A 57671-nucleotide genomic window follows, 5' to 3' on the forward strand; every position below is an offset into this window, starting at 1 on the left:
GGGAAACAGTGCGCATGAACGACTCCATGTAACGAATACGTTCGCCTACTCGAGGCATCGGCTGACACCTGTCAACACGGGCCGTCGGCTTCCTGTCGCGAATGGCCGATACCCCGGCCTCCAGCGAGCGGCGCGAAGCATCGTCCGGCCGCACCGACGCCGCGTGCCCGCCCCGTCACGGCAACCGGAACGTGTCAAAAAACGTATCGCGCTCGATCACCGTGAGCGCCGCGCGCTTGTGCGGGAAATCGAATTCCTTCAGCGTATGGAAGCCGAGCCGGTGCATGTACGCGATATGCCGCACGTGATCGACGCGCGGTTCGCCGACGAGCCGCTGCGTACGCGGTTCGTCGACGAACATGTAGTGCAGCACCCCGCTCCACCATGCATGCAGCTTGCCGGCGCTCTGGAAGCGCGAGTCGCCGATCAGCAGGTGCAGCCCGCGATCGTAGTCGTGCGCGTCGTAGAACGGCGCGAGGCGGTCCTCCTTCGCCCAGTAGAACTCGAAATAGCCGAACGGCGTGTCGTCGAAATAGCCGATCATCGGGTGCATGTGCGGGTCGGCCAGCCGTTCGGCGAGATACGCCGCATGCTCGTCGCGCGTGCCGCGCTGGTCCCAGAAATGCGCGACGCGGTCGAGGTTCATCCAGCCGCTGAACAAGTCCGCGTGCGCGTCGATGTCGACGGTGCGCAGGCTGAACGTCATGCCGACCTGCGGCATGTAGCGCGCATAGATCTCGCCGGCCGGCGACGGCGGCCGCACCGGATGCCGATGGCCGTTCGTGATCGCGTAGCGCAGCGGCATCCCGCCCGACGCGCTCGCCTTCAGCCACGGCCGCGGATTCTGCCAGAACGTCGTGCGCGACACGGTGAACCGCAGCGTGTCGCCCGCGACCTGCGCGCCGTCGATCACGCCTTCGCGCACCGCACGCGCGACGTACGCTGCCACGGCCGCTGCGTCGGCGCCGCCAAGGGGCACCGAGATCGTCGCCGCGTCGTGCCGCGTGTCGGTGTTGAACAGCGCGACGAACGTCGCGAGCAGCGCGTCCGGCGCGTCGTCGGGCCGCCATGCGTCGAGCGCATGCTCGACGACGGCCGCCGCCTGCCCGCGCGCGGCGCCGTCGAGCGCGGCGGCCACTTCACCTTCGACGGCATCGGCGGCGCCGGCCGGTTTCGTCAGCGTGTCTTGCATCACCATGCTCCCGCGTCGTGACGGTCGGCGAGGACGTGCAGCCCGCGCTCGAGCGCCGGAAACAGGCTGCGCTGGAAGTTGTTCCAGCGCAGCTCGAGGATCGTGTCGTCCGGTGCGATCGGCGTGTCGAGCACGTCGTAGATCACCTCGCCGGAATCGATACCGTTGTCGACGTAGTGGAACGACGCGCCCGTCATCGTCACGGGTTCGACGGACGACGTCGCGCCGGTCGCCCAGTCGACCCGTTCGCCGCGTGCGCCGTGCAGCGCGTCGAGCGTCGCCCACGCGCCGCGCCGCTGGTACGGCGAATCGTCGGCCGTGATGCCCGGATGGATGTTCGCGATGCGCCGGTGAAAGCGCGCGCCCGGCCGCACGAGTTCGTCGAGGATCACGAGCAGCCCGTCGAGCACGACGATGTCGGCGTCGAGTTCGAGCAGGCGCTCGAGCAGGCGGCGCTCGAACGCCTGCTTGCCGGCTGCGCGCTCGCGCGCGTCGCGCGGCAGCCGCCGGTACGTCGACGGGATCGTGCAGAACAGTTCGTCGACCGGCCGGCCCTGCACGGTCAGGCCTTCCGGCAGGATCCACGGACGGCCCGGCGTGCGCGCGAAACCGTAGTCGGCCACTTTCGCGCGGTCGGCCGGCGAGCCTTCGTCGTCGTCGACGATCACGCCCTGGAGCGTGTAGCGTTCGCCGAGCGGCGAATCGTTCAGGCGTTCGACGAGGAATTCGAGCGGCGCCTTCATGTAGCGCGTGCCGCCGCGATAGGCGACCGGCTGGCCGGCGCGATCGGCCGCGCCATTGCGCAGCGACTGGATATAGACGAGATTTTTCTTCGGCATGGATGCGTCGTGGAAAAGCGGAACGAAGGCGCCGCGGTGCACCCGCGCCGGCCACGAAGGCCGGCCGGCGAGCCGCGGCGCGCGACGTCACCAGTTGTATTTCGCGGTCGCGATCACCGTGCGGTCGGTCCCGAAAATGCAGACGTTCGTCGACTGGCAACCGCTGATGTAGTGGCGGTTGAACAGGTTCGTCCCGTTCACGGCGAACCGCCAGTTACGCGTGTCGTAATGCAGGCCCGCGTCGAACAGCGTGACGCTCGATACCGTCAGCGAGTTGTCGGCCGCACCGGCCGACGCGCTCTGGTAACGAATGCCGCCGCCCAGGCCGAAGCCGGCGAGCGGCCCCGTGTGCCACGTCCAGTCGGTCCACAGCGACGCCATCTGGCGCGGGCGCGGAATGTCGACCGGCCAGTTGTTCAGCGAGACGTCGTTGGCCTGCACGTTCTTCACGTCCTGATAGACGTACGACGCGATCACCGACAGGTTCCGCGTGACCTTGCCGGTCGCGCTCAGCTCGATCCCGCGCGAGCGCACTTCGCCCGTCTGCACCGACTTCGTGCCGGTCGTGTCCTGGCTCGGCAGCGCCGACGTGAGCACGTTGGTCTGGTTGATCTGGTAGATCGCCGCGTTCAGCATCAGGTTCTTGCCGGGCGGCTGCCAGCGCAGGCCGGCTTCGATCTGCTTGCCGCGCGTCGGCTGCGGCAGCCCGCCGCCGACCAGGTTCACGCCGATCAGCGGATTGAACGACGTCGCGTAGCTGACGTACGGCGACAGCCCGTAATCGCCCTGGTACGTGAGGCCGACGCGGCCGGTGAACGCCGTGACGTCCGCCTTCGTCGACGTGCCGGCCGCACGGTCGTCCTGCCGCATGTTGACCCAGTCCTCGCGGCCGCCGAGCGTCAGCGTCCACCGGTTCCACTTGATCTGGTCCTGCGCGTACAGGCCGAACGTGTTCATCGTCGTGTACGTGTTGGTGCGGAACGTCGCGTCGGGCGTGAACACCGCCGTCGTGACGGGCTGGTACACCGGGTTGTAGATATTCAGCCGCGGCGCGGCGGCGAGCCATTCGCTGTCGGTCGCGGTCTGCCGGTTGTACTGGAAGCCGAGCAGCAGCGTGTGCTGGAGCGGGCCCGTCGCGAAGCGGCCTTCGAGGTTGTTGTCGATGTCGAAGCGGCTGTAGTTCATCTGGAACACGCCGGCCCAGCGCGACACGTCGGTCGTGCTGCCTTCGACGAAGCCGTTGCCGAACACCGAGCCGTTGTCGAGCGACAGGTGCATCAGGCGCGTGTTCTGACGGAACGTCCAGGCGGGCGTCAGGTTGCGCTCGAACTGGTAACCGACCGACCACTGCTTCTTGCGGTAGTAGTTGAAGTTGCCGTCGCCTTCGTAGACGTCCTTGTCGATCTGGCCGTTCGGGTTCGGCAGCACCGTGCCTTGCGCGGGCAGGAAGTTCGACGAGATGTCGCCCCAGTCCTGCAGGTAGGTCGCGGACAGCGTCAGCGACGTATCCGCGTCCGGGCGCCAGCGGAACGACGGCGCGAGCGCGACGCGCTGGTCGTTGTTCGGGCCCGTCAGCGCGTTGCCGTCGCGCGCGACGCCGACGAACCGGTACGCATACTTGCCGTCCGGGTCGAGCTTGTCGCCGACGTCGATCATGAACTGCTTGCGCGCGTAGTTGCCGATCTGCACACCGGCTTCGCGCACGCGCTCGCCGTCGGCGAGCTTGGTGTGCACGTCGACGATCGCGCCCGGATCGCCCGCGCCGTACAGCACCGAGGTCGGCCCGCGCAGCACGCTGATGCTGTCGATCATGTACGGATCGACGCGCCAGCTCGCGAGGTTGATCGTGTTCGGCACCTGCAGCCCGTCCACGTAGGCGGTCGGCGTGAAGCCGCGCAGCGCCGCGTACCAGTCGGAGCGGTTGTCCGACCCGTACGACGAGAAGCCCGGCACGTAGCGCAGCGCCGCGTTCACGTCGGTGGCGCCGGTCATCTCGATCTGCTGCGCGGTGACGACGTTGATCGTCTGCGGGATCTCGTCGAGCGGCGTGTCGGTCTTGGTGCCGGTCGTGCTGCGCTTGGCGACGAGCCCGACCGTGCCGTCTCCCGCCGAGGCCGCGTTGACGGTGATCGCCGGCAGCGTGCCGTTTTGCGCGGCGGTCGACGGTTGCGCCGTCGCGCCGCCTGATGCACTGCTGGCCGACGCCGCGGCGCCTGCGTTCACGGCCGGCGCCGTCTGGGCGTATGCGTGCCCTGCCGCCGCCATACCGAACGCCACGCTTGCCGCGGCTGCGATCGCACGCACACGCGTGCCTGTTGCCCACTCCATCTTCTTCTGCTCCACTTTTTCGATGCGGTCTCCGACCGCGCCTTTGTCAAAGAGCGAAAGCCATCCGGCCTGCGCTCACCCCGTTGTTCAGTCGTTTTTCATGCGTGGCCCGCGCCGCGCCGTCGTCGTGCGCGGACGCGATGCCGGCTTCGAGCGACGCGCAGATTTCGTCCGCGCGGCGCGCCAGTACCGACAGCAGCGTGTCGGACAGGCCGTGGCTGTCTTCGCAGCAGCCTTGCAGGTAGATGTGCGGCGTGAAGTGCTCGGGCGTCGCGAGCCGGTAGTCGCGCGTGACGTCGCCGCGCGTGAGCGCGTCGCCCAGGTGCGGCGCGAGCCCGTCGAGCAGCGCGGAATGCGTGTCGCGGCGGTAGCCGGTCGCGAGCACGAGCGCGTCGAAACGCTCGACGCGCGTGGCGCCGCTCAGCCGGTCGCGCAGCGTCAGCTCGATGCGGCCGTCGGCCGCGCGCAGCGCGGCCTCGATCGCGCTGTTCGCGAGCAGCGCGTGACGCGGCGTGCCGTCGATGCGCTGCAGGTACAGCATTTCGTAGATCTGTTCGATCAGCGGCCGGTCGACCACCGCGTAGTTCGTGTCGCGATAGCGCTCGAGCAGCGCGCGGCGCGCGTCGTGCGGCTGCGCATAGACGACGTCGGTGAATTCGGGGCTGAAGATTTCGTTGACGAACGGGCTGTCGTCGGCCGGCTTCAAGGCGCCTGCGCGCATCACGAGGCTCGCGTCGACGTGCGGGAAGCGGCGCGCGAGGTCGATGAACACCTCGGCCGCGCTCTGTCCCGCCCCGATCACCGCGACGCGGCGCCGCTCGCCGCCGGGCGACGCGACGAGCCGGTCGATGTCGGCCAGGTACGATGACGAATGAATCACGCGGTCGCGGCCGAGCGCGGCGAACGCATAGGGAATCGCCGGTGTGCCGCCGACGCCCACCGACAACGCACGCGTGACGCGCTGGCGCTCGTGGCCGGCCGCGTCGCGCGACAGCACGCGCAGCGCGTCGATCTTCGCGCCGTCGCCGCGCACCGGTTCGATCCCCAGCACGGTCTCGCTGTAATGGACGCGATCGTCGAACGCGTCGGCGACCCAGCTCAGGTAGTCGTGGAATTCGACGCGGGTCGGATAGAAGTTCTTCAGGTTGATGAATTCGTTCAGGCGGCCGCGTTCGAACAGATAGTTGATGAACGTGTAGCGGCTTTTCGGATCGCGCATCGTGACGAGATCCTTCAGAAACGAGATCTGCATCCGGCAGTCGTCGAGCAGCATCCCGCGATGCCAGCCGAATTCCGGCTGGCGCTCGATGAAGCAATGGGCGAGCGTGTGCGCGCCGCCGCGCTCCGCGAGGCGCACGGCCAGCGCCAGATTCGACGGCCCGAAGCCGACGCCGATCAGGTCGAATACGGTTTCTCTCTGCATGTCTCAGCTCCCTTGTCGGTGAATCCGGCCCGTCAGACGTGACGGCCGGAGAAGAACGTCTCGCGCAGCGTGCGCATCCACAGCGGCTGCGCGTCGGCCAGCGCGAGACGGCGCTGCCGCGCGAAGCCATGCCGCGCGAGATGGTCGGCAACCCGCGTGTGGCCGGCCGGAACGGCACAGCCGACCGCTTCGGTACGCAGGTCGTCGAGAAACAGGTAATGGACGACGGACGGCAGCCAGCCGGCCACGCGATGCGGGCCGCGCCAATGCGGCTCGCCGACCAGCATCCGCAGCCCGCGGTCGTAGTCGCGCGCCGCGACGTGCGGCGCGAGCGCGTCCTCCTTCAGCCAGAACGCCTCGAAATACGCGAATGGCTCGCCGTCGAAACAGCCGATGAGCGGCGTCACGTGCGGATCGGCTTGCCACGGGCCTTGCGCGCCGAGCTGGCGAGGCTGTGCGCCCGGCCAGCCGTCGCGCACGCGCGGCTCGTCGAACCAGCGTGCGAGCCGCTCCGTGTCCTCGGCCGGCTGCCAGCCGCGCAGCGTGAAGCGCACGCCGAGCGCCGGCAGGTCGCGCGCGTAGACGTCGCCGCGCGGTGCGGGCGGACGGCGCGGATGACGCCGGCCGTCGGTGATCGTCGGCAGCGTCGCGCACGGCAGAGACGGGCCGACGCACCACAGATCGGCCTGCTGCGCCCAGCCGTCGCGCAGGCAGCGGCCGGCGTCGGCGAGGACGCCGCTCGCGCGCAGCGCGTCGAGGGCGACCGCCGGCCACGCGGCCGGGTCGAGGCGGATCGCCGCGTGGCGCGCGCTGTCAGAAAACGCCGCGGCGAGCGCGGCCAGCAGCGCGCGCCGCTGATCCGCCGGCGCCGCGCGATGGTTGTAAGCGACGAGGCGCAGCGCGCCGTCGTCGCCGAGTTGCGCGCGCAGCAACTGCGCGCCGATGCCGTCGCCCTGCGCGACGCGGATCTGCGCGCCGTCGCGCACGGCGAACAGGCCGTCCGCGAACGCGAGGCGGTAGGTATCGAGCATCGTGAACCCGTCCGGACGCACTTCAGCCAGCATGGCGCGCCTCGTGTCCCGTTTCCGCTCGCGCGTCCAGCCGCGCGCCGAGTGCCGCGAGCGTCGGCGTCGCGAACACGTCGGCGACCGTCAACGCGTGACCGGCTCGGCCGGCCGCATCGACGAAGCGCACGACGTCGAACGACGTCGCGCCGGCTTCGAACAGGTCCGCATCGGGCTCGGGCGCGGCCGTCGCGAACGTGTCCGACCACAGCGCGGCGAGCGCGGTAGCGGCATGCGACGGGACGGCGTCGGCGCGTGTGGCCCCGTTGACGGGTGCGCCGCACGCGGTGTGCATGGCTGCGTGCGCGTCGGGCGCGCCGAGTGCCGCTTCCGACGCACCGGCGAAACGCGCGACTTCGTCGTGATACAGCTCGACGAGCGCCTCGACGAAATCGCGCGCGAGCAGTTCGTCCGCATACGAGAACGCGGCGCTCACGCGGCCATCCGGGTGCTCGACCACGTCCAGCTCCAGCGTGAACACGACGCGATGGCGCACGTCGTCGAACTCGGCCAGCGACAGGCCGGCCCAGTCGCGCGCGGCGGCGCCGGTCGGGCGCAGGTAGTTGAACATCACCTGGAACAGCGGATTGGCCTGCGCGGCACGCGGTGCACGCAGCGCGGCCACGACGTCGGCGAACGGCACGTCGGCATGCGCATACGCGGCAAGCGCCGTGTCGCGCACCTGCGCGAGCACGTCCGCGCGGCGTGCGGCCGGGTCGATCCGCGTGCGCACGACGACCGAGTTGATGAACAGGCCGAGCGCGTTGCGGGCCGCGTCGCCGGTGAGCGCGCGCGTCGACGCGAGCACGCCGACCGGCTGGTCGGCCGCGCCCGTCGCGCGGAACAGCGCGGTATTCAGCGCCGCATGCAGCAGCATCGGCAGCGTGGCGTGGGAGGCCGACGCGGCGTCGCGCGCGGCGCGAATCAGCTGCGCATCGAATTCGAATGCGATGCGGGCTGCGCGCCATTGCGGCACGGCCGGCGCATCGGCGCGCAGCGGCAACACGCGCGACGGCAGATCGGCGAGCGCATCGCGCCAGTACGCGACGCGCGCCGGATGGCACGGCGCGGGCAGCACGAGCTGTTGGCGGGCCGGTTGGACAATTTCATCGGCCGGTGCCGCGCCGCGCCGCACGCGAGCGACATAGCGGGCGCGCACCGCGTCGAGCCACAGTTCGATCGATTCGCCATCCGACACGATGTGGTGGATCGTCACCGACAGCACGTGGTCGTGCGCACCGAGCCGCAACAGGCGGGCGCGCCACAGCGGCGCATCGGCCGCGAGGTCGAACGGCGCGAGCGCGTCCTCGTCGGTCAGCGCGGCCGCGCGAGTCAGCGCATCGGTTTGCGCCGACAGGTCGATCACCGGCAGGCCGACGGCCACGTCTGCGTCGACGCGCTGGCCCGGCAGCGCGCCGTCGCGGACGACGAGCCGTGCACGCAACGCCGGATGCGCGGCTGCCGCATCCGAAAACGCGGCGCGCAGCGCATCGACGTCGAGCGGGCCGCGCACGCGCAGCGCGACCGGAATGTTGTACGCGGCGCTATCCGGCTGCGCGCGCCACAGGAACCACAGGCCGAGCTGCGCGGGCGACAGCGGCCACACGCCGTGCGCGTCCGGTTTGGCCACCGCGATGCCCGGCGCCGTGGCGCCGGAATGCGCGGCGCGCGGCGCATCGGCCACCTGCCGCGCATATTGCGCGAGCACGGGCGCCTCGAACAGCGCGCGCACCGGCACGTCGCGGCCGAGCCGCTCGGCCACGCGCGTCGCGACACGCACGGCCGCGAGCGAATGACCGCCGAGATCGAAGAAGTGGTCGCCGCGGCCGACCCGCTCGAGGTTCAGCACGTCGCACCAGATCGCGGCCAGCGCGGCTTCGTCGCCATCGTGCGGCGCCTCGTACGCGCGTTCGACACGCACGGGCGCCGGCAGCCGTGCACGGTCGACCTTGCTGTTCGCGTTGCGCGGCAGCGCGTCGAGCACGATCAGTTGCGCGGGCACCATGTAGTCGGGCAGCGTGCGGCGCAGGTGTGCGTCGAGCGCCGCGGCTTCGACGGGCTGCGCGGCCGCCTGCGCATCGGCGGTCAGCTCGACGTACGCGACGAGCTGCGCGAGCGCGCCCTGCCCGTGCACGACCGCGCAGGCTTCGCGCACCGCGTCGTGCGCGGCGAGCTGCGCTTCGATTTCGCCGAGTTCGATCCGCAGGCCGCGCAGCTTCACCTGATGATCGACACGGCCGATGAAATCGAACACGCCGTCCGCGCGGCGCCGCACGAGGTCGCCGGTACGGTACAGTCGCGCGCCCGGTGCGCCGTACGGATCGGGCACGAAACGCTCGGCCGTCAGCGCGGGACGGTCGAGATAGCCGCGCGCGACGCCGATGCCCTCGCCGCCGAGGTACAGTTCGCCGATCACGCCCACCGGCAGCGGATGCAGCCGCGCGTCGAGCACGTGCGCGGTACGCGCGCCGACCAGCGTGCCGATCGGCAGGTACGCGGCGTCGCCGAGCGTCGCGAGATCGTCGCCGGGCCGGAACATCCACAGCGTCGGCGTGATCACCGTTTCGGTCGGGCCGTAGCCATTGACCACGCGCACGTTCGGCAGCGCGCGGCGCAGCATCGCGAACGCCTCGCGCGACGTCGCCTCGCCGCCCACCGTCAGCGAACGCAGCGTCGGCGGCGCGCCGTGCGCGAGCGCCCATTCGGCGAGCTGGGCCGCGCAGCCGGGCGGCACGTAGGTCATCGTCACGCCGTCGCGAATCATCATCGCGCAGGTCTGCGCGGGCGGCCACAGCACGTCGGCCGTCACCGACACGGCGGCGCCCGACATGTATTGCGAAAACCAGCCTTCGTGCGCGCCGTCGAAATTGACCGACTGGAACAGCAGGAACACGTCGTTCTCGCCCGCGCCGTAGCGCTCGGCGATCGCCGCGCAATGCAGCGCGAACGACGCGTGGTCGACGATCACGCCCTTCGGCTTGCCGGTCGAGCCCGACGTGTAGATCGCATAGGCCGCGTGGCCGGGCAGCACGTCCGGCAGCACGACGTGCGCGGCTGCGTCGAGCGCATCGATGGCGTCCGCGCGCCAGATGCGCAGTTCGGGCAATTCGGGCAGCGACGCGGCGCTCGCGCCGTCGGTCAGCACGTGCGCGATGTTCGCGTCGCCGACGATCTGCGCGAGCCGCTCGCGCGGGTGAGCCGGGTCGAGCGGCACGAACGCGGCGCCCGACTTCAGCACCGCGATCAGCGCGACGAGCAGGTCGACCGAACGCTGCAGCGCGACGCCGACGCGCATCTCGGGCCGCACGCCGGCCGCCACCAGATGGCGTGCCAGGCGCGCCGCACGCGCATCGACTTCGCCGCGCGTCAACGCGCGATCGATATCGGCGACGCCGCGTGCGTCCGGCCGCGCCCGCGCGTGGGCGGCGATGCGCGCATGCACCGGCACGAACGGCTCGGCCGCGGTCGCCCCGGCCGGCGCGTTCCACGCAGCAAGCTGCGCGCGTTCGTCGGCCGGCAGCCAGTCGAGATCGCCGATCGGCAGGCTCGGACGCACGAGCGCATCGGTGAGCAGCGTGACGAAGCGCGCGGCCAGCCGTGCGATCGCATCCGCGTCGAACAGGTCGAGCGCGTAGATGAAGGCGGCGTCGAAGGTGCCGTCCGGCGTCGCTTCGACGGACAGCGTCAGGTCGAATTTGGCGGACGGCGTGCCCGACGGCAGCAACGCGGCCGACGCCGCGCCGAGCGCGGGCAGCGCGCGGCGTTCGCCGTACGCGGCCATCACCTGGAACAGCGGATGGTGGCTTGCGCTGCGCGGCACGCCGAGCGCGTCGACCACCTGCTCGAACGGCACGTCCTGATGCATCTGCGCATCGACGAGCGCGCGCTGCGTGCGTGCGACCAGCGACGAGAAATCGCCGTGCGCGGGTACGTCGACGTCGATCGCCAGCGTGTTGACGAAGAAGCCGATCAGGCCGGCGACCTCCGCGCGCTCGCGGTTCGCGGCCGGCACGCCGACGCAGATCCGTGCGTCGCCGGTCGCGCGCGCCAGCAGCGCATCGAGCGCGGCGAGCAGCACCGCGAACGGCGTCGCGCCGGACGCGGCCGCGAATGCGCGCAGCCGTGCGGCGATCCTCGCATCGAGCGAAAACACGTGACGCGCGCCGCGTGCGCTGCGACGGGCCGGCCGCGCGGCCGCGCCCGGCAGCGTCAGCACGCCGCGCTGCGGATCGAGCCGCTCGCGCCAGAACGCGAGCTGACGGTCGCGCTCGCCGGCATCGAGCCAGCGGCGCTGCCACAGTGCGTAGTCGGCGTACTGGATCGGCAACGGCGCGAGCGGCACCGGCTCGCCCGACGCATACGCGCGATAGAACGCCGCGAGTTCTGCCAGCATCACGCCCGACGACCAGCCGTCCGACACGATGTGATGCACGGTGAGCGCAAGCCAGTGATGCGTCGCGTCGAAGCGAACCAGATGCGCGCGCACGAGCGGCGCCGTGCCGAGATCGAACGGTTCGGCTTCGTCGGCCGTCGCGACGGCCTCCGCGCGCGGTACACGCTGCGCATCCGGCAACGCCTCGAGATCGGTGTCGCGCCACGGGCAGCGCAACGGCGGATGGATCGTTTGCGCGACGCCGTCCGGCGCTTCGTCGAAAGTCGTGCGCAACGCTTCATGGCGCGCAATCAGCGCATCGCATGCAAGACGCAGCGCATGCACGTCGAGCGGGCCCGTCAGCGCCAGGCGCTCGGTGATGTGGTACGCGTCCGGCGCATCGATCAGCCGCGCGTGCAGCCACAGCCGCGTCTGCGCGAACGACGCCGGCACGCGGTCGCCGCGCGCCGTGCGCGGCGGGATCGGCAGCACGCGAAAGTCGATGCCGGCCGCGCCGAGCTTGTCGATGAAAACCGCGCGCTGCGCGTCGGGCAGTTGCGCGAAACGCGTCGCGAGCGCCAGCCAGTCGGGTTGAACCTTCGTCATCCGTCGTCCTTATTGGGTTTCCAGTTCGCCGAGCAGCGCGTCGATCGCGCTCGCCGCATCGGTCGCGCCGCGTGCCGCGCAGGCTGCGTCGATCGCTTGCGCGCAGCGCGCCAGCGTGCGCGTGTCGAACAGCGTGCGCAGCGGCAGCGCGAGCCCCCAGTGCAGGTTCGCCTGCGCGTGGGCCTGCGTCGCGAGCAGCGAGTGGCCGCCGAGCAGGAAGAAATCGCCGTCGCGGCCGATCGCGTCCACGTGCAGCACGCGCTGCCAGATCGCGGCGAGCGCGCGCTCGGTGTCCGTCGCGAGTTCGACGGCTTCGCTCGCTTCGCGCACCGGCGCGGGCAGCGCATGGCGATCGCACTTGCCGTTCGGCGTGACGGGCAACGCATCGAGCTCGATCAGCTGCGACGGCACCATGTATGCCGGCAATTGCGCGCGCAGCGCGTCGAGCAGCGCCGCGCGGTCGAGCGGGCCCGCGTCGCCGCGGGCGACATAGCCGATCAGTTGCGCGTCGCGCACGATCACGACCGCATCGTTGACGCCCGGCGCCGCGCGCAGCAGCGCCTCGATCTCGCCCGGCTCGATCCGCTGGCCGCGCAGCTTCACCTGCGTGTCGACACGGCCGAGGTAGTCGAGCGCGCCGTCCGCGCGCCGGCGCGCGAGGTCGCCGGTGCGGTACATGCGGGCGCCCGGCACGAACGGATCAGGCACGAAGCGCTCGGCGGTCAGCGCCGGTCGGCCGAGATAGCCGCGCGCGAGGCCCGCGCCCGCGAGATACAGTTCGCCGGTCGCGCCGGCCGGTACCGGCTGCCACGCGGCATCGAGCACGTGCAGTTGCAGGTTCGCGATCGGATGGCCGATCGGCACCGCGACCGCCTGCGCGTCGTCGGGGCCGCAGGTCCAGTGCGACACGTCGATCGCGGCCTCGGTCGGCCCGTACAGGTTCACGAGCGTCGCGTTCGGCAACAGGCGCGCCATCTTCGCGACGAGTTCGGGCGCGAGCGCCTCGCCGCTCGCGACGATCAGGCGCACGCTGTCGCATTGCGCGGCGGCCGAGAAATCGTCGAGATGCGCGGCGAACGCGGCGAGCATCGACGGCACGAAATGCAGCACCGTCACGCCGTGCGCGTGGATCGCGGCGGCCAGACGCGCCGGATCGCGGTGGTCGCCGGGTGCTGCGATCGCGAGCTTCGCGCCGACCGCGAGCGGCCACACGAATTCCCACACCGACACGTCGAAGCCGAACGGCGTCTTGTGCAGCACGACGTCGTCGCGCGTCAGCCGGTACGCGTGCTGCATCCATGCGATCCGGTTCGCGAGCGCGCCGTGCGTGTTGCCGGCGCCCTTCGGCTTGCCGGTCGAGCCGGACGTGTAGATCAGGTACGCGAGCCGCGCGTCGTCGATCGCGGCGGCGTGATCGTCGATATCGCCCGCTTCGTCGGCCAGCAAATCCGCAACCGTCAGCAGTTGCGTATCGGCGCCCTCGCCCAGCGCGGCGTCGACCTGCTCGCGCAGATGCGCCTGCGTGATCGCGACGGCCGGCCGCGCGTCGCGCAGCAGGTACGCAATGCGCTCGGCCGGATAGTCGGGATCGACCGGCAGATACGCGGCGCCGGCCTTCAGCACGCCGACGAGCGCCATCACCATGTCGAACGAGCGCTCGACGCACAGCGCGACCGGCGTGTCGGGCTGCACGCCGCGCCGGCGCAGCGCGGCGGCGATGCGCGACGTGGCGGCGTCGAGTTCGCGATAGGTCGCGCGCTGCACGCGGCCGTGAGCATCCGCATATTCGAGCGCGATCGCATCGGGCGTCGCTCGCGCCGCGTCGGCGAATTGCAGGTGCAGCGGCTGCCGTTGTGCGCTCGGCCACACATGGGCGGTGTCCTGCGCGCGGGCCAGCGCTTCGCGGGTCGCCTCGTCGGCGATCGACAGCGTGCCGAGCAGCGCGTCCGGCGTACGGGCCAGCGCATCGAGTGCGCAAGCGAACGCGCGGTGCCAGGTCTCGACCTGACGCGCGTCGACGCGCGCGGTGTCGTAGCCGTAGTCGATCGTCAATTGCGCGCCACTCTCGATCACGAGCGTCAGCGCGAAATCGGTCGCCTCGATGCTGCGCACGCCGCTCAACGCCAGCGCGCGCGGATCGGCGTCGCGCACCGACTCGTCGACCGGATAGTTCTCGAACACGACCAACGTGTCGAACAGGGCGCCGCCCGAGCCGCGCGCCCAGCGCTGGATGTCGGCAAGCGGCGTGTGCGCGTGCTCGGCGGCAGCGGCGTTCTCGCGCTGCAGCGTTTGCAGCCAGTCGGCCGCACGTTGCTGCGGCGCGGGCGCGGTGATGACCGGCAGCGTGTTGATGAAGAGGCCGAGCACCGAATCGACGTCCGCGAGCGCATCGGGACGGCCGGCGACGGTCGCGCCGAACGCGACGGCCGGCTGGTGCGTCATCCGCTGCAGCGCGAGCGCCCATGCGCCCTGCACCAGCGTGTTGACGGTCAGCTTCAGCGCGCGGGCGGTCTGCGCGACGCGCGCCGTCGTGTCGGCGTCGAGCGTCGCGCGCCACGCGACCATCTCGGCATCCGCGCGGTCGGCGGTGCGTTCCGCGATCAGCGTCGGTGCGTCGAGCCGTGCCAGTCGTTCGGTCCAGAAGCGCTCGTCGGCGTCGCGGTCGCGCGTGCCGAGCCACGCGATGAAGTCGCGATAGCGCAGCGCCGGGCGGCTCGCGAACGGCGACACGGCGTCCGGGTCGCGATAGTCGCGCAGCACGTCGGCAAGCAGGCGCGCGGTGCTCCAGCCGTCGAGCAACACGTGGTGGCGCGTCCATACGATGCGCCATGCGTCGTCCGTCACGCGGATCAGCGTGAGCCGCATCAGCGGCGGCTCGCGCCAGTCGAATCCGCGCGTGCGGTCGGCCGCGAGCCATGCGTCGAAATCGGCGTCGAGCGTGTCGCCGCGCGTGCGCCAGTCGAGCTGCTCGACCGGCATGCGCGCGTGACGATGCACGCACTGCAGCGGCGCGGCTTCGTCCGGCATCACGCTCGTGCGCAGGATGTCGTGACGCGCGATGGATGCGTCGAACGCGGCCGCGAGCCGGTCGGCGTCCAGCGCGGTGGCGGTCGCGACGAGCTGGTTCACGTAGCTCGCGTGGCCGGGCGCGAACAGCGCATGGAACAGGATGCCCTGCTGCATCGGCGACAGCGGATAGACATCGTCGATCGTGCGCCAGTCGAGCGGCGCGCGTTCGATCGCGGCCTGCGTGAGACCGGCGGCCTGCGCGAGCGGGAAATCGCCCGGCGTCGCGCCGGCGCCGCGATGCGCGACGCGCGACGTGCATGCGTCGACGAGTTCGCGCAGCGCGGCCGCGAAACGTTCCGCGAACGCGTCGATCGTCGCGCGTTCGAACTGCGGCGCACCGTAGACCCAGTGCACCTTCAGCGTGCGCGCGCCATCGCCGTCCGTGTCGAGGTACGCATGGATCGCGAGCGTGTTGCCGAGCGGGCCTCGAGGATCGCGCTCGACGCCGGTACCGCCGAAACGCGGCACGAGCGTCGCATCGCGCGGCGCGTCGAACTGGCCGAGATAGTTGAACGTGACGCGCGGACGCGGCACGGCGGCCAGCGCCGCGCGCGTCGCCGCGTCGCCGTAGTGCGCGAGCACGCCGAAGCCGAGCCCCTTGTGCGGCACCGCGCGCAGCGTGTCCTTGACCGCGCACAGCGTGTCGCGGGCCGTCGCTTCGACCGGCAGCGTCACCGGGTAATGGCTCGTCAGCCAGCCGATCGTGCGGCCGGCATCCGCGTCGTCGAACAGCGCCTCGCGGCCGTGTCCTTCCAGTTCGACCCGGCACGATGCGGCGCCGCGCGCGCCGGCCAGCGCCAGCGCGAGCGCCGCGCCGAGCAGCTCGATCGTCTGCGTGCGATAGGCCGCATGCGCGTCGGTCAGCGCGGCGCGGGTCAACGCCGCGTCGATCGTCTGTACGACGACGGCCGCATCGGCGTTCGTCGCCGCGGCATCGGGGCGGTCGGCCACGATGTCGTCGCCGTGCGCCATGCCGGCCCAGTAGGCGGTTTCGCCCGCGAACGGCGCCGCCGGTTCCGTTGCCGCGCGGGCGAGCCGTGCGGCCCAGGCGTCCGCGCGCAGGCCCGGCGGCGACAGGCGGATCGGCATGCGTTCGCATGCGGCGCGGTAGGCCGTGTCCAGGTCGTCGAGCAGGATGCGCCACGACACGCCGTCGACGACCGCGTGGTGAATCGCGAGATACAGCCGCGTCGAACCGTCCGGCAGCCGTGCCGCGCATGCGCAGGCGAGCGGTCCGCGGCCGAGGTCGAGACGGCGTTGCAGTGCGTCGAAGCGGGCCAATGCGTCGGCTTCGTCGCGTGCGGCGACTTCGACGAACGGCAGCGCGTCGTACGGCTTCGCCGCCTCGCTCGCCTGCCACGTGCCGTCGGCGCCCTGTGCGAAGCGCTGGCGGAATGCGCCGTGATGCATGAGCAACGCGTCGAATGCGCGTGCGAATGCGTCCGCGTCGAAGGCGCCGCGCACGTCGAACGACACCGACTGGTTCCAGTGGCCGCGCTGCGGAATATCGAGCGCGAAGAAGCGCTGTTGTGCAGGCGTCAGGATCGGCGCGGCAACCGGCGCGGCAGCGGCGGTCATGGCCGCGGCCGCGCTCGCCGGCTGCGCGGCGCCGGCCGTGTCGTCCGTTTTCGCGATGCGTGCGAGTTCGGCGACGGTCGGCCCGTCGAACAGTTGCTTCGGCGTGAAGCGCACGCCGCGCTTGCGCGCACGGGCGATCACCTGCAACACGAGGATCGAATCGCCGCCGAGTTCGAAGAAGTTGTCGTCGCGGCCGACCTTCGGCGCCTTCAGCACGGCCTGCCAGACGTCGGCGAGCACCGTTTCGACCGCGCCCCGCGGCGCGGCGCCCGACACGACCGCGGCCGGCACGGCCGCGCATTCGCGCAATGCCGCCCGATCGATCTTGCCGTTCGCCGTCACCGGCAGGCGCGTCAGTGCGACGAACTGCGCGGGCACCATGTAGTCGGGCAGCGTCGCGGCGAGCGCCGCGCGCAGCGCGGCTTCATCGAACGCCGCGCCGTCGCGCATCACGACGAACGTCGCGAGCCGCAGGCGGCCTTCGTGCGCGATCGCGAGCGTTTCGGCCTGCGCGATCGGGCCGGCCGCGCGCACGGCCGCGCTCACCTCGCCCGGCTCGACGCGGTAACCGCGAATCTTCACCTGATCGTCGATACGGCCGAGGAACGCGAGGCGGCCGTCCGCCCGCAACCGCACGCGGTCGCCCGTGCGATACAGCCGCGCGCCGGGCGTGAACGGATCGGGCACGAAGCGCTCGGCCGTTTGCGCCGGCCGCCCGAGGTAGCCGCGCGCGACGCCCGGCCCGCCCAGATACAGCTCGCCTGCCGCGCCGGCCGGCACGCAGGCGCCGAACGCGTCGAGCACCAGCGCGCGCGCGTTCGGCAGCGGCAGCCCGAGCGGCACGCCGCTCGCCGGATCGCGCGCGTCGGCGGCAATCGACGCCGTATCGCACGCGATCGCGCCGACCGTCGCTTCGGTCGGCCCGTAGTGGTTGATCACGCGGCAGGCCGGCGCGAGCGCGGCCAGCCGCGCGACGAGCGCCCACGTGAGCGTCTCGCCGCCCGTCACGAGCGCGTGGCGCGGCAGCACGTCGGCCGGCACGCGCGCATCGAGCAGCGCCTGCAGGTGGCTCGGCACGATCTTCAGCACGCCGACGTCGCGACGGCGCATTTCGTCGGCGAACAGGTCCGGATCGAATGCACACGCGGCCGGCAGCAGATGCAGCGTACGGCCGGCGCACAACGCGCCGAACAGTGTCGTATGGCCGAGATCGGCCGCGACGGTCGAGACCATCGCGAACGATGCGTCGGGCGCGAACGCCAGTTCGTCGAGCATCCCCTGCACGTAGTCGGCCAGCGCGCCGTGCGAGACGACGACGCCCTTCGGCGTGCCGGTCGAGCCCGACGTATAGATCAGGTACGCACCCTGTTCCGGATGCGGCGCGACGCGCACACCGCCCGCATGGGCGAGCGTCGCGTCCTGCGCAAGCGCGTCGACGTCGAGCGGCTGCGCGTCGAGGCCGGCCGGCCACGCGGCCGGCTCAGCGACGAGCGCCCAGCGCGCGCCGCAGTCGGCCGCGGCCGCGGCGAGACGCGCGCCCGGCTGGGCGGGATCGAGCAGCACGGCCAGCGCACCCGCTTTCAGCGCGCCGAGCAGGCCGACGACGAAACGCGCCGAGCGCTCGATGCAGACGACGACCGCCGCTTCGGCGGCCACGCCGCGTTGCGTCAGCGCCCGTGCGATGCGGTTCGATGCGTCGTCGAGTTCGGCGAACGTCAGCGCTGCCGATGCGTCGGCAAGCGCGACGCGATGCGGATACGCGGCGGCCTGCCGTGCGAATGCGGCGACGATGTCGGCATGGTCGACGCGCAGCGCACGGCCGTCGCGCGGCTGGCGCGACGCCGCGGATGCATCGCACGGCAGCGCGGCCGTCGGGTGCCGCGGATCGCGTGCGGCCGCGCCGACGAGCGCCGCATAGCTGTCGAGCCAGGCCCGCGCGGTATCGGCATCGATGCAGTCGGTCGCATAGGCCGCGACCAGTTCGATCCCGTTCGCGTCGTCGGTGAAATCCAGCGCAAAGTCGAAGCGTGCGGCAAGATCGGGGCCCGGCGTCGCTACCGCCGTGGCGCCCGGCAGCACGCTGTCGTGCCGCGCGTCGAACTGCTGCGCGAATTTCACGCGCAGCCATTCGTCGCCGCGTTTGACGGGCGGCTTAACCGCATCGACCACGCGCTCGAACGGCACGTCCTGGTGCGCGACCGCGCCGAGCGCCGCGGTGCGCGCCGCGTCGACGAGCGCGCGGAACGGCAGCGTCGGCGCCACGCGTACGCGCAGCGCGACCGTATTCAGGAACAGACCCAGCAATGCACGCGTTTCGGGGCGCTGGCGATGCGCGACCGGCACCGCGACGACGACGTCCGTTTCACCGGTCAGGCGCGACAGCCACGCGTCGAGCGCGGCCAGCAGCACCGTGAAGACGGTCGCCTGGGCGTCGCGCGCGAGTTGCCGCACGTCGGCCGCGACCGCATCGGGCAGGCGCACCGACACGCGCGCGCCGTGCAGCGTGCGGACCGCGCCCGGCTGGCGGTCGACCGGCAGCGCGAGCGGGCCCGGCACGTCGCGCAACGCGCCGCGCCAGTAATCGAGCTGACGCTCGCCCTCGCCGCCGGCCAGCATGTCGCGCTGCCAGTCCGCGTAGTCGGCGTACTGGATCGGCAAATCGGGCAGCGACGGCTCGCGCCCTTCGGCATACGCGCGGTACGCGGCCGACAGTTCGTCGAACGCGCAGCGCGAGCTCCAGCCGTCGGTGATCGCGTGATGCGCGGTCAGCAGCAAGCGATGACGGTCGTCGGCGAGCACGACGAGCGTGGCGCGCAGCAGCGGGCCGCGCGCGAGGTCGAACGGCTCGGCCGCGTCGCGCTCGGCGAGACGTGCGGCTTGCGCATCGCGGGCCGCCGGCGGCGCGTCGCGCAGGTCGACCGCGGCGATCGACACCGGCAGATGCGCATGAATTCGCTGCATCACGACGCCGTCGTCGTTGTCGACGAGCGTCGTGCGCCATGCTTCGTGACGGCCGATCACGTGATCGAGCGCACGCCGCAGCGCGTCGCGGTCGAGCACGCCGTCGATCGTCCAGTGCGCGGCGATGTGGTACGCCGCGCTTGCGTCACGCGTTTGCGCGAGCACCCAGAAACGTTGCTGGGCGAGCGATGCCGCGCGATCGACGTACGGCGCACCCGGCGCGGCCGCATCGGCCGGCGCGCGTCGCGCGGCGATCGTGGCGAGCGGTTCGCCGGTCTCGCGCTCCGCACGGTCGACCGTGTCGGCCAGTTCGGCGAGCGCCGGATCGGCGAACAGCGTATCGAGCCGCAGGTTCACGCGCACCACGGCACGGATCGCGGCCTGCAACTGCATCGCGGCGAGCGAATCGGCGCCCAGCGCGAAGAAACGATCGTCGCGCGACGGCACGACGTCGAGGCCCAGCAGCGTCTGCCAGAGGCCCGCGATCTGCCGTTCGGTCGGCGTGCGCGGCGCGTCGCCGGCGGCTTGCGCCGTGTCGCGCGCGGCGGCGATCCGCTCGCGCAGCGCGGCACGGTCGAGCTTGCCGTTCAGCGTGTACGGCAGCGCATCGCAACGCACGAACCGGTGCGGCTGCCACGCGGCCGGCAATTGCGCGGCCACGTGCGCCTTCAATGCGGCATCGTCGGCCGCCGCGCGCAGCGCGACGCATGCGATCAACCGCGTCGGACCGTTGGCGGCGTCGGCCACCACGGCCGCGTCCGCCACGGCCGGATGCGCGCGCAGGCACGCGGCGATTTCCGCCGGTTCCACGCGCACGCCGCGCACCTGGACCTGATCGTCGAGGCGGCCGAGATAGTCGAACGCACCGTCGTCGCGCAGCCGCGCAAGGTCGCCGGTACGATAGACGCGCGCGCCGGGTTCGCCGTGGGCATCGGGAATGAAACGTTCGGCCGTGAGCGCCGGACGGCCGTGATAACCGCGTGCGACGCACACGCCGCCGAGCAGCAGTTCGCCCGCGCCATCGGCTTCGGCGCCGTCGATGCGCGCGACACGCGGGCCGATCACGCGGCCGATCGGCAGCGACGCGTACGCGTCGTCCGCGGCCAGCACCGGCGTCTCGCCCGGCTCGACCGGCCACAGCATCGGCGAGATCACGGCCTCGGTCGGCCCGTAACCGTTGATCAGGCGCACGGCCGGAAACGTGCGGCGCACGAATTCGAATGCCTGCTGCGGCAGCGCTTCGCCGCCGAACGCGAGCACGCGCAATGCCGGCGGCACGCCGTCGCGCGCGGCGACGGCCGCGAATTCGCGCAGGTAAGCCGGCGGAAACGCGGCGACGTTGACCGCTTCGCGCACCATCAGCGCATGCGCGGCGTCCGGCGCGAACGGCTGCGGCGGCGCGACGACGATGCCGGCGCCGACCGCGAGCGGCGCGAGCCAGCATTCGTGCGCGGCGTCGAAGTTGACCGACGCGAAATGCAGCAGACGGTCGCCGGCCTCGATCGGCAGCGCGGCCGCGAGCGCGTCGCAATGCGCGGCGAGCGGCCCGTGTTCGACCACCACCGCCTTCGGCGTGCCGGTCGAGCCCGACGTATAGATCATGTACGCGGCCGCACGCGGGTGCACGGGCACGATGTCGTCGTCGAACGCGTGGTCCTGCGCGACGCCCGGCGCTTGCACCGTCGCGTCGAACGCGTGTTCGAACCGCGTGCCGAGCGCCGCCCGGCCGGCGGCGTCGACGATGCCGTGCCGCAGTTGCGCATCCTGCACGATCCAGTCGAGGCGCGCGGCCGGATGGCGCGGATCGAGCGGCACGAACACGCCGCCAGCCTTCAGCACGGCCAGCAGCGCGACGAACAGTTCGCCCGAGCGCTCGACGCACACGCCGACCCGCACTTCGGCGCCCACGCCCGCCGCGCGCAGTTGCCGGGCGAGGTGCGATGCCCGTGCGTCGAGCGCACCGCGCGACAGGCGCAGGTCGTGCTGGAAAGGCACCGCGATGGCGGGCGCGTCGGGCGCGAGGCGCGCCAGTTCGCGGATTCGGTGATGCAGCGCAGTCGGGAAACTCGTCATGTGCGTGAAGTCCTTCGGTCCGGCCGCTTCGGCCAAGTCTCGGGGCCGCTTGGGGCGGCTTCACTGGTGTGACGAACGACGCGGCCGATTTTTTACCGTTTTGCGCGCAAAGTGCGTGCGGCCGCTTTTTTTTCACGATGGCGCTAAATATTTGCGCGGCCCGTTCGTCTATCAGGGAGGAAAGCCGCAACGGGGCCCGCCCCCGCTCGCCGCTTTCGCGTCAGATTTGCCGCTTTCGCGTGATTGCCTGCCATCCCTTTACCGACGTTGCCGATGACCGCTGCCCACGAGCCTTCTTCCCCGCCGTCCCTCGACGCTTCCCCCGGCCGCCCCGCGGCGCGCCTGATCCTTGCGCTGCTGCGCGAAAGCCGCGTGTCGCTCACGCTGGCGCTCGCCGCGTGCGTGCTGAACGGCGTCGCGAGCGTGCTGCTCGTCGCGACGCTGAACCGCGCGCTGTCGCAGCCCGGCGCCGCCGACGCGGCGCTCGCGTGGCGCTTCGCGCTGTGCGCGGTGATCGCGCTCGTCACGCGGATCGTGTCGGGCACGCTGTTCGCCCGCCTGTCGCAGGACACGATGGCGCGGCTGCGCGTGCATCTGGCGCGGCGCGTCGGCGCGGCCGAGCTGCGCGACATCGAGCGGATCGGTGCCGCGCCCGTGCAGTCGGTGTTGACCGACGACGCGACCAACGTGTCGATGCTGTTCTTCGCGCTGCCGAACCTGGTCATGCACGGCTCGATCGTGTTCGGCTGCCTCGGCTATCTGGCATGGCTGTCGTGGCCCGTGTGCCTGCTGGCGCTGGCCGCGATCGTCGCCGGCTCGCTCGGCTATCACACCGGCGACCGCCGCGCGATCGCGTCGCTCGAAGCCGCCGGCCACGCGCAGGACCGCCTGTTCGGCTATCTCGGCTCGCTGTTCTCCGGCGCGAAGGAGCTCAAGCTGCACGATGCACGCGCCCGCCAGTTCGTCGACGGCCAGCTCGGCGCCGCGATCGGCGAAGTGCGCGACCACCGCCGCCGCGCGTTCAGCGCGTATGCGGTCGGGGTCGGCTGGATCATCTTCCTGTTCTACGTGTTCCTCGGCGTTGCGTCGTTCTGGCCGCAGCTCGGCGTGCATGCCGACCCGGCCGCGGCCGCCGGCTACGTCGTCGTGTTCCTGTTCATGCTCGTGCCGCTCGACGGCCTGCTGAACAACCTGCCGACCGTCAACGCGGCGCGCGTGTCGCTCGGGCGGATCGAAGGCGTGATGGCCGAATTCGGCGCGCTGCGCACGGTGCCGCCCGCGGCCGATGCGCCCGACGTGCCGCCGGCCGGCGCCGTCACGCTGCGCGGCGTCACGCATGCGTATTTCCACGAACGCGACGAACGGATGTTCAGCATCGGGCCGATCGATTTGACGATCAAGCCGGGCGAACTCGTGTTCATCGTCGGCGGCAACGGCAGCGGCAAGACCACGCTCGCGAAGGTGCTGACGGGGTTGTACGAGCCCGAGCAAGGCACGATCGAGGTCGACGGCCGCCCGATCGGCTGGCGCGAGCGCGCGGCCTACCGGCAGCGCTTCAGCGCGGTGTTCAACGACTTCCACCTGTTCGATGCGCTGCTCGGCATCGTCGACCCCGACGATCCGTCCCGCGCGCAAGCCGATGCGCGAGCGAACGCGCTCGTCGCGAAACTCGCGCTCGACCACAAGGTGAAGGTGGTCGACGGCGCGTTCTCGACACGCGCACTGTCGACCGGGCAGCGCAAGCGGCTCGCGCTCGTCGTCGCGTACCTCGAAGATCGTCCGTTCTACCTGTTCGACGAATGGGCGGCCGACCAGGACCCGTCGTTCAAGGCCGTGTTCTACGAGCAACTGCTGCCCGAGCTGCGCGCGCGCGGCAAGGCCGTGATCGTGATCACGCACGACGACCGCTACTTCGATCTCGCCGATCGTCTGCTGAAGCTCGACAACGGGCGTATCGTCAGCGACACGCAACCGGCGCGCCAGCGTGCGCAGGACGGCGTCGATGCGCTGAGCGCGTAACACGACGACGGTCGATGAGAAAAATCGCCGGCACGCTGCATCGGCAGTGTGTCGGCGATCGTCGTTTCACCGGGGATTTTTCAAAGGCGGCCGACGTGCGGCGAACAGGAAAGACGGACGCGGCGCGTCGTCACGCGGGTTGCAACGCCCTGCCCGCCCGCGCGGCCATCCGCCGATCGACGCGCCGCGCTCACCGCGCGGCCGGCAGCTTCAGCATCGTATCGGTCATCACGTCGGCCAGCTTCAGCGCCGACATCGGGCCGCCGAACCCCCAGATGTTGCGCTCGATCAGCGCGATCCGGTGCGCCTTTAGCGCGGGTACGAAACGCCACACCGGCGAATCGAGTTTCGCCGACAGCGGCACGTCCATTCCCGACGCGGTCACGAACAGCACGGCGAGGTCACGCTGCCGCAGCAGATCGGCCGACGTCACGTACAGCGTGCCTTCCCGCGTCGGCTTCTTCGGCCACGGATCGAGCCCGAGCGCCCGTGCGAGCCCCGCCGACGTGCTGTTGCCCGTATAGGCCCAGTAACGGTCGGGCAAGCCGAGATCCTGCAGCAGCGCGACGCGCTCGCCGTGGCGGCCCGCGGCCGCGAGCCGCGCCGCATTGCGCGCGATGCCGGCGTCGAGTTGCGCTTCGACCGCCTGCGCGCGCGCGTCGCGCCCCGTCACCGCGCCGATCGTCCGGAAAATCTGCCGCATCCAGTCGAGCTGCGTGACCGGCACGCCGCCTTCGGACACGTTCGGGCTGAACTGGAACAGGATCGTCGGCGCGATCCGGTCGAGCGCGTCGAAGATCGGCGCGTGCCGGAAGCCGACGCCGATGATCAGGTCCGGCTTGACCGCCGCGATCGCCTCGAGCCCCGGCTCCTGCCGCGAGCCGATGTCGGTCACGTGCGCGAGCTGCTCGCTCCGGTAGCCGAGCCAGCCCGGGTAGAACGCCGTATCGGCCATCCCGACCGGTACGATGTCGAGCGCGATCACGCTTTCCGCGAACATGAAGTCGAGCGCGACCACGCGCTGCGGCCGCACCGGCATCGTCGCGCTGGCCTGCGACACGACGGGGTTGCCGGCCGGCGACACGGCGGCCGGTGTGCCACGTGCGTCGGCGGCGACGCAAGCCGCGGCGGCCGATACGGAGAACCCGCCACAGCACGCGGCACCGAGCGCCGCCGCGAGCGTGCCGAGCGCATGCCGGCGGCCGGCATGCGTCACCGGATCGCGTCCTGCTCGGCCAGCGCCGCGTCGTCCATCGTCAGTAGCAGGGGGCAGCTTCCACACAGTTGCGTTTCTCCAGGAATTTCGTAGCGCAGGCAGCACACGCGACGCGCACGGAACGGCGTGGGCAGCAGCGGCGAGCGCGGCACCGCATCGCGTACGGGCTGGCGCAGCGGATTGGATTCGCCGCGAAAGCAGGTCGAACCGAACAGCCAGTGCGCATCGCGAACGGCGTCCGCCGCGCACGGCAGCGAACGATACGTATCGAGCAGATAGTCGAGCAGGTTGCCCGCGTTGCTCCACAGCACGCGCGGCGTGACGCGGCCCATCGCCGCGAGCAGGTCGATCACCGCGCCGAGATGCGCGATCAGCCCGCCATAGCGCGGTGCGGGATCGTCGCACGGCGCGCCGAGCGCATCCGCCGCGAAATACAGTGCGGCCGGCATTCCGTCGTCGAGCGCGACGAACGTGCGCTCGGGCGTCATGTCGAGCGGCCGGCCGAGCGTGAGCGCGGCGACGACGCCGGCCGGCGCCGCGCGGCCGAAATAGTATTTGCTCCATTGCGACATCAGCGCGCGCGCATGCTGCGCCGGATCGCCGCCGTAATGGTCGACCATCGCGCCGAGCACCGCGTCGCGGTGCGCGGGCAACGCGCTGACCGGCACGACGATGCGGCCCGACACGTGTGCATCGTCGGGCATGCCGAGCCAGACGACGTCGAGGTGTTCGGCGAACGGTTGCGGCGCGAACGCCGAAAAGCGCGTGGCGCGCGCGCCGTCGAGCGCCGGCGTCATCGCCCCGCGCGCCGGGCGCGGCGCCCCTCGAGAATCAGCAGGCCGAGCAGGTACGGCGCGCCGATCAGCGCGGTCAGCACGCCGGCCGGCACTTCGCGCGGCGCGACGACCGTGCGCGCCGCGAGATCCGCGGCCCCGAGGATCAACGCACCGCACGCCGCCGCGAGCCACAGCCGCGTGCGATGCCGGCGCGCGCCGAGCATCGTCGCGACGTGCGGCGCCATCAGCCCGATGAAACCGACCGGCCCGACCGCCGCGACGGCCGCGCATGCGGCGAGCGTCGCGATCGTCAGCGCGAGCGGCCGCAGCGCGGCCACCGGCAGGCCGAGCGCGGCCGCCTGGTCGTCGCCGAGCGCGAGCATGTCGAGCGGCTTCGCGAGCCACGCGAACACCGGCACCGCGAGCACGCACCACGGCAGCAGCATCGACACCTCGCCCCAGCTGCGGCCATACGTGCCGCCGACGAGCCACACGACGAAGCGCGCGGGCTGCACGCTTTCCTGCGTGATCAGCCATTGCGCGAGCGTGGTCCACAATGCGCCGATCACGATGCCGGTCAGCGCGACCGCGAGCGGCGCGTAGCGATGCCGGTGATTCAGTGCGAGCGTGATCGCGAGCGACAGCGCGCCGCCGATCAGCGCGGCGGCGGCCTGCGTCACATGGCCCATCAGCGGCCACGTCGACAATGCGAACAGCGTGACGAGCCCCGCGCCCTGCGTGACGCCGAGCACTTCGGGACCCGCGAGCGGATTGCGCACGACGCTTTGCATCGCGACGCCGCTGACGGCGAGCAGCGCGCCGGCGAGCAGCGCGCACAGCAGGCGCGGCAGGCGCAGGTCGATCAGCATGCGCGCGAGCGCATCGTGACCGGACAGCGCGGCCGACCAGCGCGCGGGCGACAGCCACTCGGGGCCGGCCGACACGCCGACGAAGATCGCCAGCGCGCCCGCCGCGACGAACAGCGCGGTGCGCAGCGGCCAGCCGAGCCGTTCGAGCCAGCCGACGAGCCGCGTCGCGCCGCCGCCCGCCGCGCGTTCGGCATCCGCATGCAGCACGCCCGACCACGCGGCGCCGCGCCGGATCATCGCGAGCATCAGCGGCGTGCCGACCAGCGCGATCGCGACGCCGGTCGACAGCGTCGCGTCGAGGCCCGACGCGAGCACCGCGCTGTCGGTGACGAGCACGAGCGCACCGCCCGCGAGCGCCGACAGCGGCACCAGCACGCCGAGCCGGGCCGCGCGTGCGCCGCGCACCTGGCGCAGCAGGTTCGGTGCGACGAGGCCGACGTACGACAGCGGGCCCGCGATGCTGACGGCCACGCTCGTGAACGCGACCGCGACGATCGTCGCCGCGAGCCGCGTCGCATCGACGCGCACGCCGGCCGCGGCCGCCGCGTCGTCGCCGAGCGTGAGCGGATTCAGCGGCCGGATCACGAACGGCAGCGCGACGAGCGGCACGACGAGCCAGCGCGCGGCAAGCGCGAGGCCCGTCGCGCCCGGCTGGTACAGGCTGCCGTTGGTCCACAGCGCGGCGCCCGCGATGTTCTGCTCGAAGAACGCGAGCACGAGCGTCGACAGCGCGGCGAACAGCAGCATGCAGACACTGCCCGCGAGCACGAGCCGCAACGGCGTCGCGCGCCAGCCGCCCGCCGCGACGATCGCGCACGCGGCCGCGGCGAGCCCGCACACGAACAGCAGCGGCACCGACGCGACGCCCGCCAGCGCCGGCACCAGCATCGCCGCGAGCAGGCCGAGCTGGGCGCCGCCCGTCACGCCGAGCAGGTCGGGCGACGCGAGCGGATTGCGCGTGAGCGACTGGAACAGCGCGCCGGCGATGCCGAGGCAGCCGCCCGCGACGAGCGCGGCCGCGACGCGCGGCAGCTCGAGGTCGAACAGGAACACGTGCGCGAGCGACGCGGCATCGCTGCCGGGCGCCGCGTCCCACCACACGCGCAGGTCGGGAGCAATCCGCAGCGCCGCGAGGAGCGCGATCAGCGCGACGAGGCCGAACGCGATCGCGCCCGAACGCCCGTTGGCCGCGCCCTTGCCCGTTGCTGCAAGGCGCTTGCGCATCGCGAACGTCGTCATACGGCGAGGTCCCGGTCGAACACGCCGGCCGCCTGCGGCGCGGCGCCGGTCGACGGCCCGTAGGCCGGCACGCACATCGGCGCGCCCGTCTGCGGATGCGCGAGCTTCAGCATCTCGACGCCGAACGCCGCGCGCAGCCGCGCCGGATCGAGCATCGCGTCGGGCGTGCCCTGCGCGACGACGCGGCCCGCGCGCATCAGCACGATCTCGTCGCTGTACGCGGCCGCCTGGTTCAGGTCGTGCAGCACCCACACGATCGTCAGCCCGCGCGTGCGGTTCAGCGCACGCAGCGCATCGAGGATGTCGAGCTGGTGATGAATGTCGAGATAAGTCGTCGGTTCGTCGAGCAGCACGATCGGCGCTTGCTGCGCGAGCGCCATCGCGATCCACGCGCGCTGGCGTTCGCCGCCCGACAGCGCGCCGACGTCGCGCTCCGCGTCGCCGGCGAGGCCGCTGGTCTCGAGCGCCTCGTCGATTGCCGCATGATCGACCCGCGACAGGCCGCGCAGGAAACCGCCGTACGCATAGCGCCCGTACGCGACGAGCTCGCGCACCGTGAGGCCCGACGGGATCTGGTTGAACTGCGCGAGCATCGTCAGCTCGCGCGCGAGCGCGCGACGGCGGAACGACGCGAGCGGCTTGCCGTTCACGTCGACATGGCCGGCTCGCGCGGGCTGCAGACCCGCCAGCGTGCGCAGCAGCGTGCTCTTGCCGCAGCCGTTCGGTCCGCACAGCGCGGTCACGCGGCCGGCCGCGATCGACAGGTCCAGCCCGTCGATCACGACATGGTCGCGATAGCCCACCGACAGCCCGCGCGCGGCAAGCGCGGCGGTACGACGCGTCATCAATCCTCCGTTCGGTCGCGCGGGACCGTGTAACTCTGCGCCATCGCGACGACGACCTTGCGCGGCCCCTCGAACGGGTCGCGCGCATGCGCGGTCAGCATGTTGTCGAGCATCAGCACGTCGCCGGTGCGCCACGGGAACACGATGCGCTGCTGGTCGAGCACGCCGCGGATTTCCGCGAGCGCGTCGGCTTCCAGCGGCTCGCCGTCGCCGTAATACACGTTGCGCGGCACGTTCTCGAGCCCGACCGCGTCGACGAGCGCGTCCTGCATGTCGTCGTCGAGCGCCGACAGGTGAAACAGGTTCGCCTGGTTGAACCACACGCGCTCGCCCGTGCGCGGATGACGCGCGACGGCCTGGCAGCGTTCGCGCGTGCGCAGCAGCAGCTCGCCGTCGTCGTCGGTGCGCCACGCGCATTCGATGCCGCGCGCCGCGCACATCCGCTCGACCTCGGCCGGCTCGTCGGTGCCGAACGACTGCTGCCACGGCAGGTCGAGCCCCTGCCCGAAATTGCGCACGTACAGCAGCTCGCGCTGCTCGAAACGCGCGACGAGCGCGGGATCGAGCGCGCGGTACACGGCGCGGCTGTCCGCGATCGGCGTCGCGCCGCCCTGCGGCGCGGCAAGCGCGCAGTGGAACCAGATCCGCAGCGGCCATTCGCGCGTGTACGACTGCTCGTTGTGCAGCGGAATCGCGCGGTGCGGCGGGTATTCGGTCGACGTGTAGACCGCGCCTTCGACCTGGCTGCGCGGCGTCGACGCGTATTCATAGCCGATCAGCGGATCGCCGAACGATGCCGCGAATTGCTGGAACGCATCGATCGACGGCACGTGAAAGCCCGTGAACAGCACGCCGCCCGCCCGTTCGAGCGTGTCGGCCGCGATCTCGCGCGCAAGCGGCGCGACGTCGTCGATCGACATCCCGTCGCCGCCGCGCGGCGACACGACGGTGGGCAGCCCCGGCTCGATACGCAGGTCGTCGAGCGTCGGCAACGAAAGCAGGGTCATGCAACGTCCTCTTCAGGTGGCGCGCCGCACACGCGGCGCAACGGGTCACGACGCGCGCGTCGCGCGCTCGCCGTCCATCGCGCGGCGCAGGCTCGCGGGGCGCATGTCGGTCCAGACGGTCTCGATGTGCGCGAGGCAGTCCGCCTTCGGGCCGCTCACGCCCACTTCGCGCCAGCCGGCCGGCACGGGCCGGAACGTCGGCCAGATCGAATACTGTTCTTCGTCGTTGATGACGACCGTATAGACGAGATCGTCGATGTCGGCGGAAGGCGTCGGGGCTTGCGTCATGATCGGAAAATCGCTGGGCGGTTGAAGGAGGCGAAGCGGCGGATTCGGCCGCTCCTGTCTGATAGACGGTTGGCCGGCGTGTTTTTTTACCGCCGCCGCGCGCGGCCGCCCAGGAACACCGGGCAGGCGACGCCGCGATGGCATGCGTCGAGGCATTCCGCGCAGTGGCGCTCCGCGTCGCGCACCATGAAATGCACGAGCGTCTGCGACACGTTCAGCGCGCGCGCCGCGCTCTGCAGCGTCTCCTCGCGCAGCCGCACCATCTCGAATGCCGCGCGGCTGCGCGCCGGCAGGTCGTCGAGCGCGGCCCACACGCGCCGCAGCGTATCGCGCGTCATCAGCGCGGCTTCCGGCGTCGGCTCGGGCGACGGCACGTCGAAGCCATCATCCTCTTCCGTGTGATAGACGTTTTCGAGACTTTGCCGACGGCAGGCATCGATCGACGCATTGCGCACCATCCGCGTCACGTACGCGACCGGCTGGCGCACCGCGTCCTGGTTCGGGAATTCGACGAGCTTCACGAACACGTCGTGCACGACGTCTTCCGCGCGGCTCGCGCAACCGACGAAGCCGCGCGCGACGTTGACGAGCATCGCGCGGTGGGCGATCAGCACGTCGAGCAATGCACCCTGCGCACGGGGCTCGGACGCCCGGCGCGCACGCGGCGCGGCGCGCGGCGGCAGGTCCGGATAACTGCCGAGAAACGGGTTTGCCGCTGTCGCCGCCGGTCGGTCGAGCACTTCCGCCATGGCCATCGATCTGCTCCGTCAAATTCCGAGATAGCGCAATTTAACGTAAACGCAAATCATTCTCAATCCGATTACGAGATGACCCTTCCGGTTGTCTGGATTTGTCTGAACAATCGCCGGAATCGTCGCCGGTGCGGACCGGTACACGTCTGCGCCGCACGGGCTCCCTTCATTTCTCCGACGCATGCTTTCACATTCATGACGAATGCCTGCACGTGTCATCGGCGGTAGCAACTTCTTACCGCGTGAAATTTTGAGGGCTCGTGCGATCGACATGCCGTTCCCAACGGAGAACGACATGACGTCCATCGTGTTATCCGCCGTCATGGTGGGCGCGCGGTCGAGCGTGATGCTCACCGGCTGCGTCGCCTACCCTGGCCCGGCCGAAGTCACGATCGGCTGGCATGGCGATCGTGACTGGGACGGAAATCGCTACTGGGAGCGCCGCGACTGGGAAGTCCGGCATGCCGGCCCGCGTGACGATCGCCGGGACGACTACCGGGACGACCGCCGCGACGAACGACGGCCGCAGTGGTGATGCCGCTGCGCTCACGTCATCCATCACTCAACGACAGGACCTCGACATGAAGATGCTACTGACAACCCTCACCGCCGCCGCCGTGGCCGCTGCCGTGCTCGTGCCGGCCATCGCCGAAGCGCATCCGCACCGCGTGTGTCACTTCGAGCATCACCATCACCGGGTGTGTCACTGGGTGCGGTAAACGAAACGAGGCGCCGCAAACCGGCGCCTCGTTTCATCGCTTCACCTGCACGCGACCATGCTCGCTAGCGCATGGCCGGCAACAACAGCCGGCACGACGCGAGCCGTGCCGGGATGACGGGCATGCGGCAGACGCTTCGCCGCATCGCCGCCTTCTCCTGCGTCGGTACACCAATGAAAATCCCGTGCGGGCAGCATGTTGCGCGGCGCACGCCGCTCATGCCGCACCGCGCTCAGTACAGGAAAATCCGGATCGTCGCCGACGCGTTGAACGGCCCGATCTTCGGCGGTCCGAACGACTTCAGCACCGCGTCGAGCATCACGCTCTGATTGGCGACGTTGGCCGGAAACTGCGTGAGCGTGAACTGCTTGTTGAATTCCATCGGCTTGCCCTGGCTGTCTTCCAGGCCGATGCCGAAGTTGCTGTTGCTTTCAGGCACCAGCAAGCCGTTCTGCACGGTGCCCTTCGTCGCTTCGAAGTAACCGTCGACGCGCACCGGAATGCTGCATTTCTTCGTCAGCGACAGCGAGAACCGCTTGCGCGGCACGGCCGGCAGGAAGCCGTTGCCGGACGTCTGCACCTGCCCGAAATTCACGATGCCCGTCTCGGGCGTGACCAGCACGTCGACCGTGCACGGCGTCGGCTTGAGCTTTTGCAGCCCGCTCAGGAAGTAGCGGAAACTCCCGCTGCTGTTCAGCCCGCGTTCGCCGTCGAACTGGAACACCGCGTAGACGTCCGACGGCGGCGTCACCCACGTTCCGCGCTTGCGCACGACAATCTGATACGTGATGCTGATCGGTACCTTGGGGCACCCCCTTGCGCGACCTCCCGATCGCTCATATGGCACACGCCCACGGAGCTGCCCGTATCGATGCGATCGCCCTGCAGGCTGCCGCGCCCGTAATGGTCTTCGCCACCGTAGCGAATGCCGATTTCGAGCCCCCATGCAGCCGGATTCTGCATCGCCGGATTCGCGTAGAAGTAAACCTGCTCGGGGAAGTTCTGCAGCCTGGGGACGTCCTTGTAGCAATAGCCGGTCGTCGTGCGCGGAGGCGAGACCCAGATCACATAGCCGTCCGGCGCGTCGGTCGGATACGACGCGACGTTGCCGATCGATTCGGTCAGCGACATGCCGCTGCCGTTCGCGACACATTTCAACGCCCATGCCGGCTGCGCAAGCGCGACGAACAGCGCGAGCACGCACCACCGGAGCCACCCCGGCATCCGCGCCGCCGCCCCGCTTCGCATGCCCGCGCTCATTTCTTCACGCTCTTGCACGCGCCCGCGTCGCACGCATACTCGACCGCGACCTGGCCGCCGTAGTCGTCGATATGCGTGACGAACAACGTCGCGCCCACCGCGCCCTTGAACGGCACGTCCGCGGTGCTCATCGGGCTCACCATCACCGGATCGGGCAGCACCGGCGTCTTCTGTGCGCCCGCCGCCACGTCGACCACCGTCACATGGAACGGCGTCGGGTTGTCGAACACGAGCTTGTGCGCGGCGGCGTCGACGCGCAGCGTCATCGGCAGCGTCGGATCCTCGTCGCGCGACGGCTGCACGCCCTTCGGCCGGTAGAACAGCTTCATCTGCGTGTGCAGCGCGATCTGCAGCGCGTTCGGCGTGTCCGTCTTCGGCGGCACCTCGCGGATGTTCAGGTAGAACACCGTCTCGCGATCGGCCGGCAGCGCGGTGCCCGGCAGCTTCGCGATCCGCAGCACGTTGCGCTCGTTCGCCTCGACGCGCTGCAGCGGCGGCACGACCATCAGCGGCGACGTGATCTTGTTGCCCTTCGCGTCCTCGAGCCACGACTGCACGAGGTACGGATAGGTCGCGCTCTTGTTCGTGATCGTCACGATCGCCGCCTGTTCGCCTTCATTGAAGATCACGCGCGTGCGATCGGGCACGATCGACGCGTGCGCGGCGCCCGCCAGCAGCGTGCCGAAGGTCGCGAGCGCGCAGACCGCGCGCCGCGGGAAAAGAGGAGTAAACAGTTTCATCGCAAGGTCCGTTGATTCATCGTTCGGTCCGGCGCGGTCGCCGCATGCGACGCGCCGGGCGGCTGGCACGTCACCGGAATCGGCGTGCCTTCGAGTTGGAGCTGGTCCGGCAGCACGTCGAGCGTGCACAGCGTGCGTTCGCCCGCGCGCACCACCAGCGACGATTTCGGCTGGACCTGGGTCAGGTACGCGGCGCCGTCCTCGCCGACGATGCCGAGCTCCTTGCCGTTCGCCGCGTCCTGCACCGACGCGCCGAACGGCAGCGCCCGGCCCCCCGTATCCGACAGCGTCAGGTACAGGTTGCGGCCGTGCGCGGCGGAGAACTTGACGAAGCCGATCGCGCCGTCGGTCAGCACCAGCCGCTGGATCGGGTTCGACACCTGGGTTTCGAGCGGCAGCTTCTCGACGTTGACCGCCGCGTCGTACACGTTGTACGGCGAGATGCTGTCGAGCACCGCGTAGCCGCGCGCATTGGTGCGCGACAGCGAGCCGGACAGCGGCACGTCCGGCACGCCGTCGGTCGACACCAGCAGGCGCGCGTCGCCCGCGTTGCCGTTCGCGTGCGCGGCGAGTCCGTATTGCGTCGCGACCAGCGAGCCGTCGACTTCGAGCGACGCGGCCGCGTACGAATTCGCGACCGTCGACGCCTGCGCGGTGAGCTGGTACGACGACGCGCGCTGGCGGAAGCTCGCGTTCGCCGACGCGCGGCCCGCGGTCGAGCCGGCGGAAACCTGGTAGGTGCGGCCGGCCGGATCGTCGTAGATGTAGCCGGCGCTCGCGCTCGTGCTGCCGCCGCCGGTCGTCACGCTCGACGTGGCGGTCTGGCGGTCTCCGATCGGCAGCGTCGCCGTCACCGAGAACTGGTTGCCGCTGCCGCCCGCGCCGAGCGTGCGGAACGCGGACAGGCTGACGTTGACACGGCGCAGCGCGCCGAGCGAGAACGCGCGCGTGAGCGTGAGGCCGATGCGCTGGTCGGACGGCCGCGCCCAGTAGGTCGTCTGGTCGTACGAGAAATAGGTCGAGGTTTCGCCGAAGCGCTTCGACAGCGTCGCCGAATAGCGCTGCTTGCTGTTCGCGAGGCCATACGCGCTCGGGTCGCCCGAGAACTGCGAGAAGTTCGTGTAGTCGCGCTCGGAGAAGCGGTAGCCGAAGAAGCGCACGTCCGCGTCGAGCGAATCGAAGTGCTTCGAATAGTTGAAACGGTACGAGTTGCCGTTGCGCGTCGTGCCGTTCCACCACAGCCGCGCGCTCGCATGCGTGACGTCGGCGGACACCGCGCCGAACCGGCCGAGGTCGCGCCCGACGCCGAACGCGATCGACGTATAGCCGGACGCGGCGATGAAGCCGCCGTACACGGTCACGTCGAACGGCAAACCGTACGCCGCCTCGGCGAAGCCGAAGAACGGCGTGATGCCGGCGCCGCCGAACAGGCGCGGCTTGCCGACCGCCGCCTTGTAGCGCAGTTGCCCCTGGCGCGCGAGGAACGGCACCGACGCGGTCGTCACCTGGAAGCGCTGCACCGAGCCGTCCTCTTCGTCGACCGCGACGTCGAGCGTGCCCTGCACGCTCGTGTTGATGTTCTGCAGCGCGAATGCGCCCGGCGACACGCGCGTCACGTACAGCACGCGGCCTTGCTGCGATACCGTCACGGTCGCGTTGGTGCGCGCGACGCCCGAGATCAGCGGCGCATAGCCGCGCATCGACGGCGGCAGCATGCGGTCGTCGCTGCGGATCGTCGCGCCCGTCAGCGCGAACGTGTCGAAGATGTCCGAGGTCAGGTAGTCGTCGCCGAACGACACCGTCGATTCGATCGACGGCAGCGCGCGAAACGCGTAGAGCCGGCTGAAGCGGAACGTGCGGTCCGCGTAGACCGTGTTGCCGGCGTTCGATTGCGCCTGATAGTCGCCGCGAAAGCGCCATGCGCCCCAGTTCGCGCCGATCGTCCCGTAGGCCTGCACGGCATTCGTCTGGCCGCCCGCCGAGCCGAAGTTGCGGTTGGTGTTCGCGATCACGCGGTAGTCGAGCAGCACGCCCGGGATGCCGTCGGTCCAGCGCTCCGGCGGCAGGTAGTACGCGTCCGTGTATTCGAGCGCCGCCTGCGGAATCGAGATCTTCAGGCGTCCGTCGCCCTTCAGGTAGCGCACGGTCACGCCTTCGATCGCGGCGAGATCGACGCAGCGGCCGCCCTGGAAGCGCGGCAGGTCCTTCGCGAGCGACGGCTTCAGGCCGAACTGCGCGACGAGTTCCGGAGGCAGGCAAGGCCGCCCCGCGCCCGACGCGTCCCCGGCGACGAACTCGATCGTCTGCAGGCCGAGGAACGCGTCGTTGACCTGCACTTCGAGCAGATACTCGCCCGGCAGCGTGAAATCGGCCTGCGAGAACTGCGACAGGTCGACGTTGCTCGCACCGTCGATGTTCAGGAACGAAGCATTGAATTCCGTCGCATGGCTCTGGCTGCCGACGGCCAGCACGGAGGCGCAGAGGATGGAATGTCTGATTCGCACGAGAGGCTACCGGGGTTCCTGGACAGGGCGGGAAACAGAAAAGACACGAGGAAGGGGCACGCCCCCTTCCCCGCGAGGCGGATGCTTACTGGTAGCGGACCGTGAAGTTCGCGACGCCGTCGGCGGTGCCCGGCGTCACGCCGGCTGCCGTCGCTTCGTACATCGCCGCGAAGCGCGCGACGTTCGTGCCGTTCTGCAGCACGACCGGCGCCTTCTGCTCGGCGCCGTTGTCGAGGTATTCGCCCGACGAGGCTTGCAGGCGGATGCCGACGTTGGTCGCCGAGCCGACGGTCGCGATCAGCTTCGGCTGCGTCGCGTTCGACGAGCCCGTGAACGTGAAGAACGCGTTCTTCGCGATGCTGGTGTCGCAGTCGGTCAGCTTGATGTCGAAGTTGGTCGGCGTGGACTTGTCGCCGGCCTGCTTGAACACGTTCGTCGGCACGAAGCCGAGACGCACGGTCTGGTCGACCGAACCCGCATCGATGCCGCATGCGCCCGCGACGATCTCGCCCGTGAAGTTGATCGTGCCGGTGCCCGCCGCGAACGCCGAGGTGGACAGGGCCGCGAGTGCGACAGCGGTCAGGATGGATTTTTTCATGACGTTTCCCGTAAGGAATGCAAGTGGAATAGACGACGTGGCGGACACAAACGGCAGCGCATGGCGGCTCCCGTCCGACACGAGGCGGCATTATCGAGATAACCGTGAAAGATTTTTGTAAATCATTGTCAAATGGTTCTGACAATGTTCGATTCAGCCCTCTAAAGCCTCACCCCTTCCCTTCGATTTTCAATCTTGCGATTTTTTGTCCGCAGTCCTTTTTTATTTTTCGGAACCAATTGAAGATTAAGGGAATTTCTTTCCGATAATCGTCACGACCCCGCCTCCCCTTCCCCACGTTGACTTGCGCTTTACTCCCCACTCAAAAGACAAAATATTGTCCAATGCCGCCACCGTTGCTCGATTGCAACGCGAATATCCAATCATTTTCAACCGACATGAAATAAAGACCACATTCAATCAATATGGATTTATCGCGCAAACGATTGCGAAATGCAGACAAACGTTTTGCTGCGACATTTTGCCGCCACCATTCATTCCAATATGTTGATTAATTCGATCGTCAATTACAAATCGGGAATCGCATGCATGCGCGGCCGCCGGAATGCGGCTGACATGCCGGACTAAGCGAGCGCAAAAAAGAGGAAGCGGCGCGGCATACGTTTGCGCCGCCGGATCGGAAAGTGAGGAGAAGATGTGCGCGGGACAGCGAAGGGAAGCGCCGATGACGATCGGCGGTACGACGGGCAGCATGGCCTGTCGAAGTAGCGGCCGCACGATCGTACGGCCGCCCGTCATGCCACCCGACACGCCGCGGTGTCGGGCGACGAATCGCACGTCACGCGGAAGCCGCGGCCTGCGTCGATGCCGGCGCCCAGCCGCCGCCGAGCGCACGGTACAGCGCGATCGCATTCTCGAGTCTGAGCTGCCTGAGCCGGATCAGCGCCTGCCCGGACTCGTACGTGCTGCGCTGCGCATCGAGCAGTTCGAGATAGGTCGCGACACCGCCCGCATAGCGACGCTCGGCGAGCTTCAGGCGCGCGCCGTCCGCCGCATACACGTCCTGCTGCGCGGCAAGTTGCCGGTCGATCCAGTCGCGCGCGGCGAACGCATCGGCCACTTCGCGAAACGCGGTCTGCACCGCCTTCTCGTATTCGGCCACCGCGATGTCCTTGCGCGCGTGCGCGACGTCGAGATTCGCGCGATTGCGGCCGCCCGCGAAGATCGGCAGCGTGATGCGCGGCGCGAACGTCCACACGCTCGTACCGGCCCTGAACAGGCTCGAGAACGCATCGCTCACCGAGCCGTAGTCGGTCGTCAACGCGATGCGCGGGAAGAACGCCGCGCGCGCCGCGCCGATGTTCGCGTTCGCGGCCTTCAGCCGTGCCTCCGCCTGCCGAATGTCCGGCCGCCGTTCGAGCAAGTCGCTCGGCGCGCCTGGCGCCACGGGCGCGATCGACAGCGTGTCGAGCGCGGTCGCGTCGTCGGGCACGGTGCGCGCGAAATCGCCCGCCAGCAACTGCAGCGCCCGTACGGCCTGCGCATGCTCGCGCTGCAGCGCGGCGTGCGACGCGCGCGCGGACGCCACCAGCATCTCGGCCGAGCGCAGTTCGATCGCGTCGCTCGTGCCGGCGGCATAGCGGCGTTGCGTGAGCGCGGCCATCCGCTCGCGCGCCTCGAGCGTACGCTGCGCCAGCGCACGCTGCTCGCGCAGCGCCCGCTCCGATACGTACGCGCCGGCCACTTCGGCGATCACGCCGATGCGCACCGTGCGCTGCGCGTCGGCCGTCGCGAAATACTCGGCAAGCGCCGCGTCGGACAGATTGCGCACGCGGCCGAACAGGTCCAGCTCGTACGCGCTGACGCCGACGCCCGCGCGATACAGCCCGCTGATCGCGCTTTCCCGCACGACCGGGTCGTACTGGCGCGCGCGCTCGTAGCCGAGATTCGCCTCGACCGACGGCATCAGGTCCGCGCGCTGCACGCCGTACAGCGCGCGCGCTTCCTCGAGCCGGCCGGCGGCGATCCGCAGGTCGCGGTTGTTCGCGAGCGCCGCATCGATCCACGCCCGCAGCGCCGGATCGGTGAAATACGCATGCCAGTCGTCGAGCAGCGCCGCATCCTGCGCGGCGGCCGGTTCGGCCGCCGGCATCGTGCCGCCGTCGACCGGCGCATAGGTCGCCGGCACCGGCGCGGCCGGGCGCTCGTAGCGCGGCGCGAGCGAACACCCGGCGAGCGCGAGCGCGGCGGCCAGCGCGAGCTGAACCCGCAGCGCGGCGCGTGCATTCAGCGCAAACATCATGGTTGCGAACCCTCCATCGTCGCCGGCTGCGCCCCGCCGCGCCGGCGCGGGCCGACGTCGAACAGGCGGCCGACGATCACGAAAAACAGTGGAACGAGAAATACCGCGAGCACGGTCGCCGTGATCACGCCGCCGAGCACGCCGGTGCCGATCGCCCTCTGCGCGCCGGACGCCGCGCCCGACGCGAACGCGAGCGGCAGCACGCCGACGCCGAACGCGAGCGACGTCATCACGATCGGCCGCAGCCGCAGGCGCGCGGCCTCGAGCGCCGCGTCGACGAGCGACATGCGCTGCGCGACCAGATCCTTCGCGACCTCGACGATCAGGATCGCGTTCTTCGCGGACAGCCCGATCGTCGCGATCAGTCCCACCTTGAAATAGATGTCGTTCGGCATCGCCCGCAGCGTCACGCCGAGCACCGCGCCGATCACGCCGAGCGGGACGACCAGCATCACCGCGAACGGAATCGACCAGCTCTCGTAGAGCGCGGCGAGCGCGAGGAACACGACGAGCACCGACAGCGCGAACAGCATCGGCGCCTGCGCGCCCGACAGCCGCTCCTCGAACGACTGCCCCGACCACGCATGGCCGATGCCGGCCGGCAGCTTCGCGGCGATCCGCTCGATCGCGCTCATCGCCTCGCCGCTGCTGTGGCCTGCCGCGGCCGAGCCGTTGATCGTGAACGACGGATAGCCGTTGTAGCGCGTGAGCTGCGGCGGCCCGAGCGTCCAGTGCAGCGTCGCGAACGCCGCGAGCGGCACCATCTCGCCGCGCGCGTTGCGCACGCGCAGCTTCTTCACGTCGTCCGGATCGAGCCGGTGCCGCCCGTCGGCCTGCACCATCACGCGCCGCACCTGCGTGCCGTGCATGAAATCGCCGATATAGTCGGAACCGAACATCACCGCGAGCGTCGTGTTGATCTCGTCCATCGACACGCCGAGCGCGGACGCCTTCGCGCGATCGATGTCGAGCTTGAGCTGCGGCGCGTCCTGCGTGCCCGCGAACATCAGGTCGGTGAGCGCGCGGTCCTTGCCGCCCGCCGCGAGCAGTTGCTCGCGCGCGGCGCTGAACGTCGCGTAGTCGAGCCCGCCGCGGTTCTGCAGCCGGAAGTCGAAGCCGCTCGACGAGCCGAGATCCGGCAGCGCCGGCGAGTTCATCGCGAACACCGTCGTGTTCGGCGTGCCCGCGAAGCGTTCGTTGATGCGCGCGACGATCGCCTGCACGTGGTCGCGCGCGGCCTTGCGTTCCTTCCAGTTCTTCAGCGTGACGAAGATCATCCCGCCGTTCGGCCCTTCGCCGTACAGGTTGAAGCCGCCGAGTGCATACGTATAGGCGGTCGGCTCGTCGCGGCGGATGGCCGACTCGACCGCGCGCACGCTCTGCATCGTTTCCGCGAGCGGCGTGCCTTGCGGGCGGATCACCATCACCATGAAGTTGCCCTGGTCCTCGTCCGGCAGGAACGCGGTCGGCAATTGCGTGAGCATCAGCGCGGCCGCGGCGGTCAGCGCGCCGTATACGACAAGCCAGCGCACCGGTTTCTTCAGCATCGCGCCGACCCGTGTCGCATAGCGCTGCGTCGCGCGCGCGACGAAGCGGTTGAACCCGCCGAAGAAGCCGCGCTTCTCGTGATGGTCGCCGGACACCGGCTTGAGCAGCGTCGCGCACAGCGCGGGCGTCAGCGACAGCGCGAGGAACGCCGAGAAGCCGATCGACACCGCGAGCGACAGCGCGAACTGCCGGTAGATGTTGCCCACCGCGCCGCCGAAGAACGCCATCGGCACGAACACCGACGTCAGCACCACGGTGATCCCGACGATCGCGCCGCTGATCTGCTTCATCGCCTTGACCGTCGCGTCGTACGGCCCCAGCCCCTCCTCGACCATCAGCCGCTCGACGTTCTCGACGACGACGATCGCATCGTCGACGAGGATGCCGATCGCGAGCACCATCCCGAACATCGTCAGCACGTTGATCGAGAAGCCGGCCGCGTACATCACGCCGAACGTGCCCGCGAGCGCGACCGGCACGACGAGTGTCGGAATCAGCGTCGCGCGCAGGTTCTGCATGAACAGGAACATCACGAGGAACACCAGCACGCCGGCCTCGATCAGCGTCGTGACGACCTTGTTCATCGACACGCGCACGAACGACGACGTCTCGTACGGGATCTGGTATTTCACGCCCGGCGGGAAGTACGCGGACAGCTCGTCCATCGTCGCGCGCACGCGCTTCTCGGTCGCCACCGCGTTCGAGCCCGGCGCGAGCTTGATGCCCATCCCGGTCGCGACCTTGCCGTTCACGTACGACGGATAGTTGTAGTCGTTGCCGCCGAATTCGATGCGCGCGACGTCACGCAGGAACAGCGCGGCGCCGTCGGGCCGCGCGCGCAGCGCGATCGCGCCGAAATCGGCCGGCGTCTTCAGCGGTGCGTCCGCGAACACGGTCGCGGCGATCGGCGCGCTGTCCGGCACCGCGCTGCGGCCGATGTCGCCGATCGTCACGCGCGCGTTGTGCGCGCGCACGGCCGACGCGATGTCCGACGCGGTGAGGCCGTGCCCGGCCAGCTTCACCGGGTCGGGCCAGATCCGCATCGCATATTCCGCGCCCCAGAACTGCACCTTGCCGACACCCTCGACGCGGCGCAGCGCCTGCACGACGTTCGCCGACGCGTATTCGCCGAGCTGCACGTCGGTCATCCGGCCGTCGTCGGACGTCAGCGACACGACGAGCTGGATGTTGTCGGCGGCCTTCTCGACCTGGATGCCGTCGCGGCGCACGGGCTCGGGCAGGCGCGCATCGACCGTCTTCAGCCGGTTCTGCACTTCGACGGCCGCGAGGTCGGCATTCACGCCCTGCTTGAACGTCAGGTACAGCGACGCCGCCCCGGCGCTGCTCGTCGCGGACGTATACAGCAGCCCCGGCGCGCCGTTCATCTCGCGCTCGATCAGCGCGGTCACCGATTCCTCGACGACCTGCGCGGACGCGCCCGGGTACGTCGCATAGATGCTGACCACGGGCGGCGCGATGTCCGGGTACTGCGCCACGGGCAGCGCGCGGATCGCGAACAGGCCGCCCAGCATGATGAAGATGGCGATCACCCACGCGAAGACGGGGCGGTCGATGAAGAAACGTGCCATGTTGGTTTGAACCGGTCAGGTTTGACGGGCGGCCGCCTGCGAAGCGGCCGCTGCCGGCGCCGCCTTCGTCGGCGACGCCTTCTCGACGGGCTTGACGGTCGTACCGGGCGCGAACTGCGCGGCGTCGTCGACGATCACGCGCTCGCCGCCCGCGAGGCCGCGCGTGATGCGCCAGTCGTGGCCGCTCATCCGGTCGGCCGTGACTTCGACGTCCTTCACCTTGCCGTTCGCGCCGACCACGCGCACCGACGTGCGGTCGGCCGTGCGCAGCAGCGCGTCGCGCGGCACGAGGATCGCCCGCTGGTCGACCGCCGTGTCGAGCGCGATCCGCACATACGCGCCGGGCAGCAGCTCGCGCTCCGGATTCGGGAACAGCGCGCGCATCGCGACGGTGTCCGTCGTCGGATCGACCGCGAGATCGCTGAACAGCAGCTTCCCCTTCAACGGATACGCGGAGCCGTCGGCGCGCAGCAGCGTCACCGCGACGTCGTGCTGCGCGATGCCCGTCGCGCGCCCGCTCTTTACCGCGCGGCGCAGTGCGTCCACGTCGGCGGCCGGCTGCGAGAAGTTCACGTAGATCGGATCGAGCTGCTCGACGGTCGTGAGCGGTGTCGCCTGATCCTGGCCGACGAGCGCGCCCTCGGTCACGAGCGCGCGCCGTGCGCGTCCCGCGATCGGCGCGGTGACGGTCGCGTAATCGAGCTGCAGTTGCGCGCGCGCGAGTTCCGCCTTCGCGGACGCGACCTCGGCCTTCGCCTGCGTATCGGCCGCGACGGCCTCGGTATGGTCGCGCTCGCTCACCGCGCGATCGCGCACGAGATCGTCGTAACGGCGGCGCTTGTCGGTCGCCGCGAGCGCGGCGGCCTGCGCCTTCGCGAGCGCGCCCTGCGCGGCGTCGCGTGCGGCCTTCAGCGGCGCTGGGTCGATGCGGAACAGCACCGCGCCCTGCTTCACTTCCTGCCCTTCCTCGTACGTGCGCGCGGTGACGATGCCCGCGACCCGCGCGCGGACTTCCGCCTGCCGGTACGCGTCGAGCCGGCCCGGCAGCTCGACGGTCATCGGCACCGCCGTCGGGCGCACCGTCACGACGGTGGCCTGCTTCGCGGTCTGCGGCGCGGCATCCTCGTCGCTTTTTCCGCATCCGGCCACGGCCAGCAGGGCCGCGAGCGCGAACGGCGCCAGCCGCATGCGGCGCCACAGGGTGCGTTTGTTATTCATGTTCTGACCTCGGATCGTTCGCCACCGATACAATGCGGCGGCTCAGGGTGGCCGATTATAATCAGTCACGACTGATTAAATACATGCCGTTTCAATCCGGCTGACATACTGTCTCAATAAAACGACAGCGAACTGTAAGGAATTTCACGACATGGCCCGCAAGACCCGGGAAGAATCGCTCGCCATCAAGCACCGGATCCTCGATGCCGCCGAGCTCGTGCTGCTCGAACGAGGCGTCGCGCAAACCGCGATGGCGGACCTCGCCGAGGTTGCCGGGATGTCGCGGGGCGCCGTCTACGGCCACTACCGCAACAAGATGGAAGTGTGTCTGGCGATGTGCGACCGCGCGTTCGCGCGCACGTCGGAAGGCTTCGACGCGGGCGACGGCCTGCCGCCGTTCGCGACGCTGCGGCGCGCCGCGTCGCACTACCTGCGGGAATGCGGCGAGCCGGGCCCGATGCAGCGCGTGCTCGTGATCCTCTATACGAAGTGCGAGCAGAGCGAGGAAAACGGCGCGCTGCAGCGGCGCCGCATGCTGCTCGAGCTGCAGATGCTGCGGATCACGAAGGCGCTGCTGCGTCGCGCGATCGCGGCCGGCGAAATCGCCGCCGATCTCGACGTGCATCTGGCCGCCGTCTATCTCGTGTCGCTGCTCGAAGGCGTGTTCGCGTCGATGATCTGGACCAACCGGCTGCGCGGCAACCTGTGGAACGACGCCGAGGCGATGCTCGATGCCGGGTTCGACGCCGTCCGTACCTCCGCCGCGCTGCGCGGGCGCGCGCAAAAATTGCCGGGCTGACGGAAATCGTCGTAACAAATGCTGATTTAACCCGACTTACCGCACTGCGAAACGAATGAGCTGACCCTCTTTAAAATTTTTAACGTTTCGCGGAACATCGGTAGACTGACGCTGTCATCTTTCCTTAGCGTCTTCGTGATAACCGGGTTCGACCCGGGATGCACGCCGCCGTTCGAAGCGGGCCTGCCCCGCGCGTTGGGTCGAACGGAAACGACACAGGCCCCTCGCGGGGCCTGTTTTGTTGCACGCCCGCCGCCCGCCCCGTCGCCGTTCGACGATGTGCCGCCGGTGGCTCCCGCCCACACCCCTTTTGAACCGCTTTCCTGGATGTGGACACCTTGGTCAAGTCTGTCGCAACCCCTGATGCCGTCGCGCCCGGTCGCGCGCAGCGCGTCGTGCGCGCGCTCGTGCCGGCCGCCGTGCTCGGCGCCCTCGCCGCATTCGGCCTCGCCGCCGCGCTGCCGGCCGTGTCGCAATTGCCGGGCGCGGTCGACTCGGGCACGGCCGCGCTGCCGCAGCGCGTGCTGTCCGATACGCCGTTTCCCACCGCGCAGCACTTCGTGACGAGCGAGATCGCCCGCACGATCGGCGAACGTAACGAATACGTCGACCGCAACGACCGCAGCCTGCAGCCGGGCCTGTTCGCGCCGCTCAGCGCGCATCGCAACGACATGCTCGGCTACACGAGCCTGTTCCAGTTCGCCGCGCCCGACCACCGGCAAGGGATGCGCGCGGGCGACATCGAGCTCACGCTGTCCGATACGCTGAACCGTCTCGACGTGCCGCCCGAAATACGCATCCAGCTCGGCGATCTCGTGACCGGCAAGGTCGCGATGCGCGCGGGTGCGCAGCGCGGCGATTATTACCGCCTCGCGTTCGACACCCACGACGGCACGCCGCGCCTCACCGCGCTGGAGCTACGCGTCGCCGGCCGCACGTTCGGCGCGATCTGGTTCCGCGCGCCGGGCGCCGAGCACGGTGCGTACTATGCGCTCGACGGTTCGCCGCTCGAAGCCGCCGCGTTCACGATGCCGGTCAAGTGGACGCGCATCAGCTCGTTCTTCGGCGAGCGCATCCATCCGCTGTCGCAGGCGATGGCGTTCCATACGGGCGTCGATCTCGCCGCGCCGAGCGGCACGCCGGTCGATGCGGCGGCCGACGGCGTCGTGTCGTTCGTCGGCACCGATCCGGGCGGCTACGGCCGCTATGTGATCGTCGATCATGCGGACGGCTATTCGACCTACTACGCACATCTTTCCGCGTTCGCACACGGGCTCAAGGCCGGCGAAACGGTGAAGCAGGGCCAGCGCATCGGCTCGGTCGGGATGACGGGCGCGGCGACGGGCCCGCACCTGCATTTCGAGGTGCGAGTCGCGAACGATCCGGTCGACCCGCTCGTCACGCTCGCGAGCGCGCAGACGGCGCTGTCCGACATGCAGCTCACCGCGTTCCGCCAGGAAGCCGCGCAATGGCGCTTGCGCCTCGCGTCGATCAACACGACGCCATTTGCGTTCGCGCAGAACGACGGGCCGCTGTGGGGCGATTTCGCGACCGACACGTCGACGCTGCGCGCCGTGTTCAACACGCATTACTCGGCATCGTGACGCACGCGTCGCGTACGGCGACGCGACGTTACCGCGCGGGTTCCCTGTACTCGGTCGTCGCCTGCGCCGCGCGTTGCTCCCTCGGCCGCCACACCAGCAGCCAACGCGCCGCGCCGTCGAGCGACGTGCACAGCACCAGATAGATCATCGCGACGAACAGGAAGATCGGCGCCGGATACACCATCAGCCGGTTGTTCACCTGCGTCGCGACGAACGACAGCTCGGGCACGCCGACGATATACGCGAGCGACGTGTCCTTCACGAGCGCGACCCACTGGTTGACGAACGACGGTGTCATGATCCGGATCGCCTGCGGCAGCAGCACGTAGCGCACCGTCTGCCAGCGCGTGAGCCCGAGCGACAGCCCGGCCTGCCATTGCCCGTCGCCCGCGGCGACGATTCCCGCATGCACCGCATGCGCGAGATATGCGCCGCCGATCAGCGCCAGCGCGCACACGACCGTCGCGAGCCCCGGCACATCCACGTGCAGCAGCACGGGCATCAGGAAATACGTCCAGAAAATCAGCATCAGCACCGGAATCGCGCGGAAGAAGCCGATGAACGCGAGCAGCAGCACGCGTACCGGGCCGCGCGCAAGCGCCATCGCGACGCCGAACGTCACGCCGAGCACGGCCGATGCGATCGCGGATGCGAGCGCCAGCACCAGCGACAGCGCGGCGCCGCCGAGCGGGCCGTCCGGAAATGCGCCGACGAGCAGGTACGGCAGATTCGAGAGCAGCAGCGAAAGGTCCATCGTCAGCGCCCCGCTCCGATCCGGTCGCGCCATTGCGTGGCCGCGTACGCACCGGCCTCGATCGCGGCCACCGCCGCGACGTACAGCAGGGTCGCGACGCCGAACGCGGCGAACGTCTTGAACGTCTCGGTCTCGACCTGCCGCGACGCATACGACAGCTCGGCCACGCCGATCGCCATCGCGAGCGACGAGTTCTTCACGAGATTCATGTATTGGCCGAACAGCGGCGGCAGCGCGATGCGCACGGCCTGCGGCAGCACCACGTAGCGCAACGATTGCATCGGCGTGAGGCCGAGCGCGGCGGCCGCATCGTGTTGCGCACGCCGTACGCCGCGCAGGCCGGCCTCGCATTCCTCGGCGACGAACGCGGCCGTATAGGCGCTCAACCCGACCCACCCTGCCACGAATTCGAACGACGGCCACGCGAGCGCGAACGGGCCCACGCTCACCGCATGGCGCGCATTGAGCCACGTGATCCACGTATCGGGCAGCAACGACGCGACGCCGAAATACCAGAACAGCAACTGCACGAGCAGCGGCGTGTTGCGCAACGCGACGACGTATGCGGTGGCGGCCGTGCGCAGCGCCCTGCCGCGCGCATGCCGCATCACGGCGAGCAGCAGCCCGCCGACGGTCGCGGCGACGGCCGACGCGGCCGCGAGACCGAGTGTCAGCAGGAAGCCCTGCCAGAGCCAGGACAGATATTTGGGCGCCAACCCGAGCATGCTGGGGAGCGCGCACGACGCGCGCGATCGGATGAAAACGAAAAGCGCCGCGCGGCCAATGTTCCGGCCAGTCGCGGCGCGCGTGCGGAACCGGTCAGGTCTTGTCGCCGATGCGGAAAATGCGCGTAAGCGGCGTTTTCGTCGTCGGTCCGAACCAGGCGTCGTAGATCTGCGCCGCGCGGCCATTCGCCTCGAGCCCCTTCAGCGTGTCGTTGACGAAGCCGAGCAGGCGCGTCTCGCCCTTCGGCACGCCGACGCCCATGTAGTCGTTCGAGATCGTGAACGCGGGGATCTCGTAGTTCTGCTTGTCGGGCACGTTCGCGAGCAGGCCGATCAGTTTCGGGCCGTCCTGCGTGATGGCCTGCACGTTGCCGGCGCGCAGCGCGGCGAACGCGAACGGCGTGTCGTCGTACGCGACGATCGTCGCCTTCGGGAATTTCTCGCGCAGCGTGATCTCGTTGGTCGTGCCCTTGTCCGCGCCGACGCGCAGGCCGTTCAGTTGGTCGGCCGATTTCAGCACGCCCTTCTTCGCGAGAAACTGCTGGCCCGACGAGAAATACGGAATGCTGAAGTCGACCTGTTTCGCCCGCTCGTCGGTGATCGTGAAGTTCGCGAGCACGAGGTCGACCTTGCCGGACGTCAGGAACGGGATGCGGTTCGCGGGGTTGGTCGGCTGCAGTTGCAGCTTCACGCCGAGCTTGTCGGCAAGCGCCTTCGCGTAATCGACGTCGAGACCGACGATGTGGTTGCTTTTCGCATCGACATAGCCGAACGGCGGATTGCTGTCGAACGTTGCGACGCGCAGCACGCCGGCCTTCCTGATGTCGTCGAGACGGTCTGCATGCGCGACGGTGCCTGCGGTCACGAGCGCGACCCCGACGAGCCACGTGGCGAGAGTGTGGATTTTCATGAGCACGACCTGTTTGTTATGGAGGCCACCGCGGATCGCGCGGCGGCACGGTTCGAAGAACATCGCGACGGAGTGTGCCGGCGCGAAGCCGCTAACGTATCAGCGCGTGCGGCGAATCCGAACCAACAAATGGTGCTTTGCTCTGCGGGTTTCGTGATGAGGCCGGGCCGGCTTGCGTGCGGGCCTCGCGCTCACGGAAACGTGAACGTGAATTCCGCGCCACCGCCGGCATAGCCGGGCGCCAGTTCTCCGTCCGCGCCGGTGCGAATGTACTGGGCTCGCAACGGCATCACGGCCAGGTCGCCGGACCGGCGCATCGGATACCTGGTGGCCGTGCCCGGCTCGCCGTAGGCGATCCGCTCGCCGCTCAGCCCATTCGTCATCACGATGTTGAACCCGCGCGCCACCGTCTGGCCGGCCGGCGCGCTGAGTTGCAGCAGCGTGCTGTCCGGATTCGGCCGGGCAGCCTTGTCGCGGAAGCTGATCGAAGGCTTCGCCGCGGCCGCGCACTGGTTGAGCGTGATATCGAAATCGACCGGCTTCGATGTCGTATTCACACTCGGAAACTGACTGACCGAAAATTTGCCGAGCGTGACCGGCACGATCATGCCCGACTGAATCTCGCAGCGGTTCGGCACCGTGATCTCGCATTCGCTGCCGATACAGACGTTGCCGACGCCGACGAAGAACTTGCCCTGCTTGCACAGATTGGGGGGCACCGTCGACTCCGGCACGGTCACGGTTGCGCCCTCCGATACGGCGCCTTTCGGAAAATCGATCGCATACAGCGCCACGGTCGGGTTGCCCGGCAGGCTCCTGACCACCAACTTCCCTTCCGGCAACTGGGAAACCGGCTGATCGAGCACCAGGAACTGCCGGAAGCGCATCACCCGCGCATCGGTCCCGCCACCCGACGGCAGGAGTGCGTTTTTCGCGGTCACCATCGGCAGGCCGCTTTGTCGCAGCGTACGCTCGACGCCATCGCCGGAAACGCCGACCCATTTGAAGCCGATGCCGGACACGTTCGTCTGCGCGACGCCATCCGGGACGACCGTGCCCGGCGCCCAGTGTCCGGCGCTCGCCAGCTCGTGCGCGCTCGACGCGTTGCCGTACTTGAACGCGACCATCAGCGTCACCGTGCGTTGATACAGCGTCGAGCCGACCGGCGTCGCACTCGTCAACGGGGTGATCATCCGCCAGGGTGTCGCATCGACGTTGCTGAACGTGCAATCCAGCGCCGTCGTGCCGCTGTTGCCTTGCGCCGCTGCAGGCGCGCAGAATGCGAGCGCCACGCATCCGGCCGTCGCGAATCGACGCATCGCCAGGCCTGCTTGCCTGAATCCGCGCCAGTGGATCGTCTTCATGGTGTTTCCCGTGGAAGCGGCGGCGGGCGCCATCTGCTTGCGATGGTCGCCCGCCGCCAGTCGCGTTACTCGATCACGCCAAGATTGAGGCCCGCGATCTTCTGCAGCGCAGCCTCGCCAGACACGATGCTGTTGCGGAACGTGCCGCGGTTGATGCCGACGAGACCGCCGAAGGTCTGAGTCGACGATCCGTTGACTCGCCCGCTTGCGGCAGCGCGCTCGACGAGGCCCGCGTTCATGCCGACGAAGCCGCCGAGCGCCGCGTAGCAGCCGGCGCCGATCGTCCCCGACGCCGACGCGTCGGTCACCGTGCCGAGGTTTTCACCGACAAACCCGCCCACCGTGCCCGACGTGCCGCCGGACACGTTGCCGGTGGCCGACGCGGTCGAGATCGTGCCGTACGTCATGTTGATGCCGGCGAAACCGCCGGCCGACGCGCCGGTTCCGGCGGATACATCGCCGCTCGCGTCGACGTTGGACAGTTCGGCCGAGTTGCTGCCGACGAAGCCGCCGGTCTTGCTGTAGCTGCCGCCGGTCGTCTTGCCGCGCGCGACGGCATGGGAAATCCGGCCGCCGGCGTGATTGCCGACGAAGCCGCCATTCGCGCCCTGCCCACCGCTGACCGCACCGTGCGCTTCCGCCATGTCGATTTCCGCGTCCGCGCCCATATTCATACCGACGAAGCCGCCGGTCGAACCCGTCGATGCGCTCGTGACCGCGCCCAGCGCCTTGCTGTCGGTCACCGCCCCCTGGTTCATTCCGACAAAACCGCCGATCGCCTGCGCATACCGGCCATCCACGATGCCGCTCGCGCTCGAACCCGCGATTTTGCCGGTGTTACTCCCGACGAGCCCGCCGGCCGCGCCGCCCGAGCCGCCCGTCACGCGCCCCAGTGCCGTCGCACCGGTGATGGTGCCCAACAGGTTCGCACCCACGAACCCGCCGACGTTCACGCCCGCCAGATTGAAGCCCGACGTGGTGCCGCGGCTCGTCGAGCCGACGATTTCCCCGCCGCGGTTCACGCCGACGAGGCCGCCGATCGACGCCAGATTCGATGCACCGCCCGATACGTTCGCGTTCGACTCGCCGTCCGACACGAGCCCCGCGTTCCGGCCCAGTCCGTTTTCGCCGACCAGGCCGCCGACCGCATACGACATGCCGTTGCCCGACACCGATCCGGTGTACGACGTGTGCAAGATGTCGCCGTGGTTGATGCCGACCAGACCGCCCAGCGCATTGCTGCGGCTGGCGCCGGCGCTCACCTGCATGTTCGTCGCGTTCACGTTCGAGATCGTGCCGACGTTCTCGCCCACCAACCCGCCGATGGCGACCGGCCCCACGCCCGACGCGGCGCTGACGCGCAGCGACTTCAGGTTGAGGTTGGCGAGGACGCCCGCGTTGCGACCGAACAACCCGGCATAGGGATCGTTGCTCGAGATCGTGAGGTTGCTGATCGTGTTGCCGAGGCCGTTGAACACGCCCGCGAACGACGCGCCCGAGCCGATCGTCTTGAATGTGCTGCCGTAGTACGAGCCGGCGATGTCGTTACCGAGCACGTACAGTCCGCCGAGGTTCGCATTGACGGCCTGCAATTGCTGCAGGTTCTGGATCACGGTGTAGCGATAGCCGTTCGATTCGAAGCCGGCTCCGGCACCCGACAGCGTCACCGCCGCGCCCCCCGTCAACGCATGCGCGACGCCGTAGTCGAGCGTAAGCAACGCGTTCGCGCCGGTCAGTGCGATCGGTGCCGCGATCGAGACGTTGTCCCGTGCCGCGATCGCCATGCGCGCATTCGCACCGGTTGCGCGCAGCGGCCCCTTGACCGATACGTCGCCCTGCTGGCTGGCCAGTTTCAGGCGGTTGCCGCTCGCCCACGTCACCGGCCCCTCGACCGACAGCGTGCCGCGTTCGGCCACCAGCTCGACGTCGGTCGTCGCGAGGTTGCGCGACAGCGTGTCGGCCACGATCGTGCCCGACTGGTTCGCGCCCGCCGTGACGCCCAGGTTCGAGGTCGCGATGCGCCAGGTGCCGCTGCGCCCGTTGACCGCGCGCGTATCGACCATCGTCCCGAGCGCGACCTTCACGTCGGCGCCGCGCGTGTCGACCGTACCACCGTTGCCCGGCGCCGTCGCGCTCGCGTTCAGCATGCCCGCGACATTGACCGTGCCGGCGTCGTACCCGTCCAGCGAGATTCGGCCCGCCGTGTTCCTGAGCGTTCTCGCCTCGATGCTGCCCTGGTTGTTGACCACCGTGCGCAGCACCGCATCGGCCGTCTTCGCGCTCATCAGTACCTGCCCGCCGTCGGCCTTCAGCAACTGTTCGTTGCTCGCCAGCGCGTTGACGATGCCCCGATCGATCTGCACGTTGAGCAGCTTGCCGCCGTCGAAATTCAGCGTCACGTCGCTGCCCGCACCGAGCGCGACGGTCCCCATCTGCGCCTGCACGATACCGCGGTTCGTCACGCGTGCGCCGAGCAGCGCGATCGAACCGCCTTCGCTCGCGACGAGATTGCCGAAGTTCTGCACCTCGGCCGGGGAGTCGCCGGAAAACCGCAGTCGACCTGCTTCGAAGTCTTCGTCCTTGATGTGCAGGGTCGTCGCGACCAGCCCGCCGACGTTGACCTGTGCCCCCTTGCCGAACAGGATGCCGTTCGGGTTCACGAGGAACACGCGGCCATTCGCGTCGAGTGCGCCGTAGATCGCGCTGCCGTCCTGACCGACGACGCGGTTCAGCGCGATCGACGTGGTGGACGGCTGGTTGAACGTGACGCGTTGCCCCTTGTCGATGTTGAACGACTTCCAGTTCGTCACCAGCTTGTCGGTATGCTGGTTGATCGACATCTGCTGCCCGTTGTCGTAGGTCAGCATGTCCGCCTTTCCGGACACGACGGTCCCGTCCACCGGCAATGCGTATGCGGACGTCAGCGTGCCGCCCGTGAGCAGCGCGAGCACCGCGACGGTACGCGCGCGCGTCGCGGATTTGCCGCGCCGACGTGCCCGCTCGCCGGCTACCTGCCAGACACCCTGCCTGCTGTTCCATACCAAAGCGTACGATTTGTTCACTTCATTTTTCCTTGTTGTGGTTGAATTCCTGCCGATTGCCCCGGCAGGACGGGTACTGCAAGCGATGTGCGAGGCGGGGCGAGCGCCGCGCGATATTCATGCGATGCGCCGTTGTCGTCGACCGCGTCGAACGTGATGTCGCCGGCATGGGTGTCGGCGTCCGCACCGATCGGGACATCCACACGATCGAACGGGGCGACCTCGACCGAGCCGTTCGCCAGCGCGACCGGTTCGCCGTTCAGCAGCAGGCGCGTGAGCGTCACGTAGTACGGCGTGGGATTGATCGCCGTGACCGGTGCGGTTGCGCTTCCGCCCGCGCGCGTCCACGCAAGCCGATTCGGTGCGTCGTCCGCCTCGCCGGCGAGACCGGCCGGCCGATACAGCACCTTCATCCTCAGCCGGTACGCGATGCGCAGCGTGTGGTCGCCCGCGCGGGCGGCCGGCGGCACTTCGAGCAAGTTGATCCAGAAGCGGGATTCGCGATCCGGTGCGAGCGCGCCGACAGCTTGCACGCGGATCGACAGCGACTGCGCCGGTTCGACACGCGCAAGCGGCGGCGTGACGACGAACGGCACGCGAAGATGGCTCGGATCGGCATTCGCGTCGCCGTCATCGAGCCACGCCTGCACGAGGATCGGCGCTTCACCGCCGTTGCGGGCCAGCATCGTCATCGCGTGCGCATCGCCCGGATAGACGAACCGCGTGCCGACCACGTACAACGCCGCGTCGCAGCGCATCGCGGCGGTGCTTGTCGCACCGGCGAGCAACACCACACGCACGACGCGGGCAGCCCTCGCGCGACCGCTCGAACGACGCGGCGGCACACCGCTCACCGATTCCGTACGAACAACGTAACCGCGCATCGCGCTAACGCTCCCGCACGGCGGACGGTTCGGCGACCAAAGGCGCCGTGGCCGATGCGCGGCAGGTACCGGGCAACGTCACGTAACCGCGGCCGGAACGTTGCGCATCCGGTATCGCGTAATCGATCACGCACTGCTGGTCCTCGCGCGTGCCCCATTCGACGCGAATCTGCCCGTCGTTGTCGGCGCTGCGCACGAACAGCCGGCTACCTTGGCCCACCACGCCGAGCGCAGCGCCCGAGCGCGCGTCGACGGCGCGGGCCGCGAACGGCAGCGGTCGGCCGTCTTCGGTCTGTGCGTCGATCAGCAAGGCGCGCGCCCTCAACGTGTCGTACGGCAGCAGCACGATCGAACCCGCACGCGGCGCCACGCTGTTCGACACCGTCTTCAGTTCCACATCCTCCGGAACGTCCTTCGGATCGATGTCGACGCGGTTCAGCTGATACGGAATCAGACTCGGCACGATCGCGTAACCGAACCGGTTGACACGTGCGCTCGTATTCGCCACCCGCGCGCCGCGCGCGTCCGGTGCATGCACGATACCGACCGTCTCGCTCAGCGTCGGCGCCGCGATCAGGCCGCCGCGATGCAGCACCAGGCCGCCCGTCGCATTCGCCGACGCCTGCTGATAGTCGCGCCCGAGCCCGATGTTCGCCGACAGCGACGTGGCCGGCATCTGATAGCCGACGCCGAAACTGCCCGACGATGCGCGGTGGTTACCGTCGTAGCTGGACGACAACGAGAACGATCCATCGCCCTGTTCGCCGAAGCGGCCGGCCAGGCTCGCGGTGGCGCTCGTGCCGGTGCTGCTGTCGTGCGTCATGAGCGTGCTGAAGGTCGGTGCACGGCGCGAGTTGCGTCCCAGCGGGATCGACAGGTTCACGCTCACGAGCGTGCCCGATCCGCCGCCGTACCATGGATCGCGTGTGGACAGATTGCGTACGCGCTGCACCGACGTGGTCAGCGTCGCATCGCGCCATTGCGTGCTGTAGCCGATCGTGAACCCGATCGACTGCCCTTTGCCGGCCCAGTAGCTGAGTGCCGACCCGTTTGCATAGACGCTCCCCGCGCGCCCGATCTGCTGACTCACGTTGAGGTCGACCCGGTTGCGCAACCGTGGGAATGACGCGGCGTCCGCGCCCTGGGCGCTGCTGCCGTTCAGCAGCAGCGCGTCGCGCAGCCCCAGATAACCCTTCGTCGAGTAGCGATACGCGAGCAGCGAGAAGTTCGTGCCGCTGTTCGGCAGGTTCTTGCTGTACGACACGCGAATACTCGAACCGGTCTGGCGCTCGCTGCCGGACGGTTGGGCCCGCGAGACCGTGACGTCCGTCGCGAAGCCGCCGATCGACGTATTGAGCGCGACCCCCATCAGTACCGATTGATAGCGGTTTGCAAACGCCGCGCCGCCGTAGGCGGTCACCGCGTTGCTGACGCCGCGCTGCACCGTGAACTGGCCGACGTACTGCGTGCCGATATCGCCGCCAAGTTCGATCGCGCGGCCGGCCATCGCGCTGAACCGCGTACTGCCAGGACGAAGCAATTGCACCGTCGTCGCGAACGGCACGACGAAGCTGCGCGTTTCGCCGTTGGCCTCGGTCACCGTCACGTTCAGGTCGCCGCCATAGCTCATCGCCTGCAGGTTGTCGATCGCGAACGGACCGGGCGCGACGGTCGTCTCGTGGACCAGATATCCGCGCTGGTAGATCGACACCTTCGCGTTCGTCTGCGCGACGCCCCGCACGACCGGCGCGTAATAGCGCTGTTCGTCGGGCAGCATCCGGTCGTCGCTGGCGATCTGCACGCCGCGAAACGACACCGCATCGAACAGCGCGCCGCTCGTCGAACTCTCGCCCGCGAGCAACTGGGCCTGCCAGTCCGGCAAGTCGGTTTGCGCATACACGTAGCCGCGCTGGTAGCGCGCGCCACCGCGTTGCGACCAGGTCAGGTTGCCGTTGTGGCGAATCCGGAACCGGCCCGCGCTCGCGCCCATCGACAGGCCCGTGTAGAACTGCGTGAATTCGGCGCCGCCGGAGCGCGTCGTAAACACGCTGGCGTTGTAGTTCACCAACGCGGCAGGCACACCGTTCGTCCAGTGCGCCGGATCGACGTAGGTGCTTTGGCTGGCCAGCCGCATGTAGAACTGCGGCACGGTCAGATACAGCTTCTGCTCGGCCGAGTCGAACGACAACTGCGCGCCGGGCACGTAACGCGACAGTGGCGCGCAGATCAACCCGTCGGGCATCGGGTTCGGCGGCTGGCTGGCGTCCTGACCGCGTTCGCTGCGATCGAGATCGACACCGACGCGCCGCAGCAGCGCGCGGTCATAGCATGGCGAAACGTCGCCGTGCTCGTCGGGGCGAAACGTGATGTCCTCGATGCCGCGCCACTGCCCGTTGACGATCAGATCCGCGCGGTGCTGACCGGCCGCCACGCCGTTCGGGCGCTCGAACGGCGTCGTATCGATCGGCGCGCTGCCGGCCCCGACCATCAGCATCGAATCGTCGAAATGCGTCGCGCCGGAGGGCCGCGCATCGCGCGAGGCCTTCGGATCGTTACCCCGATCGATCGTCTCGGCCAGCGCGCTGACGCTTGCCGCCATCGCAATCGATGCGACTGCCGACGCGACTGCTCGCCGGCACGGATGTTGCGGAGCAAACGGCGCCGGACACGAAGCAAATGAAAAGGGAAAACCTGCTGGACGCCGCATGTCGAGTGTCGATACAGTTGTTTTGCATGACGAATCGATATCGCGTATTCGCGGCATCCGGTTCGGCATGCTGGTTCGTGCCTCAAAGCCCGTTGCGTAGGCCGACGGATCAGTCGGTCAGTTTTTTGGTTATCGTGCTGCGTCCGCCGTAGTCGTCGATGACCATGTAGCGGACCGTCGCCGGCCGATGCGCACGCGCGCCGACACCCGGCAACGCGAAGCGCTCCGTACCGAACGGCGCCACCATGCCGCCACCGGCGGGCACGAACGTGCCGTCGATCTCGCCCTCCACCGACCCGAAGGAAACGTAGTAAGGCGTCGGATTGGAAACCTCGAGCGACACGCGGCGCTCGTTGTTGCGCTGCGGGTCGGCGGCCATCTTCCAGACCAGTTTGTCCGCCGCCAGGTCGACGTCGTTTGCGAGCGCGGCAGGTCGGTAAAACAACTTGATGCGCGTCCGAAATGCGAAACGCAGCATGTTGTCCTGGTCCTGCTCGGCCGCCGGCACCTCGAGCACGTTCAGCCAGAACACCGATTCGCGATCGGCGGGCAGCGGATCCTCCATCCGCGTAATGCGCAGCACGGCGCCTCGCCCCGCTTCGACGCGCGTGAGCGTCGGCGCGACGACGAACGGCGTGCGCATCTGCTCGGGCGGAACGTTCGCACGGCCGTCGTCGATCCAGCTCTGTGCGAGCACGGGCTGAGTTCCGGCGTTTTCCATCCGGACGGTCACGTCGCGGGTATGCTCGGGAAAAATCACCCGGGTACCGTTCAACAGCAGTGCCGCCTGCGCCAGCGACGCGCAGGCGGCCCACGCCACGACGCTCGCCACGGCTTTACGATAAGGAATGCGAATAGACAAGATCATGGCGTGGAGCGGAAATGGCATCGATCAGTGGTAAGCGAGCGTATAGCGGATGAACGAGTTACCCGTACCGGTCCCGACCGTGCTCTTCGTCGACACATACGCAGCCGAATAGGTCAGCGTCGCAGTGTTGTTCGCGATCGTCGCGACCTGCGCGTCGGTCATGTTCTGCGGTTGCCCGAGCGTGATCTTGCCGCTCTTGCCGTTGCCCGCGTCGCTGATCTGGATCTCGACGCCATCCGCCGGCTTGGTGCCGATGAGCTTCAGGTTGCCGGTTGCCGGGTTGATGTTGACCGACACGGGATCGAAATCGATCACGACCTTCGTGCCGTTGGTGCAACCCGTGTTACCGCCGATCTTCAGGTCGAACGTGACGGGCGTCGACGTCGCGCCGACCTTGTCGAACGTGCTCGGGCTGATGCGGTCGCCCAGTTGCACTTCCTGCCGGTTGCCCGGACCGGGCGCTTGGCCGTTGATGTTGCAGGTGACGTCGGAGATGCTGCCGTAGAAGGCGAGTTCGCCATCGAACGCGTGGGAGATCGACGGCACCAGTGCGGCACCGGCGATGGCAGCAGCAACACAACCCCGGACGAAATTCACTTTCATCTTTGATTCCTCTCAAAATGGATATCTTTCTCGAAACAGCCCGACCCACGTACGAACACTCGCCACGTCAATCGGATCGCCATATCCGGGACATGAAAATCAATTTGACCCTGAGAATTGACGATCGCGCCATTCTATTTGACCGCCCTTATTCCCGATATCGTACGAGTAAGAAATATGAGATTCATTTTTTGCCGTGCCGATATCACGGCTCGACCGACCGAAACACGGCGTCGAGAGCGCGTTCCGGGAGGCGTCCGAGCGTCATACGGCGATTCGGCCAGATGGAATATGCCAATGAGGCAAATACATGGACGGTAAAACTGTTTAATTCGCCGTCAACGTCTCTCTCTCGACGCGGAGATTTGTGAACTTTCTTAACGCCCCGGGCCTGAAATTAGGATAAGTCCGAATATGCCCCCCCTGATTTCACATACGGAACAGTGTTGCTCCGTTT

The 57671-nt window shown here is 69.5% G+C and carries 36 protein-coding genes and 1 pseudogene (1 of these 37 only partly in view); 5 read left to right on the forward strand and 32 right to left on the reverse strand.

Annotation, left to right across the window (positions count from 1 at the left end; translation table 11 throughout):
- The 8 genes from HWX62_RS14570 to HWX62_RS14605 all read right to left on the reverse strand — a co-directional run.
- Nucleotides 1-16 carry the 5' portion of an AbrB family transcriptional regulator gene (locus tag HWX62_RS14570; protein WP_175929207.1) on the reverse strand. It extends 203 nt beyond the left edge of the window, so the window shows 16 of its 219 coding nt (coding positions 1-16); it begins with the start codon at nt 14-16; its stop codon lies off the left edge, out of view.
- 159 nt (nt 17-175) lie between these two features.
- Nucleotides 176-1192: a GNAT family N-acetyltransferase gene (locus HWX62_RS14575; RefSeq protein ID WP_175929208.1), complete on the reverse strand. Its 1017-nt coding sequence runs from the start codon at nt 1190-1192 to the stop codon at nt 176-178.
- A complete protein-coding gene (locus HWX62_RS14580) occupies nt 1192-2031 on the reverse strand; it encodes a formyltransferase family protein (protein ID WP_175929209.1) in 840 nt (279 codons plus the stop codon). Before HWX62_RS14580 ends, HWX62_RS14575 begins: the two co-directional genes overlap by 1 nt.
- Before the next feature lie 87 nt (nt 2032-2118).
- Entirely contained in the window at nt 2119-4359 is a 2241-nt protein-coding gene (locus HWX62_RS14585; protein ID WP_175985159.1) for a TonB-dependent siderophore receptor, read from the reverse strand.
- A 46-nt stretch (nt 4360-4405) separates the two neighbouring features.
- Nucleotides 4406-5782, reverse strand: a complete 1377-nt coding sequence (locus HWX62_RS14590; protein ID WP_175929211.1) for a lysine N(6)-hydroxylase/L-ornithine N(5)-oxygenase family protein — start codon at nt 5780-5782, stop codon at nt 4406-4408.
- 32 nt (nt 5783-5814) lie between these two features.
- The gene (locus HWX62_RS14595) at nt 5815-6846 is read right to left on the reverse strand and encodes a GNAT family N-acetyltransferase (protein ID WP_175929212.1); all 1032 of its coding nucleotides are present in this window, start codon (nt 6844-6846) and stop codon (nt 5815-5817) included.
- Nucleotides 6836-11824, reverse strand: coding sequence for a non-ribosomal peptide synthetase (locus HWX62_RS14600; RefSeq protein WP_175929213.1), 4989 nt, complete (start codon nt 11822-11824; stop codon nt 6836-6838). The genes HWX62_RS14595 and HWX62_RS14600 overlap by 11 nt, the downstream gene beginning before the upstream one ends.
- Nucleotides 11825-11833: 9 nt before the next feature.
- Nucleotides 11834-21505 (reverse strand): non-ribosomal peptide synthetase, encoded by a 9672-nt coding sequence (locus tag HWX62_RS14605; protein ID WP_175929214.1) that lies wholly within the window; start codon nt 21503-21505, stop codon nt 11834-11836.
- A gap of 273 nt (nt 21506-21778) precedes the next feature.
- Between HWX62_RS14605 and HWX62_RS14610 the strand changes: the two genes are divergently transcribed.
- Nucleotides 21779-23524, forward strand: coding sequence for a cyclic peptide export ABC transporter (locus tag HWX62_RS14610; protein ID WP_175929215.1), 1746 nt, complete (start codon nt 21779-21781; stop codon nt 23522-23524).
- A gap of 190 nt (nt 23525-23714) precedes the next feature.
- Here HWX62_RS14610 and HWX62_RS14615 read toward each other — a convergent pair whose 3' ends face one another.
- From HWX62_RS14615 to HWX62_RS14645, 7 genes are all read right to left on the reverse strand, one after another.
- Complete coding sequence (locus HWX62_RS14615; RefSeq protein WP_175929216.1) at nt 23715-24740, reverse strand: iron-siderophore ABC transporter substrate-binding protein; 1026 nt, start codon at nt 24738-24740, stop codon at nt 23715-23717.
- A complete protein-coding gene (gene fhuF / locus HWX62_RS14620) occupies nt 24737-25537 on the reverse strand; it encodes a siderophore-iron reductase FhuF (protein ID WP_175929217.1) in 801 nt (266 codons plus the stop codon). The genes HWX62_RS14615 and fhuF overlap by 4 nt, the downstream gene beginning before the upstream one ends.
- On the reverse strand, nt 25534-27624 hold the full coding sequence (gene fhuB, locus HWX62_RS14625) for a Fe(3+)-hydroxamate ABC transporter permease FhuB (RefSeq protein ID WP_175929218.1): 2091 nt from the start codon (nt 27622-27624) through the stop codon (nt 25534-25536). Before fhuB ends, fhuF begins: the two co-directional genes overlap by 4 nt.
- Nucleotides 27621-28469 (reverse strand): ABC transporter ATP-binding protein, encoded by an 849-nt coding sequence (locus HWX62_RS14630; protein WP_175929219.1) that lies wholly within the window; start codon nt 28467-28469, stop codon nt 27621-27623. The genes fhuB and HWX62_RS14630 overlap by 4 nt, the downstream gene beginning before the upstream one ends.
- On the reverse strand, nt 28469-29476 hold the full coding sequence (locus HWX62_RS14635; RefSeq protein ID WP_175929220.1) for a TauD/TfdA family dioxygenase: 1008 nt from the start codon (nt 29474-29476) through the stop codon (nt 28469-28471). The genes HWX62_RS14630 and HWX62_RS14635 overlap by 1 nt, the downstream gene beginning before the upstream one ends.
- A 45-nt stretch (nt 29477-29521) precedes the next feature.
- Nucleotides 29522-29764 (reverse strand): MbtH family NRPS accessory protein, encoded by a 243-nt coding sequence (locus tag HWX62_RS14640; protein ID WP_175929221.1) that lies wholly within the window; start codon nt 29762-29764, stop codon nt 29522-29524.
- 86 nt (nt 29765-29850) lie between these two features.
- Nucleotides 29851-30519, reverse strand: a complete 669-nt coding sequence (locus tag HWX62_RS14645; RefSeq protein ID WP_175929222.1) for an RNA polymerase factor sigma-70 — start codon at nt 30517-30519, stop codon at nt 29851-29853.
- Nucleotides 30520-30811: 292 nt separating this feature from the next.
- Here HWX62_RS14645 and HWX62_RS14650 point away from each other — a divergent pair, with 292 nt between their 5' ends.
- Both HWX62_RS14650 and HWX62_RS14655 read left to right on the forward strand, forming a co-directional pair.
- Complete coding sequence (locus HWX62_RS14650; protein ID WP_175929223.1) at nt 30812-31051, forward strand: hypothetical protein; 240 nt, start codon at nt 30812-30814, stop codon at nt 31049-31051.
- 46 nt (nt 31052-31097) lie between these two features.
- Entirely contained in the window at nt 31098-31235 is a 138-nt protein-coding gene (locus tag HWX62_RS14655; RefSeq protein WP_175929224.1) for an HHHH-motif protein, read from the forward strand.
- Between the two features lie 232 nt (nt 31236-31467).
- Here HWX62_RS14655 and HWX62_RS14660 read toward each other — a convergent pair.
- From HWX62_RS14660 to HWX62_RS14695, 8 genes and pseudogenes are all read right to left on the reverse strand, one after another.
- Nucleotides 31468-32483: pseudogene (locus HWX62_RS14660) on the reverse strand (fimbrial protein).
- An 8-nt stretch (nt 32484-32491) separates the two neighbouring features.
- A complete protein-coding gene (locus tag HWX62_RS14665; RefSeq protein ID WP_175929226.1) occupies nt 32492-33235 on the reverse strand; it encodes a molecular chaperone in 744 nt (247 codons plus the stop codon).
- The gene (locus tag HWX62_RS14670) at nt 33232-35706 is read right to left on the reverse strand and encodes a fimbria/pilus outer membrane usher protein (protein WP_175929292.1); all 2475 of its coding nucleotides are present in this window, start codon (nt 35704-35706) and stop codon (nt 33232-33234) included. The genes HWX62_RS14665 and HWX62_RS14670 overlap by 4 nt, the downstream gene beginning before the upstream one ends.
- A 118-nt stretch (nt 35707-35824) precedes the next feature.
- On the reverse strand, nt 35825-36337 hold the full coding sequence (locus HWX62_RS14675) for a fimbrial protein (RefSeq protein WP_175929227.1): 513 nt from the start codon (nt 36335-36337) through the stop codon (nt 35825-35827).
- A gap of 420 nt (nt 36338-36757) precedes the next feature.
- Nucleotides 36758-37051, reverse strand: coding sequence for a hypothetical protein (locus HWX62_RS14680; RefSeq protein ID WP_175929228.1), 294 nt, complete (start codon nt 37049-37051; stop codon nt 36758-36760).
- A gap of 85 nt (nt 37052-37136) precedes the next feature.
- The gene (locus HWX62_RS14685; RefSeq protein ID WP_175929293.1) at nt 37137-38597 is read right to left on the reverse strand and encodes an efflux transporter outer membrane subunit; all 1461 of its coding nucleotides are present in this window, start codon (nt 38595-38597) and stop codon (nt 37137-37139) included.
- Nucleotides 38597-41737, reverse strand: a complete 3141-nt coding sequence (locus HWX62_RS14690; protein WP_175929229.1) for a multidrug efflux RND transporter permease subunit — start codon at nt 41735-41737, stop codon at nt 38597-38599. The genes HWX62_RS14685 and HWX62_RS14690 overlap by 1 nt, the downstream gene beginning before the upstream one ends.
- 15 nt (nt 41738-41752) lie before the next feature.
- A complete protein-coding gene (locus HWX62_RS14695; RefSeq protein WP_175929230.1) occupies nt 41753-42955 on the reverse strand; it encodes a MexX/AxyX family multidrug efflux RND transporter periplasmic adaptor subunit in 1203 nt (400 codons plus the stop codon).
- A gap of 151 nt (nt 42956-43106) precedes the next feature.
- Here HWX62_RS14695 and HWX62_RS14700 point away from each other — a divergent pair, with 151 nt between their 5' ends.
- Entirely contained in the window at nt 43107-43754 is a 648-nt protein-coding gene (locus HWX62_RS14700; RefSeq protein ID WP_175985161.1) for a TetR family transcriptional regulator, read from the forward strand.
- A gap of 338 nt (nt 43755-44092) precedes the next feature.
- Nucleotides 44093-45358: a M23 family metallopeptidase gene (locus tag HWX62_RS14705; protein ID WP_175985163.1), complete on the forward strand. Its 1266-nt coding sequence runs from the start codon at nt 44093-44095 to the stop codon at nt 45356-45358.
- A 28-nt stretch (nt 45359-45386) separates the two neighbouring features.
- On the opposite strand, the gene HWX62_RS14710 is transcribed toward HWX62_RS14705, so the two are convergent.
- From HWX62_RS14710 to HWX62_RS14750, 9 genes are all read right to left on the reverse strand, one after another.
- On the reverse strand, nt 45387-46112 hold the full coding sequence (locus HWX62_RS14710; protein WP_175929233.1) for an amino acid ABC transporter permease: 726 nt from the start codon (nt 46110-46112) through the stop codon (nt 45387-45389).
- A gap of 2 nt (nt 46113-46114) precedes the next feature.
- Entirely contained in the window at nt 46115-46837 is a 723-nt protein-coding gene (locus HWX62_RS14715) for an amino acid ABC transporter permease (RefSeq protein ID WP_175929234.1), read from the reverse strand.
- Between the two features lie 94 nt (nt 46838-46931).
- Nucleotides 46932-47747 (reverse strand): ABC transporter substrate-binding protein, encoded by an 816-nt coding sequence (locus HWX62_RS14720; protein ID WP_175929235.1) that lies wholly within the window; start codon nt 47745-47747, stop codon nt 46932-46934.
- Between the two features lie 191 nt (nt 47748-47938).
- Nucleotides 47939-49111 carry a fimbrial protein gene (locus HWX62_RS14725; protein ID WP_175929236.1) on the reverse strand — a complete coding sequence of 391 codons (1173 nt, stop codon included), beginning with the start codon at nt 49109-49111 and terminating at the stop codon, nt 47939-47941.
- A 65-nt stretch (nt 49112-49176) separates the two neighbouring features.
- Nucleotides 49177-52173 (reverse strand): filamentous hemagglutinin N-terminal domain-containing protein, encoded by a 2997-nt coding sequence (locus HWX62_RS14730; RefSeq protein ID WP_175929237.1) that lies wholly within the window; start codon nt 52171-52173, stop codon nt 49177-49179.
- Nucleotides 52170-52910 carry a fimbria/pilus periplasmic chaperone gene (locus HWX62_RS14735; RefSeq protein ID WP_244136042.1) on the reverse strand — a complete coding sequence of 247 codons (741 nt, stop codon included), beginning with the start codon at nt 52908-52910 and terminating at the stop codon, nt 52170-52172. The genes HWX62_RS14730 and HWX62_RS14735 overlap by 4 nt, the downstream gene beginning before the upstream one ends.
- Nucleotides 52911-53040: 130 nt before the next feature.
- Nucleotides 53041-55635: a fimbria/pilus outer membrane usher protein gene (locus HWX62_RS14740; RefSeq protein WP_175929239.1), complete on the reverse strand. Its 2595-nt coding sequence runs from the start codon at nt 55633-55635 to the stop codon at nt 53041-53043.
- Nucleotides 55636-55852: 217 nt separating this feature from the next.
- Entirely contained in the window at nt 55853-56611 is a 759-nt protein-coding gene (locus HWX62_RS14745) for a fimbria/pilus periplasmic chaperone (RefSeq protein ID WP_175929240.1), read from the reverse strand.
- Nucleotides 56612-56635: 24 nt separating this feature from the next.
- A complete protein-coding gene (locus HWX62_RS14750) occupies nt 56636-57214 on the reverse strand; it encodes a fimbrial protein (RefSeq protein WP_175929241.1) in 579 nt (192 codons plus the stop codon).
- Nucleotides 57215-57671 lie beyond the last annotated feature (457 nt).

The organism is Burkholderia sp. BCC0506, from assembly GCF_902833145.1.
In the GTDB taxonomy this organism is placed as follows: domain Bacteria; phylum Pseudomonadota; class Gammaproteobacteria; order Burkholderiales; family Burkholderiaceae; genus Burkholderia.

What these genes read in the sequence shown, in the direction of transcription:
- HWX62_RS14575 (WP_175929208.1), bottom strand. Translation starts at nt 1,192, where the DNA reads ATGCAAGACACGCTGACGAAACCGGCCGGCGCCGCCGATGCCGTCGAA.
- HWX62_RS14580 (WP_175929209.1), bottom strand. Translation starts at nt 2,031, where the DNA reads ATGCCGAAGAAAAATCTCGTCTATATCCAGTCGCTGCGCAATGGCGCG.
- HWX62_RS14585 (WP_175985159.1), bottom strand. Translation starts at nt 4,359, where the DNA reads ATGGAGTGGGCAACAGGCACGCGTGTGCGTGCGATCGCAGCCGCGGCA.
- HWX62_RS14590 (WP_175929211.1), bottom strand. Translation starts at nt 5,782, where the DNA reads ATGCAGAGAGAAACCGTATTCGACCTGATCGGCGTCGGCTTCGGGCCG.
- HWX62_RS14595 (WP_175929212.1), bottom strand. Translation starts at nt 6,846, where the DNA reads ATGCTGGCTGAAGTGCGTCCGGACGGGTTCACGATGCTCGATACCTAC.
- HWX62_RS14600 (WP_175929213.1), bottom strand. Translation starts at nt 11,824, where the DNA reads ATGACGAAGGTTCAACCCGACTGGCTGGCGCTCGCGACGCGTTTCGCG.
- HWX62_RS14605 (WP_175929214.1), bottom strand. Translation starts at nt 21,505, where the DNA reads ATGACGAGTTTCCCGACTGCGCTGCATCACCGAATCCGCGAACTGGCG.
- HWX62_RS14610 (WP_175929215.1), top strand. Translation starts at nt 21,779, where the DNA reads ATGACCGCTGCCCACGAGCCTTCTTCCCCGCCGTCCCTCGACGCTTCC.
- fhuF (WP_175929217.1), bottom strand. Translation starts at nt 25,537, where the DNA reads ATGACGCCGGCGCTCGACGGCGCGCGCGCCACGCGCTTTTCGGCGTTC.
- fhuB (WP_175929218.1), bottom strand. Translation starts at nt 27,624, where the DNA reads ATGACGACGTTCGCGATGCGCAAGCGCCTTGCAGCAACGGGCAAGGGC.
- HWX62_RS14630 (WP_175929219.1), bottom strand. Translation starts at nt 28,469, where the DNA reads ATGACGCGTCGTACCGCCGCGCTTGCCGCGCGCGGGCTGTCGGTGGGC.
- HWX62_RS14635 (WP_175929220.1), bottom strand. Translation starts at nt 29,476, where the DNA reads ATGACCCTGCTTTCGTTGCCGACGCTCGACGACCTGCGTATCGAGCCG.
- HWX62_RS14640 (WP_175929221.1), bottom strand. Translation starts at nt 29,764, where the DNA reads ATGACGCAAGCCCCGACGCCTTCCGCCGACATCGACGATCTCGTCTAT.
- HWX62_RS14645 (WP_175929222.1), bottom strand. Translation starts at nt 30,519, where the DNA reads ATGGCCATGGCGGAAGTGCTCGACCGACCGGCGGCGACAGCGGCAAAC.
- HWX62_RS14650 (WP_175929223.1), top strand. Translation starts at nt 30,812, where the DNA reads ATGACGTCCATCGTGTTATCCGCCGTCATGGTGGGCGCGCGGTCGAGC.
- HWX62_RS14655 (WP_175929224.1), top strand. Translation starts at nt 31,098, where the DNA reads ATGAAGATGCTACTGACAACCCTCACCGCCGCCGCCGTGGCCGCTGCC.
- HWX62_RS14665 (WP_175929226.1), bottom strand. Translation starts at nt 33,235, where the DNA reads ATGAAACTGTTTACTCCTCTTTTCCCGCGGCGCGCGGTCTGCGCGCTC.
- HWX62_RS14675 (WP_175929227.1), bottom strand. Translation starts at nt 36,337, where the DNA reads ATGAAAAAATCCATCCTGACCGCTGTCGCACTCGCGGCCCTGTCCACC.
- HWX62_RS14680 (WP_175929228.1), bottom strand. Translation starts at nt 37,051, where the DNA reads ATGCTGCCCGTCGTACCGCCGATCGTCATCGGCGCTTCCCTTCGCTGT.
- HWX62_RS14685 (WP_175929293.1), bottom strand. Translation starts at nt 38,597, where the DNA reads ATGTTTGCGCTGAATGCACGCGCCGCGCTGCGGGTTCAGCTCGCGCTG.
- HWX62_RS14690 (WP_175929229.1), bottom strand. Translation starts at nt 41,737, where the DNA reads ATGGCACGTTTCTTCATCGACCGCCCCGTCTTCGCGTGGGTGATCGCC.
- HWX62_RS14695 (WP_175929230.1), bottom strand. Translation starts at nt 42,955, where the DNA reads ATGAATAACAAACGCACCCTGTGGCGCCGCATGCGGCTGGCGCCGTTC.
- HWX62_RS14700 (WP_175985161.1), top strand. Translation starts at nt 43,107, where the DNA reads ATGGCCCGCAAGACCCGGGAAGAATCGCTCGCCATCAAGCACCGGATC.
- HWX62_RS14710 (WP_175929233.1), bottom strand. Translation starts at nt 46,112, where the DNA reads ATGGACCTTTCGCTGCTGCTCTCGAATCTGCCGTACCTGCTCGTCGGC.
- HWX62_RS14715 (WP_175929234.1), bottom strand. Translation starts at nt 46,837, where the DNA reads ATGCTCGGGTTGGCGCCCAAATATCTGTCCTGGCTCTGGCAGGGCTTC.
- HWX62_RS14720 (WP_175929235.1), bottom strand. Translation starts at nt 47,747, where the DNA reads ATGAAAATCCACACTCTCGCCACGTGGCTCGTCGGGGTCGCGCTCGTG.
- HWX62_RS14725 (WP_175929236.1), bottom strand. Translation starts at nt 49,111, where the DNA reads ATGAAGACGATCCACTGGCGCGGATTCAGGCAAGCAGGCCTGGCGATG.
- HWX62_RS14735 (WP_244136042.1), bottom strand. Translation starts at nt 52,910, where the DNA reads ATGCGCTGCGACGCGGCGTTGTACGTGGTCGGCACGCGGTTCGTCTAT.
- HWX62_RS14740 (WP_175929239.1), bottom strand. Translation starts at nt 55,635, where the DNA reads ATGGCGGCAAGCGTCAGCGCGCTGGCCGAGACGATCGATCGGGGTAAC.
- HWX62_RS14745 (WP_175929240.1), bottom strand. Translation starts at nt 56,611, where the DNA reads ATGATCTTGTCTATTCGCATTCCTTATCGTAAAGCCGTGGCGAGCGTC.
- HWX62_RS14750 (WP_175929241.1), bottom strand. Translation starts at nt 57,214, where the DNA reads ATGAAAGTGAATTTCGTCCGGGGTTGTGTTGCTGCTGCCATCGCCGGT.